Source organism: Brevundimonas sp., assembly GCF_046295775.1.
Taxonomy (GTDB): domain Bacteria; phylum Pseudomonadota; class Alphaproteobacteria; order Caulobacterales; family Caulobacteraceae; genus Brevundimonas.
This window is the reverse complement of the sequence record NZ_JBKBML010000004.1, coordinates 1-54,423: the sequence shown is the minus strand read 5'-3', so window position 1 is coordinate 54,423 and position 54,423 is coordinate 1. Positions and strand designations below refer to the sequence as shown.

At 68.4% G+C, this 54,423-nt stretch carries 59 protein-coding genes (1 of these 59 only partly in view); 34 read left to right on the top strand and 25 right to left on the bottom strand.

The genetic code is table 11. The features are described 5' to 3' along the window. Positions 1-690, bottom strand: partial view of an NADP-dependent oxidoreductase gene (locus ACK4I0_RS03925; RefSeq protein WP_409608208.1) — the 5' portion only. Its footprint begins 330 nt before the window's first position; the window shows 690 of its 1,020 coding nt (coding positions 1-690); the start codon lies at positions 688-690; its stop codon lies beyond the left edge, outside the window. Between the two features lie 339 nt (positions 691-1,029). Between ACK4I0_RS03925 and ACK4I0_RS03920 the strand changes: the two genes are divergently transcribed. Next, positions 1,030-1,377: a hypothetical protein gene (locus ACK4I0_RS03920; protein WP_409608206.1), complete on the top strand. Its 348-nt coding sequence runs from the start codon at positions 1,030-1,032 to the stop codon at positions 1,375-1,377. 79 nt (positions 1,378-1,456) lie between these two features. Here the strand turns inward: ACK4I0_RS03920 and ACK4I0_RS03915 are convergent, their stop codons facing one another. Beyond that, a complete protein-coding gene (locus tag ACK4I0_RS03915; RefSeq protein WP_135062332.1) occupies positions 1,457-2,251 on the bottom strand; it encodes a response regulator in 795 nt (264 codons plus the stop codon). Positions 2,252-2,451: 200 nt separating this feature from the next. Between ACK4I0_RS03915 and ACK4I0_RS03910 the strand changes: the two genes are divergently transcribed. The 5 genes from ACK4I0_RS03910 to ACK4I0_RS03890 all read left to right on the top strand — a co-directional run bounded on the left by ACK4I0_RS03910 (position 2,452) and on the right by ACK4I0_RS03890 (position 6,857). Next, positions 2,452-2,652, top strand: a complete 201-nt coding sequence (locus ACK4I0_RS03910; protein ID WP_409608204.1) for a NepR family anti-sigma factor — start codon at positions 2,452-2,454, stop codon at positions 2,650-2,652. Further along, complete coding sequence (locus ACK4I0_RS03905; RefSeq protein ID WP_409608202.1) at positions 2,649-3,254, top strand: sigma-70 family RNA polymerase sigma factor; 606 nt, start codon at positions 2,649-2,651, stop codon at positions 3,252-3,254. The genes ACK4I0_RS03910 and ACK4I0_RS03905 overlap by 4 nt, the downstream gene beginning before the upstream one ends. Before the next feature lie 103 nt (positions 3,255-3,357). Next, on the top strand, positions 3,358-5,049 hold the full coding sequence (locus ACK4I0_RS03900) for a sensor histidine kinase (RefSeq protein WP_409608200.1): 1,692 nt from the start codon (positions 3,358-3,360) through the stop codon (positions 5,047-5,049). Positions 5,050-5,123: 74 nt separating this feature from the next. Then, entirely contained in the window at positions 5,124-5,264 is a 141-nt protein-coding gene (locus ACK4I0_RS03895; RefSeq protein WP_409608198.1) for an entericidin A/B family lipoprotein, read from the top strand. 141 nt (positions 5,265-5,405) lie between these two features. Next, the gene (locus ACK4I0_RS03890; RefSeq protein WP_409608196.1) at positions 5,406-6,857 is read left to right on the top strand and encodes an NAD-dependent succinate-semialdehyde dehydrogenase; all 1,452 of its coding nucleotides are present in this window, start codon (positions 5,406-5,408) and stop codon (positions 6,855-6,857) included. A gap of 3 nt (positions 6,858-6,860) precedes the next feature. Here ACK4I0_RS03890 and ACK4I0_RS03885 read toward each other — a convergent pair whose 3' ends face one another. The 3 genes from ACK4I0_RS03885 to ACK4I0_RS03875 all read right to left on the bottom strand — a co-directional run bounded on the left by ACK4I0_RS03885 (position 6,861) and on the right by ACK4I0_RS03875 (position 9,615). Beyond that, a complete protein-coding gene (locus tag ACK4I0_RS03885; protein ID WP_409608194.1) occupies positions 6,861-7,841 on the bottom strand; it encodes an alpha/beta fold hydrolase in 981 nt (326 codons plus the stop codon). Then, entirely contained in the window at positions 7,838-8,767 is a 930-nt protein-coding gene (locus ACK4I0_RS03880) for a class I SAM-dependent methyltransferase (protein WP_409608192.1), read from the bottom strand. The genes ACK4I0_RS03885 and ACK4I0_RS03880 overlap by 4 nt, the downstream gene beginning before the upstream one ends. A 65-nt stretch (positions 8,768-8,832) precedes the next feature. Beyond that, entirely contained in the window at positions 8,833-9,615 is a 783-nt protein-coding gene (locus tag ACK4I0_RS03875) for a class I SAM-dependent methyltransferase (protein WP_409608190.1), read from the bottom strand. Positions 9,616-9,870: 255 nt separating this feature from the next. Here ACK4I0_RS03875 and ACK4I0_RS03870 point away from each other — a divergent pair, with 255 nt between their 5' ends. Next, positions 9,871-10,335: an Hsp20 family protein gene (locus ACK4I0_RS03870; RefSeq protein WP_409608188.1), complete on the top strand. Its 465-nt coding sequence runs from the start codon at positions 9,871-9,873 to the stop codon at positions 10,333-10,335. A gap of 59 nt (positions 10,336-10,394) precedes the next feature. Here ACK4I0_RS03870 and obgE read toward each other — a convergent pair whose 3' ends face one another. The 13 genes from obgE to trmB all read right to left on the bottom strand — a co-directional run bounded on the left by obgE (position 10,395) and on the right by trmB (position 25,607). Further along, a complete protein-coding gene (gene obgE, locus ACK4I0_RS03865) occupies positions 10,395-11,447 on the bottom strand; it encodes a GTPase ObgE (protein ID WP_409608186.1) in 1,053 nt (350 codons plus the stop codon). A gap of 97 nt (positions 11,448-11,544) precedes the next feature. Further along, entirely contained in the window at positions 11,545-12,831 is a 1,287-nt protein-coding gene (locus tag ACK4I0_RS03860) for a hypothetical protein (protein WP_409608184.1), read from the bottom strand. A 99-nt stretch (positions 12,832-12,930) separates the two neighbouring features. After that, positions 12,931-15,165 (bottom strand): polyribonucleotide nucleotidyltransferase, encoded by a 2,235-nt coding sequence (pnp, locus tag ACK4I0_RS03855; protein ID WP_409608182.1) that lies wholly within the window; start codon positions 15,163-15,165, stop codon positions 12,931-12,933. Between the two features lie 280 nt (positions 15,166-15,445). Next, a complete protein-coding gene (gene rpsO / locus ACK4I0_RS03850; RefSeq protein ID WP_409608180.1) occupies positions 15,446-15,715 on the bottom strand; it encodes a 30S ribosomal protein S15 in 270 nt (89 codons plus the stop codon). Between the two features lie 12 nt (positions 15,716-15,727). Then, a complete protein-coding gene (gene truB / locus ACK4I0_RS03845; protein ID WP_409608178.1) occupies positions 15,728-16,660 on the bottom strand; it encodes a tRNA pseudouridine(55) synthase TruB in 933 nt (310 codons plus the stop codon). Between the two features lie 79 nt (positions 16,661-16,739). Next, complete coding sequence (gene rbfA / locus ACK4I0_RS03840) at positions 16,740-17,189, bottom strand: 30S ribosome-binding factor RbfA (RefSeq protein WP_409608176.1); 450 nt, start codon at positions 17,187-17,189, stop codon at positions 16,740-16,742. A gap of 63 nt (positions 17,190-17,252) precedes the next feature. Beyond that, positions 17,253-17,966, bottom strand: a complete 714-nt coding sequence (locus ACK4I0_RS03835; RefSeq protein ID WP_409608174.1) for a DUF2459 domain-containing protein — start codon at positions 17,964-17,966, stop codon at positions 17,253-17,255. Positions 17,967-17,975: 9 nt separating this feature from the next. Next, entirely contained in the window at positions 17,976-18,497 is a 522-nt protein-coding gene (locus ACK4I0_RS03830; RefSeq protein WP_409608172.1) for a hypothetical protein, read from the bottom strand. Positions 18,498-18,599: 102 nt separating this feature from the next. Then, on the bottom strand, positions 18,600-21,602 hold the full coding sequence (gene infB, locus ACK4I0_RS03825; protein ID WP_409608170.1) for a translation initiation factor IF-2: 3,003 nt from the start codon (positions 21,600-21,602) through the stop codon (positions 18,600-18,602). Between the two features lie 79 nt (positions 21,603-21,681). Beyond that, a complete protein-coding gene (locus ACK4I0_RS03820; RefSeq protein ID WP_409608168.1) occupies positions 21,682-22,383 on the bottom strand; it encodes an RNA-binding protein in 702 nt (233 codons plus the stop codon). 18 nt (positions 22,384-22,401) lie between these two features. After that, positions 22,402-24,174 carry a transcription termination factor NusA gene (gene nusA, locus ACK4I0_RS03815; protein ID WP_409608166.1) on the bottom strand — a complete coding sequence of 591 codons (1,773 nt, stop codon included), beginning with the start codon at positions 24,172-24,174 and terminating at the stop codon, positions 22,402-22,404. Then, positions 24,174-24,773 (bottom strand): ribosome maturation factor RimP, encoded by a 600-nt coding sequence (gene rimP, locus ACK4I0_RS03810; RefSeq protein ID WP_409608164.1) that lies wholly within the window; start codon positions 24,771-24,773, stop codon positions 24,174-24,176. The genes nusA and rimP overlap by 1 nt, the downstream gene beginning before the upstream one ends. A gap of 129 nt (positions 24,774-24,902) precedes the next feature. Continuing rightward, positions 24,903-25,607, bottom strand: a complete 705-nt coding sequence (gene trmB / locus ACK4I0_RS03805; protein WP_409608162.1) for a tRNA (guanosine(46)-N7)-methyltransferase TrmB — start codon at positions 25,605-25,607, stop codon at positions 24,903-24,905. An 80-nt stretch (positions 25,608-25,687) separates the two neighbouring features. Here trmB and ACK4I0_RS03800 point away from each other — a divergent pair, with 80 nt between their 5' ends. Continuing rightward, positions 25,688-25,882 carry a Trm112 family protein gene (locus ACK4I0_RS03800; RefSeq protein WP_135062312.1) on the top strand — a complete coding sequence of 65 codons (195 nt, stop codon included), beginning with the start codon at positions 25,688-25,690 and terminating at the stop codon, positions 25,880-25,882. On the opposite strand, the gene ACK4I0_RS03795 is transcribed toward ACK4I0_RS03800, so the two are convergent. Then, positions 25,883-26,638, bottom strand: a complete 756-nt coding sequence (locus ACK4I0_RS03795; protein WP_409608160.1) for an alpha/beta fold hydrolase — start codon at positions 26,636-26,638, stop codon at positions 25,883-25,885. It lies immediately after the preceding gene. 97 nt (positions 26,639-26,735) lie between these two features. Here ACK4I0_RS03795 and ACK4I0_RS03790 point away from each other — a divergent pair, with 97 nt between their 5' ends. The 9 genes from ACK4I0_RS03790 to ACK4I0_RS03750 all read left to right on the top strand — a co-directional run bounded on the left by ACK4I0_RS03790 (position 26,736) and on the right by ACK4I0_RS03750 (position 34,001). After that, positions 26,736-27,704, top strand: a complete 969-nt coding sequence (locus tag ACK4I0_RS03790) for a glycosyltransferase family 9 protein (protein ID WP_409608158.1) — start codon at positions 26,736-26,738, stop codon at positions 27,702-27,704. A gap of 124 nt (positions 27,705-27,828) precedes the next feature. Continuing rightward, positions 27,829-28,350 (top strand): translation initiation factor IF-3, encoded by a 522-nt coding sequence (gene infC / locus ACK4I0_RS03785; protein ID WP_409608156.1) that lies wholly within the window; start codon positions 27,829-27,831, stop codon positions 28,348-28,350. A 203-nt stretch (positions 28,351-28,553) separates the two neighbouring features. Next, a complete protein-coding gene (rpmI, locus tag ACK4I0_RS03780) occupies positions 28,554-28,751 on the top strand; it encodes a 50S ribosomal protein L35 (RefSeq protein WP_135193772.1) in 198 nt (65 codons plus the stop codon). A gap of 110 nt (positions 28,752-28,861) precedes the next feature. Then, entirely contained in the window at positions 28,862-29,215 is a 354-nt protein-coding gene (gene rplT, locus ACK4I0_RS03775; RefSeq protein WP_409608154.1) for a 50S ribosomal protein L20, read from the top strand. A 103-nt stretch (positions 29,216-29,318) separates the two neighbouring features. Then, positions 29,319-30,395: a phenylalanine--tRNA ligase subunit alpha gene (pheS, locus tag ACK4I0_RS03770; RefSeq protein WP_409608152.1), complete on the top strand. Its 1,077-nt coding sequence runs from the start codon at positions 29,319-29,321 to the stop codon at positions 30,393-30,395. After that, positions 30,395-30,790 (top strand): hypothetical protein, encoded by a 396-nt coding sequence (locus tag ACK4I0_RS03765; protein WP_409608150.1) that lies wholly within the window; start codon positions 30,395-30,397, stop codon positions 30,788-30,790. The genes pheS and ACK4I0_RS03765 overlap by 1 nt, the downstream gene beginning before the upstream one ends. 18 nt (positions 30,791-30,808) lie before the next feature. Continuing rightward, complete coding sequence (locus ACK4I0_RS03760) at positions 30,809-31,225, top strand: hypothetical protein (protein ID WP_409608148.1); 417 nt, start codon at positions 30,809-30,811, stop codon at positions 31,223-31,225. Beyond that, positions 31,222-33,630 (top strand): phenylalanine--tRNA ligase subunit beta, encoded by a 2,409-nt coding sequence (gene pheT / locus ACK4I0_RS03755; protein ID WP_409608146.1) that lies wholly within the window; start codon positions 31,222-31,224, stop codon positions 33,628-33,630. The genes ACK4I0_RS03760 and pheT overlap by 4 nt, the downstream gene beginning before the upstream one ends. Before the next feature lie 38 nt (positions 33,631-33,668). Further along, positions 33,669-34,001: a DUF2794 domain-containing protein gene (locus ACK4I0_RS03750; protein ID WP_409608144.1), complete on the top strand. Its 333-nt coding sequence runs from the start codon at positions 33,669-33,671 to the stop codon at positions 33,999-34,001. Between the two features lie 14 nt (positions 34,002-34,015). Here the strand turns inward: ACK4I0_RS03750 and ACK4I0_RS03745 are convergent, their stop codons facing one another. Then, entirely contained in the window at positions 34,016-35,728 is a 1,713-nt protein-coding gene (locus ACK4I0_RS03745; protein ID WP_409608142.1) for a hypothetical protein, read from the bottom strand. A gap of 195 nt (positions 35,729-35,923) precedes the next feature. Between ACK4I0_RS03745 and ACK4I0_RS03740 the strand changes: the two genes are divergently transcribed. From ACK4I0_RS03740 to ACK4I0_RS03720, 5 genes are all read left to right on the top strand, one after another. Beyond that, the gene (locus ACK4I0_RS03740) at positions 35,924-36,628 is read left to right on the top strand and encodes a response regulator transcription factor (protein WP_409608140.1); all 705 of its coding nucleotides are present in this window, start codon (positions 35,924-35,926) and stop codon (positions 36,626-36,628) included. After that, on the top strand, positions 36,597-38,240 hold the full coding sequence (locus ACK4I0_RS03735) for an ATP-binding protein (RefSeq protein WP_409608138.1): 1,644 nt from the start codon (positions 36,597-36,599) through the stop codon (positions 38,238-38,240). The genes ACK4I0_RS03740 and ACK4I0_RS03735 overlap by 32 nt, the downstream gene beginning before the upstream one ends. Beyond that, entirely contained in the window at positions 38,237-38,659 is a 423-nt protein-coding gene (locus tag ACK4I0_RS03730; protein ID WP_409608136.1) for an HPr kinase/phosphorylase, read from the top strand. The genes ACK4I0_RS03735 and ACK4I0_RS03730 overlap by 4 nt, the downstream gene beginning before the upstream one ends. Positions 38,660-38,758: 99 nt before the next feature. Next, positions 38,759-39,163 (top strand): PTS sugar transporter subunit IIA, encoded by a 405-nt coding sequence (locus tag ACK4I0_RS03725; protein ID WP_135062297.1) that lies wholly within the window; start codon positions 38,759-38,761, stop codon positions 39,161-39,163. Continuing rightward, positions 39,160-39,456: an HPr family phosphocarrier protein gene (locus tag ACK4I0_RS03720; RefSeq protein WP_409608134.1), complete on the top strand. Its 297-nt coding sequence runs from the start codon at positions 39,160-39,162 to the stop codon at positions 39,454-39,456. The genes ACK4I0_RS03725 and ACK4I0_RS03720 overlap by 4 nt, the downstream gene beginning before the upstream one ends. A gap of 7 nt (positions 39,457-39,463) precedes the next feature. On the opposite strand, the gene ACK4I0_RS03715 is transcribed toward ACK4I0_RS03720, so the two are convergent. From ACK4I0_RS03715 to ACK4I0_RS03700, 4 genes are all read right to left on the bottom strand, one after another. Beyond that, entirely contained in the window at positions 39,464-39,910 is a 447-nt protein-coding gene (locus ACK4I0_RS03715) for a putative signal transducing protein (RefSeq protein ID WP_409608132.1), read from the bottom strand. Positions 39,911-39,920: 10 nt separating this feature from the next. Beyond that, positions 39,921-42,002 carry a transglycosylase domain-containing protein gene (locus tag ACK4I0_RS03710; protein WP_409608130.1) on the bottom strand — a complete coding sequence of 694 codons (2,082 nt, stop codon included), beginning with the start codon at positions 42,000-42,002 and terminating at the stop codon, positions 39,921-39,923. A gap of 87 nt (positions 42,003-42,089) precedes the next feature. Beyond that, positions 42,090-42,707, bottom strand: coding sequence for a methyltransferase domain-containing protein (locus ACK4I0_RS03705; protein WP_409608128.1), 618 nt, complete (start codon positions 42,705-42,707; stop codon positions 42,090-42,092). Next, complete coding sequence (locus ACK4I0_RS03700; RefSeq protein ID WP_135062293.1) at positions 42,704-43,630, bottom strand: alpha/beta fold hydrolase; 927 nt, start codon at positions 43,628-43,630, stop codon at positions 42,704-42,706. Before ACK4I0_RS03700 ends, ACK4I0_RS03705 begins: the two co-directional genes overlap by 4 nt. A 110-nt stretch (positions 43,631-43,740) precedes the next feature. Between ACK4I0_RS03700 and ACK4I0_RS03695 the strand changes: the two genes are divergently transcribed. Beyond that, a complete protein-coding gene (locus tag ACK4I0_RS03695; protein WP_409608126.1) occupies positions 43,741-44,862 on the top strand; it encodes a Rieske 2Fe-2S domain-containing protein in 1,122 nt (373 codons plus the stop codon). Between the two features lie 17 nt (positions 44,863-44,879). Here ACK4I0_RS03695 and ACK4I0_RS03690 read toward each other — a convergent pair whose 3' ends face one another. Continuing rightward, positions 44,880-45,533, bottom strand: coding sequence for a TetR family transcriptional regulator (locus ACK4I0_RS03690; RefSeq protein ID WP_409608124.1), 654 nt, complete (start codon positions 45,531-45,533; stop codon positions 44,880-44,882). Between the two features lie 323 nt (positions 45,534-45,856). Here ACK4I0_RS03690 and ACK4I0_RS03685 point away from each other — a divergent pair, with 323 nt between their 5' ends. From ACK4I0_RS03685 to ACK4I0_RS03635, 11 genes are all read left to right on the top strand, one after another. Continuing rightward, positions 45,857-47,986 carry a M13 family metallopeptidase gene (locus tag ACK4I0_RS03685; protein ID WP_409608122.1) on the top strand — a complete coding sequence of 710 codons (2,130 nt, stop codon included), beginning with the start codon at positions 45,857-45,859 and terminating at the stop codon, positions 47,984-47,986. A gap of 137 nt (positions 47,987-48,123) precedes the next feature. Beyond that, positions 48,124-48,843, top strand: coding sequence for a heme ABC transporter permease (locus tag ACK4I0_RS03680; protein ID WP_409608120.1), 720 nt, complete (start codon positions 48,124-48,126; stop codon positions 48,841-48,843). Then, positions 48,843-49,082: a heme exporter protein CcmD gene (gene ccmD / locus ACK4I0_RS03675; RefSeq protein WP_409608118.1), complete on the top strand. Its 240-nt coding sequence runs from the start codon at positions 48,843-48,845 to the stop codon at positions 49,080-49,082. Before ACK4I0_RS03680 ends, ccmD begins: the two co-directional genes overlap by 1 nt. Then, the gene (locus tag ACK4I0_RS03670) at positions 49,079-49,645 is read left to right on the top strand and encodes a DsbE family thiol:disulfide interchange protein (RefSeq protein ID WP_409608116.1); all 567 of its coding nucleotides are present in this window, start codon (positions 49,079-49,081) and stop codon (positions 49,643-49,645) included. Before ccmD ends, ACK4I0_RS03670 begins: the two co-directional genes overlap by 4 nt. A 51-nt stretch (positions 49,646-49,696) precedes the next feature. Next, positions 49,697-49,942 carry a hypothetical protein gene (locus ACK4I0_RS03665; protein ID WP_409608114.1) on the top strand — a complete coding sequence of 82 codons (246 nt, stop codon included), beginning with the start codon at positions 49,697-49,699 and terminating at the stop codon, positions 49,940-49,942. A 79-nt stretch (positions 49,943-50,021) separates the two neighbouring features. After that, the gene (locus ACK4I0_RS03660) at positions 50,022-50,522 is read left to right on the top strand and encodes a hypothetical protein (protein WP_409608112.1); all 501 of its coding nucleotides are present in this window, start codon (positions 50,022-50,024) and stop codon (positions 50,520-50,522) included. Between the two features lie 47 nt (positions 50,523-50,569). Then, positions 50,570-51,445 (top strand): 16S rRNA (cytidine(1402)-2'-O)-methyltransferase, encoded by an 876-nt coding sequence (gene rsmI / locus ACK4I0_RS03655; RefSeq protein WP_409608110.1) that lies wholly within the window; start codon positions 50,570-50,572, stop codon positions 51,443-51,445. Further along, the gene (locus ACK4I0_RS03650; protein WP_409608108.1) at positions 51,442-51,840 is read left to right on the top strand and encodes a YraN family protein; all 399 of its coding nucleotides are present in this window, start codon (positions 51,442-51,444) and stop codon (positions 51,838-51,840) included. Before rsmI ends, ACK4I0_RS03650 begins: the two co-directional genes overlap by 4 nt. Further along, a complete protein-coding gene (locus ACK4I0_RS03645; RefSeq protein WP_409608106.1) occupies positions 51,837-52,652 on the top strand; it encodes a transglutaminase family protein in 816 nt (271 codons plus the stop codon). The genes ACK4I0_RS03650 and ACK4I0_RS03645 overlap by 4 nt, the downstream gene beginning before the upstream one ends. Before the next feature lie 123 nt (positions 52,653-52,775). Further along, positions 52,776-53,720, top strand: a complete 945-nt coding sequence (gene gshB, locus ACK4I0_RS03640) for a glutathione synthase (protein ID WP_409608104.1) — start codon at positions 52,776-52,778, stop codon at positions 53,718-53,720. A gap of 61 nt (positions 53,721-53,781) precedes the next feature. Further along, positions 53,782-54,423, top strand: a 642-nt coding sequence (locus tag ACK4I0_RS03635; RefSeq protein ID WP_409608102.1) for a magnesium chelatase domain-containing protein, incomplete at its 3' end; no start/stop codon positions are given.

Here is a 54,423-nt window from a genome sequence, read left to right as displayed (position 1 = left end):
CATGATGTCGCCGCCGACGTTCTCGAAGTTCAGGTCGATGCCGTTCGGCGCCAGCCGGTCCAGCGACTCGCCCACGTCCTCGTTCTTGTAGTCGACCGCGCCGTCGAAACCGAGCTCCTCGGTCAGCCAGCGGCACTTGTCCGGGCCACCGGCGATGCCGATGACGCGCGCGCCGCGCTGCTTGGCCACCTGCCCGGCGATGGACCCCACGGCCCCGGCCGCCGCCGAGATCACCAGCGTCTCGCCCGCCTTGGCCTTGAGCACATCCGTGACGCCGAAATAGGCGGTCAGACCGGTCATTCCCAGAACCGACAGATTGGCGGTCAGCGGCAGGCCGGGGAAGCGGTGCACAGGGCGCAGGCCCTGCTCATGCACGACGGCGTAGTCGGCCCAACCACCCGACAGGGGCGTGACGATGTCGCCTTCCTTGTACCGCTCGGACTTCGACTGCTCGACCACCCCCAGGGTCAAGCCGCGCATCACGTCGCCGATGCCCACCGGCGGCAGATAGCCTTCGGAATCGTTCATCCAGGTGCGGTTGGTCGGATCCAGCGACAGATAGAGGGTGCGGACCAGCGCCTCGCCGTCCTTCAGATCCGGGATGGGGCTTTCGATCAGCTCCAGATCGCCGTCCTGGATATTGCCTTTGGGGCGGTTGCGCAGAACCCACTGACGATTGCGGATGGACATGGTCGGCTCCGTGATGCGTTTTCTTTCGATACGCGCATTTGGGCCGCCGATGACGCCGCTGTCGAGAGGCGCGAGCCAGAAAAGACAAAGAAAAGGGCGGACCGTTTCGGGTCCGCCCTTTGAAGTGGCATCATCGAGAATGAGGCGCGGAGGCGACAGATTGGCTCTCGCCAATCTCAAGTCGGGGGGGCGTCGCCGCCTCCGCGAAGTGATAACCCGGAGCTCTGACCCCGGTTCCGCTGCTCGCCGAAAAATCTCCGGGTCGGCTCATGCGGAACAGCTACGCTGGCGCGCGCGTTGGTCCAACCGAACTCACTTATTCGGGCGGGAGCCAATCAGATGACCCACGAAGACCCCCATTCCAAATCCGCCGACGCCGTGCACGAAGGCCGGCCGGTCGAAGCTCAGTACACGCGTCAGGGCCGCCCCGGCGTGCGCATCCTGTGGCTGCTGATCATCTCGGCCGGCGCGGCCGCCGTGCTGCTGATCGGCATGTGGATGCTGAGCCAGGGCGGCTTTTCGCAGACCAACGCCAATGCCGGGCAGCAGGCGGTGGACGCCGCCGCCTTCCAGGGCGACGCGCAGACCGCGCCGGCGGCCAGCGCGCCGACCGACGCCGACGGCAATCCTCAACCGGTCCCCACCGGCGAGGCCCCCAACGTCAACGCCCCGACCGTTCAGCGCTGATCGGCTGCTCCAATAAGAAAAAGGCCCCGGCGATCGGTTCGCCGGGGCCTTTCGTTCGTCGGGTGTGACAGGCGACCGATCAGGCCGCCTGCTTCTGACGCGAAGGATGGAAGAACAGCGCCTGGCTGATCGCCGCCTTCACCGTTTCCGGTTGGAAGGGCTTGGTGATCAGGAAGGTCGGCTCCGGCCGCTCGCCGGTCAGCAGGCGTTCCGGGAAGGCGGTGATGAAGATCACCGGCACGTCGATGCGCTTGAGGATGTCCTTCACCGCATCGATGCCAGACGAACCGTCGGCCAGCTGAATGTCGGCCAGGACCAGTCCGGGACGATGGCGGGCCACGGCGTCGACGGCTTCGTCATGCGTCGTCGCCGTCGCGGTGACATTGTGACCCAGCTCCTTCACCAGGCTTTCGATGTCGGCCGAGATGATGGCCTCGTCCTCGATGATCAGAACGTCGGTCGCCAGTTCGGCGTCGATGTCCGCCTGAGCGTCGGCGATCAGACGTTCGACCGAATGGGGATCGGAGCCCAGGATTTGCGAGGCTTCCGAAGGCGTGAAGCCTTCCAGCGCCGTCAGCAGGAATGCCTGGCGCGAGCGAGGCGCGATGCGCATCAGGCGGCGCGAAGCGTCGTCGCGGGCTTCCAGACCGCTGGTGTCCTCCAACTGCGCGCCGGTCGAAGACCAGATGGCGTGAAACACATGATACAGGGCCACGCGCGGCGTCATGTCGGCCGGCAGCTGACGCTCGCCGGCGGCCAGGGCCTCCAGCGCCACGCGCACATAGTTGTCGCCCGTGGTCTGATCGCCCGTCAGGGCGCGCGCATAGCGGCGCACATACGGAAGATGCGGCGCGAGTCTAGCCAGAAGGCTCATTATGGTAGTCCCCGACTTACAATCGCCCAGCCGATGGGAGGGCGCGACAAGCGGCTCTAACGTATCCCAAACGACGCGGTTCCCAACTATTTTAGGGGTTGGAACGTTAAATGGCTCATGGAGCGGAACCGGCTGGGTCGATCGTCGTTGTCGGCTCTCAACGAGGCATTTCAGACCCGAGGGCGGCGGTCTTAATTTCAATGAAGAATTCCAACGAACCTTCGCAGGAGGCGGCGTCTGACACCGGCGCTGGCCAGGAAGAGGCGCGTTTGCGTCAGCAGGCCATCGGTGTGAAGCTGCGCCACATGTTCGACGAAGTGGTCAACGAGCCGGTTCCTGACGAGTTCCTGGACATCCTGCGTCGCGCCGACGAGCGTTCGGCCGGCGGGAGCGGCGCATGAGCGGTTCACCCGCCCCCAAACCGCCCTCGTCGGACGACGCGGCGTTCAAGCGCGAACTGGTCACGCTCATTCCCCACCTGCGCGCCTTCGCGCGGACCCTGACGGGCGATCCGACCGCGGCCGACGACCTGGCCCAGGACGCCATGATGAAGGCGTGGGACGCGCGCGCCTCGTATCAGATGGGCACCAACATGAAGGCCTGGACCTTCATGATCCTGCGCAACCAATTCTATTCCGAGAAGCGCCGCTCGTGGCGCCAGTCGCAGCTGGACCAGGAGGCCGCCGAGCGCACCCTGGTGGCCGTTGACGATCCCGAGGCGCCCGTCGCGCTGGACGAGTTGCGCCAGGCGCTGAAGACCCTTCCGGAAGAGCAGCGCGAGGCCCTGATCCTGGTCGGCGCCGGAGGCTTCGCCTACGAAGAGGCGGCCGAGATCTGCAACTGCGCCGTCGGTACGGTGAAGAGCCGCGTCAGCCGCGCTCGTCGTGCGCTGCACGCGACCTTGGAACGCGGCGGCTATGCGCGCGACGGCAAGGCCGCCGGCGACGCCATGCGCTCCATCCTCGCCGCCGCGGATCGCCTGAGCGGCGCCCGCCAGGGCTGAGGTGGAAAGGCTAGGTCGAGCGCTGGGGAGCCGTCTTGCGCCGGGCCTGGGCCGCCGCTGGGGTCGGGGCACGCGGTTTCAGGGCATCCGGTTTCGCCTAGGCATGGCCATGGCCGTGGCCCTGCTGCCGATCCTGATCCTCAGCGCCTTCCAGACCCAGGCCGACTTCACCGAGCAGGCCGACTCACGCCGCATGGCCTTGCAGCTGGCGGCGGAGCGCAGCGCCGCCCAAGCCGCCTCGCGCCTCAACGCCGCCCAGACCCTGCTTCAGGCGCTCAGTCCCGAGGCGCTTGGTCTGTATTGCGAACCCCGCCTGACCGAACTGGTCCAGCGACTGGAGGGCTATGACGCCCTGTATCGCCTGGGCGCGGACGGGCGTCCGGTCTGCGCTTCCGCAAGCTCGGCCAACACCGGCGTGCCTCGCCTAGGCGCGTCGGGCGGTCAGGGCTGGTTCCAGCGCCTGCGCGCGGGAGAGGACACCGCCGTCTCGCGCGCGTCACACCTTGAGACCTTCGAGCCGGCTCTGATTGTCGGGGTCCGCGCCGAGCGGCCGCGCGGGGATTTTGACGGGGCCATGGTCGCGGTCATGCCCATCGCCAGCCTGCAGCCGGACATCGACGATCCGTCCCTGCCGCTGGGCGCCCAGTCGGCCCTGACCGACGCCCAAGGCCGCATGTTGACCTCGACCCTGCCATCGGCCTTCGCCCTGAGAGGCGGCCAGTCGCTCGATGGCTGGGTCGAGCGGGCGCGCCGCAACGGCTCGGCCGTTTTCGAGGCGGCGGACAGCGGAGGTGAACGGCGGGTCTATGCCGGGGCGGCCCTTTACGGACGGGACGTCTATGTCCTGCTGTCTGCGCCGGCGCCCGGTCTGATGTCATGGGCGCGGCTCAACCCGATCGGCACCCTGCTCCTGCCGCTGGCCGCCTGGTTCACGGCCTTCGCCGCCGTCATGCTGTTCTCCGAGCGGATCGTCATCCGCTGGCTGGACTATCTGGAACGGGTCGCCGCTATCTACGCGAGGGGCCGGTTCAGCGTGCGTCCCGTCCAGGCCGTCAACGCACCGGCGGAAATCCGCGTCCTAGCGCGAACCCTGGATGAACTGGCCGAAACCATCACCACCCGCGACGCTGCGCTTATAGCCTCTCTTGAAGAGAAGGACGGGCTTATGCGCGAGATTCACCATCGGGTGAAGAACAATCTGCAGATCATTTCGTCGCTTCTCAGCATGCAGCAACGGGCGCTGACAGACGCCCCGGCCAAGGCCGCCTTGGGCGACACGCGTCAGCGCATCTCGGCGCTCGCCCTGATCTACCGCACTCTCTACCAGAGCGCCGACATTCGGCACGCCGACGCGCGCGAGTTTCTGACGGAGCTTGTGGGACAACTGGTGTCCGCCGAATCCGGCCGCGGTCCCGTGGTCATCAGCAAGATCGAGGCCGACAGCCTTCAGGTCGATCCCGATCGTCTGGCGCCCTTGGCCCTTTGGTTGGTCGAAGCCGTCTCCAACGCCCAGAAGCACGCCTTCGCGGGCCGCGGCGGCCACCTGACCGTCCGCTTCAAGGTCGATGGCGACACCAGCGTTCTGGAGGTTCAGGACGACGGTCCTGGCCTGGACGCGGCGCGGGCCGGCCTGGGCCAGACCCTCATGGGCGCCTTCGCCAAACAGCTGCGGGGCGAGGCCGAGCTTGTCGAGGCGCCGGGCGGCGGAACCATCGCCCGCATGACGTTCGCCACTCCCGAAGCCGCGCCCATCCCCGCGCCCGGAACCTTCGCCGTGTCGCGCGGCGAAGCTTGAGGAACCGGCGCCCGCATTCGGCGTTTGAGCGGACATGCCGTCGGCAGGGGCCGCCGGAGTCCAAGGAGTTTCAAATGCGCAAGGCCATCGTTCTGCTCGTCGCCGCCGCCGCCCTCACCACTGCCGCCTGCAACACCATCTCGGGTGTGGGTCGTGACACCCAGGCCGCCGGTCAAGCCGTCACCGGCGCCGCCGAAGACGTCCGCCGCAACTAAGAGCGGCTCAGGCCGCTCGAAGGGGCCCCGTCGGTGTTCACACCGGCGGGGCTTGTTGCTTTTTGCGTCCGAGCTTGACCGTGGGACCGCCCCGCGCTTGACCTCTCGCCTATCTGTCCGTTCCCGTCTGGAGACTACGCCATGGCCGATCCCCGCGCCGCCGCCCGCGCCCTGATCTCGGAGCACGCCCTGATCGCCGGGGAGGCCGTGACGGGCTCCGGGAGCCGCATCGCCGTCGATGACCCCGCCACCGGCGAAATCATCGGCCATGTGCCGGACCTGGGCGAGGCCGAGACCAAACAGGCCATTCAGGCCGCCCACGACGCCTTCCCCGGCTGGTCGCGCACCGACCCGCACAAGCGCGCCGCCTTCCTGCGCGAATGGGCTCGCCTGATCGACGAGAACATAGACGGGCTCGGCGCCCTGATGGCGCTGGAGAACGGCAAGCCGTTCGAAGAGGCCAAGGTCGAGGCGGTCTACGCCAACAGCTTTCTGAAATGGTTTGCCGGCGAGGCCGAGCGCCTGCTGGGCGACACTCAGGACAGCCCGCTGGGACACGCCATCATCACCTTCCGACAAGCCGTCGGCCCCGCCGCGCTGATCACGCCCTGGAACTTCCCGGCGGCCATGCTGACGCGCAAGCTTGGTCCCGCCTTCGCCGCCGGCTGCACCGCCGTGGTCAAGCCGGCCAGCCAGACGCCCTTCACCGCCATCGCCCTGGTCGAGCTGGCCTACAAGGCCGGCCTGCCCAAGGGCGCGCTCAGCCTCATCACCGGCGACGCCGCCACCATCGGCGGCGTGCTGACGTCCTCGCCGCTGATCCGCAAGCTCAGCTTCACCGGCTCAACGCCCGTCGGCAAGAAGTTGGCCGAACAATGCGCCCCGACGCTGAAGCGGCTGTCGATGGAGCTGGGCGGCGCCGCCCCTCTGATCGTCTTCGCCGACGCGGATCTGGACGTGGCCGTGGCCGAGACCATCAAGGGCAAGTTCCGCAACTCGGGCCAGACCTGCGTCTGCCCCAACCGCGTCTATGTCGAGCGCTCGGTGTCCGAGGAATTCGCCGAGAAGCTGGCGGCCGAAGTCGCCAAGCTGAAGGTCGGCAATGCTTTCGAAGACGGCGTGAAGGTCGGCCCGCTGATCGAGGACAAGGCCGTCGACAAGGTCGAGCGCCACCTGGAACACATCAAGGAGAAGGGCGGCCGCGTCCTGACTGGCGGCGGTCGTCATGAACTGGGCGGACGCTTCTTCCAGCCAACCGTGACCCTGGGCGGCGACGACGCCCTGTTCCGCGAAGAGGAGACCTTCGGCCCCCTGGTGCCGATCTTCGCTTTCGACAGCGAGGACGAGGTGTTGGCCAAGGCGAACGACAGCGAGTTCGGCCTGGCGTCCTATCTGTTCACGCGCGATCTGGACCGCGCCTTCCGCGTCGGCCGCCAGATCGAGGCGGGCATGTGCGGGATCAACACCGGCCTGACCTCGACCGCCGTCGCGCCGTTCGGCGGCGTCAAGGAATCTGGCTACGGCCGCGAGGGATCCACCCACGGCATCGACGAATATGTGGACATCAAGGCCCTGACGCTGGGCCTCAGATAACCGTCAGCCGGCCGGCCGGGGTGAAACCTGGTCGGCCAGGACGTCGAACTCCGCCAGGAAGACACCACGAAGCGGGTCGGTCTCCATGATGATCTCATGGCGCGCGCCGTCGACCTCCACATAGCGGCCGTGCGTGAGGCGCTTCGCCGCCCAGCGGTTTGTCTGTTTCCAGATGCGGTCGTCATCGGCGGACTGGACGATCACCACCGGCGTCTTGACCCCTTTCAGCGCGCGCGGCTTCAGCGCCCGCTCGCCCGCGTCGATGGCGAAGTTAAGCCAGCCCCAGGTCGGGCCCCCGACCGCCAGATGCGGGCAGGCGTATAGCTGCTGGCGCCACATCTCATAGCGCGCCTCGTCGGTGGTCAGGGCGTCGTTCTCGAAGGTGTGTTCGAACGGGTCGTCCGGATCGCCCAGGATGTAATCGCCCGCCTTGCCGTGCCGCAGATGCCAGCGCACCGCCAGCTTGACCGACCACATGGACCGTTTTCCGGTCTTCACCTTCAGCATGGGGCTGGACAGCATCGCCCCGGCGAAGCGGGTTTCGCCGTCCTCTAGCGTCAGCAGGTTCAGCGCCCCGCCCATGGAGTGGCCCAGCATTATCCATGGCCTTGGCAGCCGCGCCTCGAAGGCGTCGATCAGCCGGGCGTAGTCGTCCAGGAATTCTTCCACCGCCCTCGCATGACCCTTGAGGCGGTCGGGCAACAGCCTTGCCGACAGCCCCTGGCCGCGCCAGTCGTGCGCCAGAACGACGAAGCCGCGCGCCAGGAAGTTGCCGATCACCTCATAGTATTTCTCGATCGGCTCGGTGCGTCCGGGACTGAGCACCACCGACCCGCGCGGCGGCGTCGCGGGGGTCCACAGGGCCGCACGCAGGCGAAGGCCGCCGGCGCCGCGATACCACTCGCCCTGCCCGCCCGCAGGCGGTGTGGCGCCCGGCACCCCCATCAGCGGCGCATGGGCGGCGAAGTCGGCGACGCGGTTCACTCGGGCTTCCTGAACTTGAGCGTCATGCGGTCGCTTTCTCCCACGGCGTCATATTTGGTTCGGTCAAATTCGGGGTCAGGCGCTTCCCCCGGCGGCGAGGTCCGACGCTGGGGCGGCAGGGTATCGACGCCGAACGGATGGTCCTTGGTGTCTTCGGGGTTGGCGTTGATTTCGGAGGACTCGACGAAGACGAAGCCGGCCTCCTCGGCCAGTTGCCGCACGAAGGCCTCCTGGACATAGCCGTTAGCCGCCGCCGGATCCTGGTCCCGCTCGGCCTGCAGGCGATGCTGTTCGACGCCGAGTATGCCGCCGGGGCGGAGCGCAGCATAGGCGTCGGCGAAGGCCTTCTCGGCGATGCCCGCTGCCATCCAGGCGTGGATGGAGCGCATGAACAGCACCATGTCGGCTGTTCCAATCGGATCGATGACCGGGCCGGATTGGAGGCCGAAGCTCGACACGCGCACCTGGCCGTACAGCCGTCGATCGCCTTCGAACCGGTTCTGGAAGGCGGTGTTCAGGGCCGCCTGGGCAGGATCCGATCCTGAATCCGAGGCGAACAGCGCCGCCCAATAGGTCCCGCCGCCGCGGTTGAGATAGGGCGCCAGGATTTCCGTGTACCAGCCGGCGCCCGGCCAGAACTCCACAACCGTCATGCGCGGCTGAAGACCGAAGAATCGAAGCGTCTCCATGGGATGGCGCCAGGCGTCCCGGCCCTTGTCACGCTCGCGCCAGTGGCCTTCGACGGCCCATTCCAGCGAGCCTTCGGGCGGCCCCGGATCAGGTGCCGGCTCTGCGGACGCAACCGGAGCCTTTTCCTCTCGACGATCACAGGCGGCCAGTCCGGTCAGCGCCAGGACAGAGCCTGCGCCCCCCATCAGCCATCGGCGCGAAACGGCGCCCGGCGCCATCGGCCTCAACTCACGCATCCGAAATCCCCTGCTCGGCGTCTTGGGGATTAACCAGCTTCGCGCCTTGGGTCAAAGACCGCGCCTCAGGCCGGCTTGCGGAAGCGCAGGGTCATGCGGTCGCTTTCTCCCACGGCGTCATAGCGCGCGCGCTCCTCGGCGGTCAGGGTCCGGCCGTCCTGCTCGGTGCGACGCACGGGCGGCAGGGTCCAGACGCCGAACGGATGGGCGCGGTCGTCCTTGGGATTGGCGTTCACCTCGCTGCGCGCGTCCAGAACGAAGCCGGCGCGCTGCGCGGCCTGGATGACCCAGCTCTCGGGCACATAACCGGTCGCGGCGGTGTCGTTGATGTTCAGGCCGTCGACGCTGCGGTGCTGTTCAACAGCCAGCACGCCGCCCGGCTTCAGCGCCTTGAAGAAGGCGTCCAGATAGGCCTCGGTGCGGCCCGCGCGGTGCCAGTTGTGGAAGGCGCGCGCCACGATCACCAGATCAGCCGAGCCGTCCTCGACGCCCATCGTCTCCAACGGACGGTTCACCGCGACATAGCGGCCGCCGGTCGCCTGGGCGTAGGGCTCCAGAATGTGGTTCCACCAGCCGGCGCGGCCGGGCTCGATCTCGACCACCGTCTGGCCGGGCTGCAGCCCCCAGAAGGTCAGGGTCTCGACGGGATGACGATAGGCGTCACGCGCGCGATCGGCCTCCGAACGCGTGGTCGAGGCGACGGCGGCTGCGAGGGCCTGATCTTCCTGAGGCACCGGCGGCGTCATGGACAGGGCCGAACGCTGAACAGTGCGCGGCGCCTCCTGGGCCAGGGCGGGCGCCGCGATCAGCGGCAGGACGGCGGCGAGGATGAGGGCGGTCGGGCGCATCGGCGGGCTCCGGAGCAAATGATGGGTCACCCTAGAGCTGCCTCGCGACGGGACAAGGGCGCGCGTACAGGCGCGGCGATTTCGCACCCCTTGACGACCGAAAACGGCTTCCCACATCGCATTTGAAGGCGCCGATCCCGGGCCTTCCAGACCTGGCGGGGCCGATCTCGGGCCGCTGAAGGACTGACACCCAACGCCGTCCCGGGCCAAACCGCGGGGGCGGTTCAACCTTGCTGATCCTCAGGAGGATGACTGATGCGTACCTATGATTTCTCGCCGCTGTACCGTTCGGCCGTCGGCTTCGACCGTCTGGCCAACCTGCTGGAAAGCGCCTCGCGCTCCAGCCAGGAAAACGGCTGGCCGCCCTACAACATCGAGACGACGGGCGAGAACGCCTATCGCATCGAGATCGCCGTCGCCGGCTTCTCGCCTGACGAGCTGAACATCGAGGTGAAGGAGAACCTGCTCACCGTCACCGGCCGCAAGACCGCCAATGACGACGCGGCGCAGAAGACCTACCTGCATCGCGGTCTGGCCGAGCGCGACTTCGAGCGCCGCTTCCAGCTGGCCGACTATGTGGTGGTCACCGCCGCCGACCTGGTCAACGGCCTGCTCGCCATCGAGCTGAAGCGCGAACTGCCCGAGGCGCTCAAGCCGCGCCGCATCGACATCGGGACCGGTCCGGCCCTGATCGAGGCCAAGGCCAAGAAGGCCGCCTGATCCGATCAGGCCGCTGACGACGAAGGGGACGGCGTTCGCGCCGTCCCCTTTTTTGCGTTCTAGGGCGTCCAGCCGCCCTCGGTCTCGGCGGTCTCGTCCTCGTCGACGCCGGCCTCGCCGCGCGCCTTGCGCACCTCCGCCCAGGCGGCGCGCAGCAGCTGCGGCACGCCTTCGCCCGACACGCCCGACACCAGCATGGGCCGACGACCGGCCGCGGCCTCCAGCTCGGCGGCCTTATGCTCGCGGACCTCGGGGGTCAGGGCGTCGATCTTGTTCAGCGCCAGGATTTCGGCCTTGTCGGCCAGACCCGCGCCATAGGCCTCAAGCTCGCCGCGAATGGTGCGGTAGGCGCCGGCCACGTCGTCCTGCGTGCCGTCGATCAGGTGGATCAGGCTGGCCGACCGTTCGACGTGGCCCAGGAAACGCGTGCCCAGGCCCGCGCCTTCGCTGGCCCCCTCGATCAGGCCCGGAATGTCGGCGATGACGAACCGCTCGGACGGGCTCAGGTCCACCACGCCCAGGTTGGGCGCCAGGGTGGTGAAGGGATAGTCCGCGATCTTGGGCCGCGCGGCCGAGGCGGCGGCCAGGAAGGTCGACTTGCCCGCGTTGGGCAGGCCCGCCAGCCCGATGTCGGCGATCAGCTTCAGCCGCAGCCAGATCCAGCGCTCCTGGCCTTCCTGGCCCGGATTGGCGTGTTTGGGCGCCTGGTTGACCGGACCCTTGAAGCGGTCGTTGCCCCAGCCGCCGTTGCCGCCGCTCAGCAGCAGTTCGCGCCGGCCGGCCACGTCCATGTCCAGCAGCACCGTCTCCTTGTCCTCGTCCAGCACCTGCGTGCCGACCGGAACCTTCAGCAGTACATCCTCGCCCTTGGCGCCGTGCATGTTGCGACCCTGGCCGTGATGGCCGGTCTGGGCCTTGAAGTGCTGCTGATAGCGATAGTCGATCAAGGTGTTCAGCCCCTCGACCGCCTCGATCCAGACGTCGCCGCCCCGCCCGCCGTCGCCGCCGTCGGGACCGCCGTTCGGGATGAACTTCTCGCGCCGAAACGACACGGCGCCGCCGCCGCCGTTGCCCGAGCGAATATAGATCTTGGCCTGGTCGAGGAATTTCATCGCCGCATTTCTTGATTGGGCGCCACCGCTCCGCTCGCGGAGCTACGCTGCTTGAGCGCCTTATGACCGAACAGAGCGGCGATTTACAGGCGCGAGCCTACTTCAGGTCCACCGGCAGGATCTGGCTGGACAGCAGGACCTTGGTCGTCGCCCAGTGATCCGGCCCCTGCGCCTCGATCCAGCGCTGCACCAGGTCGCGGCCAAGGCCGTAGTTGATGACATAGCTGCGGTAGGTGTCGATGAAGGCCACGCGCTGGGTCGCCCGCGCCCGGTCCATCAGCCGATAGCGCGACAGGGCCTCGATCGCCTGATCGCGCGGCATCCGGCCGGCCAGATACTCCGAGGCGATGGTGTATTCCGCGCCTTCCAGCTGACGCGTCAGGGCCAGCAGTTCGGCGTTGGAGGCGACCCGCTCGGGCGACACCCCGGCCAGCGGCGCCAAAACCTCGCGCTGATAGCGGATCGCCTCGTCGCCCGGAAACGCCAGGTCAATGCCGTAGTTGGCGCTGCCCTCGGCCACCAGGGACATCGGGCTGAACAGCGGATACAGGCTCATCTCGACCCAGCCCTTCTCGGTGACGAAGGTCTGCTCCAGTAGGGCGTTGTAGACGTGGTGGCCGGGATAGCCTTCGTGGCAGCCCAGATCGATCGCCCGGTCCAGATAGATCGGCAGATCGGCGTTGATCTCGATCTTGGAGACCGAACCGCCCTGATAATAATTATAGCCCGACCACGGCTTGCCGCCGACCAGGGCCAGGGTGAAGCTTTCGTTGGCCGGCAGGGCGATGTGCGCCTCGGTGCGCCGACGGCATTCGTCGATGGCGGCCTGCATCACGGTCTGCAGCCGATCGCGCGGGATCGCCAGGGGAGCGCGGAAGGCGGCGATGCGTTCGCCGATCGGGCCTTCGCCGGGAACCAGAGCCTCAATGCGGGCCAGGATCGGATCATAGCTCGACAGAGGCTTCAGCTCGGGCCGGATGCCGAACAGCCGCTCGGCCTCTTCGGCGAAACTGAAGGTCTGGCCCTGCTGCATGCGCAGGCGCGTATCGGCCGCGGCGATATGGGCCAGCAGATAGCGGCGGCGCTGAGTCTCCTCCTGCGTCCAGCCCGCAGCGTCCAGATCGTTCAGCCGCGTCGTCAGGCCCGCGGCCGCCACGACCAGTTGACCGACCGTTCTCGGTTCAGCCTTGGCCGCCGCGGCCCATTCGGCCGGGCCATAATAGGCATCGACATAGCCCTCTTCCCGCTCGCCGATCTCCAGCTGCATGCGCACATAATCGGCCGCGATCACGTCCAGGCTGTCGGCGGTCGGGCGCGGCGCGCTCGCGCAGGCGGCGGCGAACAGGCATAGGCCCAGGCTCAAGCTCAGGATGATGGCGCGCATGGGTCCCTCCTCAGGCGTGGCCGAAGGCTAGAGGCTGAGCGTCCATGAAAAAAGCCCCGCCGTCGCCGGCGGGGCTCTTCTCATCAGTCAGGATGACGATCAGTCGCGACGACGACGACCGCGATCACCGCCGTTGCGGTCGCCGTCCCGCTTGGGACGACCGCCGGTATCTTCCGACAGCGGGGCCTCGCCGCGCTCGGCGCGCTCGGCGTTGATCTTGTCGGTGATGTCCTCACCGGTTTCCTGATCCACGACCTTCATCGACAGCTTGGTCTTGCCGCGATCGTCCATGCCCAGGAACTTGACCTTGACCTCTTGGCCTTCCGACAGGACGTCAGCCGGGTTGGCGACGCGCTCCAGCGAGATCTGGCTGACGTGGACGAGGCCGTCCTTGGCGCCGAAGAAGTTCACGAAGGCGCCGAAGTCGACGACCTTCACGACCTTGCCGGTGTAGATGGTGCCCGGCTCGGGCTCGGAGACGATGGACGAGATCCAGGCCTTGGCAGCGTCGATCTTTTCCTGTTCCGAGGCGGCGATCTTCACCGTGCCGTCGTCCTCGATGTTGATCTTGGCGCCGGTCTTTTCGACGATTTCGCGGATGATCTTGCCGCCGGTGCCGATGATGTCGCGGATCTTGTCGGTCGGAACCTTGATCGATTCGATCTTGGGCGCGAACTCGCCCAGCTCGGTGCGGGCGCCGTCGATGGCCTTGTCCATCTCGTCGAGGATGTGAAGACGGCCAGCCGAAGCCTGGGCGATCGCCTTCTTCATGATCTCTTCGGTGATGCCGGCGACCTTGATGTCCATCTGCAGCGAGGTGATGCCGTCACGCGTGCCGGCGACCTTGAAGTCCATGTCGCCCAAGTGATCTTCGTCACCCAGGATGTCCGACAGGATGGCGAACTCGCCCGACGGCTCCAGGATCAGGCCCATGGCGATGCCCGACACGGGCTTCTTCAGCGGCACGCCCGCATCCATCAGCGCCAGCGACGAACCGCAGACCGTGGCCATCGAGGACGAGCCGTTGGACTCGGTGATCTCCGACACCAGGCGGATGGTGTAGGGGAAGTCTTCCGACGACGGCAGCATCGGACGGATGGCGCGCCACGCCAGCTTGCCGTGACCGATTTCCCGACGACCCGCGCCGCCCATCCGACCGGTCTCGCCGACCGAATAGGGAGGGAAGTTGTAGTGCAGCAGGAACTTCTCTTTGTAGGTCCCCGACAGGGCGTCGACGTACTGTTCGTCTTCACCGGTGCCCAGGGTGGCGACCACGATGGCCTGGGTCTCACCGCGGGTGAACAGGGCCGAGCCGTGGGTGCGAGGGAAGAGACCGACTTCCGAGACGATGTCGCGGACCTTGTCCAGGGCGCGGCCGTCGACGCGGTGGCCGTTGTCGATGATGTCGCGACGCAGGACGTGGGCTTCGCATTCCTTGAAAGCCGCGCCGAACTTGGCGCTGTCCACGCCGTCGGGCTTGTCTTCGGTCTTCACCATGGCCTCGGCGGCCTTCTTCTTGGCCTGGTCGACGCCGGTGCGGCGATCGTACTTGCCGGCGTGGGTGTAGGCGGCCTTGATGTCCTCGCCGACCAGCGACTGGATCGAGGCGACCACGTCCGAGTGATCCTCGGCCTGGAAGTCGAAAGGCTCCTTGGCGGCGTGCTCGGCCAGTTCGATGATCGCGTCGATCACCGGCTGCATGCCACGGTGGGCGAACATCAGAGCGTCCAGGAAGGTGTCTTCCGACAGCTCCTTGGCCTCGGACTCGACCATCATCAGGGCGTCCTGGGTGCCGGCGACGACCAGATCCAGGTCCGAGGTCGGCATCTGCTCAAGCGTCGGGTTCAGCACCAGCTCGCCATCGATGTAGCCGACGCGCGCTGCGCCGATCGGGCCCATGAAGGGCACGCCCGAGATCGTCAGGGCGGCCGAGGCGGCCACCAGGCCGACGATGTCCGGATCGTTCTCCATGTCGTGCTGCAGCACGGTGACGACGACCTGGGTCTCGTTCTTGAAGCCCTTGACGAACAGCGGGCGGATCGGACGGTCGATCAGGCGAGAGACCAGGGTCTCCTTCTCGGTCGGACGGCCTTCACGCTTGAAGTAGCCGCCCGGGATCTTGCCGGCGGCGAAGGTCTTTTCCTGGTAGTTGACGGTCAGCGGGAAGAAATCCAGGCCCGGCTTGGGCGCGCGGCCGTAGACGACGGTGGCCAGAACCACGGTCTCGCCGTAGGTGGCCAGCACGGCGCCGTCGGCCTGACGGGCGATGCGGCCGGTTTCCAGCGTCAGCGGGCGGCCGGCCCAGTCGATCGTCTTGCGTTTGATATCGAACATGTTTCGTCTTTCGTGTCCCCGGGCGGCGTATTCCGCGCGGGATCCCATCAGCGGGGGTGGAGCGTCGGGCGTTCAGTCCTTCGGTCCAAAGACAGGCCGCGCCATCGCGACCGGTCCGGAGTGTTGAGGACCGGCATGCAGCCCTCGCGTCGGTAGTGGGGAGCCCAATCGGACTCCCGCGCCGTGACATCCCGCGGCGCTCGGTGGTCTTTGGATGCGGAACGAGGCGCGGACGTGACGCCCGCGCCTCGAAAAGCTTTTTCCGCTGCCGGTTCGCGCCTTAGCGGCGCAGGCCCAGCTTGCCGATCAGGGCGGTGTAACGCGCGCTGTCGACGGTGTTCAGGTGGTCAAGAAGACGACGACGCTGCGAGACCATCTTGAGCAGGCCGCGACGAGAGTGGTTGTCTTTCTTGTGGGTCTTGAAGTGCTCGGTGAGGTTGGCGATGCGTTCCGAAAGGATCGCGACCTGGACCTCGGCCGAACCGGTGTCGCCCGCACCGCGAGCGTTATCGGCGATGACTTCGGACTTGCGTTGAGCCGTAATCGACATCGTATGACTCCATCATGGGAGGTTGAAAACGCGGTCGGGTTCTAATCGACCGGCCCGCATCGAACAGAGAGCGACCAGGGTTCCGCCCGCGAACGCCGAAACCGTCCGAGAACCCGCATTGAGCTGGTTCTTGAGCGCTTCGACCTGTCGGGGGAGCAGAACGATCGGCCGTCCCTGCCTCAGCGAGAGGGCGTCCTGGTCCGTGACGGCCAGCTCCGGGATGTCGTCCAGAGCGGTCGAGACGGGCAGCAGGCCCTCCGAGGCGGCGCCCTTATGCGCCAGATCGGACAGAAAATCCAGCGACACCGCATTCTGGGTCGAGAACGGCCCTACGCGCTCGCGCCGCAGGGCCGAAACGTGCCCCTCTGCGCCCAGCATCCGGGCCAGGTCGCGAGCCAGCGAGCGGACATAGACGCCCTTGCCGGTGCGCATGGTGACCTCGAGATGGTCGGCGTCCGGCGCTGCGGTCACGGCCGCCTCGTGGATGGTCACCCGGCGCGAGGCCAGCTCGACCTCGACCCCGTCGCGCGCCAGGTCATAGGCGCGCTCGCCATTGACCTTGATGGCCGAGAAGGCTGGCGGAACCTGATCGATTTCGCCCACGAAGCCCGACAGCGCGGCCTTCACGGCCTCGACCGAAGGCCGCACGTCGGACCGCCCGGTGATCTCGCCCTCGCGGTCCAGGCTGTCGGTCGAGACGCCCCACTGGATGGTGAAGCGATAAACCTTCTGCGCCTCCATCATGAAGGGCACGGTCTTGGTCGCTTCCCCCAGCGCGATGGGCAGGATGCCGTCGGCCAGGGGATCCAGCGTGCCGGCGTGACCCGCCTTCTGGGCGTTGAACAGGCGGCGCACCTTGGTGACCGCCTCGGTCGATCCCATGCCGTAGGGCTTGTCCAGACAGACCCAGCCGTCGATGACGTCGCCGCGCTTGCGACGGGCCATTAGGCTTGGCCTACCGCGCGTTGCGCTGCTTGAGGCCTGATCTGGCCTACCGCGTTTTGCGCTGCTTGAGACCGCGTTCTCATTCCTCGCCGTCCTCGCCCGCTTCCAGATCGGCGCGGACACGGGGGTCGTTGAACAGGCGGTCCATGTGGCTGGCCGCGTCGAAGCTTTCGTCGTGACGGAAGCGCAGGTCGGGCGTGAACTTCATGTCCAGCTTGGGCCCCAGGCGGCCGCGCAGGAATTTGGCGTGGACGTTCAGCGCCTTGATGATGGCGCTCTCCTGACCCGTGGTCGGCGCGGCCTCGACGCCGGCGCCCAGCGGCTCTACGAAACAGGTGGCGTGGCGCAGGTCCGGGCTCATCCGCACCTCGGTGACGGTGACCGACACGCCCTGAAGCGCCTCATCGTGGATGTCCTCCTCGCGCAGGACGTCGACCAGGGCGTGACGGACCAGTTCGCCGGCGCGAAGCTGGCGCTGCGACGGCCCCTGAGGTCCGGAGGCGTTTCGGGTGTGCTGCTTGCGGGCCATGGGCCGCTCCTTTCGGTCGCTCGCCGGGGATCGGACCCGGCAGGAAAAGCGAAGGGGCGCGGTCTAGTCGTCTCGCCCCTCGGTGTCCAGCGCGGCCGCCGCGCCGACCGCCCGCATGACCTCGGCCGAGGTCACCGACCGCAGCGGCCGAACCGGCACGCCACCGGCGTTCAGGACCCGCGCCGTCCAGTGATTGCACAGATGACCGATCCAGAAGGTCTCGCGGCTGGCGAAGAAGGCGGCGTCGTCGCCGCCGGGCCTCTGCGTCGCCAGGCGGGCCTCGCCATCCTGCAATGCCAGCGACCGCTCGATGCGCTCGGCCATCCGGTCGAAACCGCCGGGCGACAGACGCAGTGCGCGCCGCCCTTCGGACGCATACAGCTTCGCCGGATCACGCTGGGCCGGGTCCAGCATGACGACGGAGGGATTGCCCGGCCGGAAGAAGGCGCGGGCGCCGTCCAGCAAGCGATCCGACACCGGCCCCTGCTCGACATAGAAGCGCGCGTCGCCCCAGCCGATCAGCACCCAGTCGCCGGGCGCCAGCCTCTGAACGGCGCGGCCCAGCGGCCCTCCCCGCGCCTCCAGCGCCACGCGCGGCACGGCGAGATCGGTGTGAAAGCCATTGTCCAGCAGATGCACGACCACCGGCGTCTCGCCCGGCTTGGACGGAAAAAGCTCGCCGCGACCCGGCGCCGTCCAGGTCCACAGGGCCGCGATCAGGCCGATCAGACCCGCCGCGACGATCCATCCCAGCCCCTTCCGCAGCCCCCCGGCCATGGTTCGCCCCTAGCGCGTGAAGCCGGGCCGCGACGTATCAGCCGGACCGCCCGAGGCCGGCGGCAGGGCCCATTCGCCGCGATAGGTGTAGCTCAGACCCACGCAGTGCCGCATCTGGCCGTCTGGCCAGCGTCCGACCGCCTGCATCGTCAGGGGCCGGCCGGCCCTGACCCGGCCCAGAACCAGCCAGGCTTCGTCGGCGCTGGGGCACAGGGCGCGCGCCAGGCCGCGGCCGTCACCCTGGGTCTGGATGGCGTAGATGGTCCGCTCGCCCGCCTCGCGCGGCAGGGCGCTCAGTACTTCGCTTGGACCGCCGCGCTCGATGCGCGCCTCGCCCCTGGCGCTGGTCGAGATGAGGCGCTGGACGCGGACCGCGCCGAACAGACCGCGCTGGACCTCCAGCGTGAGCCCTCGAGTCAGCGCCTGGGTCACCCGATCCGAGGCGTCATAGGCCAGGAAGCGCGTGTCGGCCGCGGCGGGCGTGGCGGCGGCGAGCACGAACAGGGCGGCGGCGAAGCGAGACAGGGTCATGGCCCAATCTCTAGCGCGCATTGGGGCCAAAAAACGAATCCCCTCCCACCGGGCGGCGAGAGGGGATCGAAGCCGTCTTGGCGATGACCGGCCCTCAGGGGCCTAGTCGAGCGTGCGTTTGATCTCTTCGACCGTGAAGCACTCGATGTAGTCGCCTTCCTTGATGTCCTGGAAGCCTTGGAACTGCATGCCGCATTCCTGGCCCGAGGGCACTTCGTTGACCTCGTCCTTGAAGCGCTTGAGCGTATTGAGCGTGCCCAGCTCCAGCACCACGACGTCGTCGCGGATGATGCGGACCTTGGCGCCCTTGCGCACGACACCTTCGGTGACGCGGCAACCGGCGATCTTGCCGATCTTTGAGATGTCGAAGACCTGCAGAACGGCGGCGTTGCCCAGGAAGGTTTCCCGCTGCAGCGGCGCCAGCATGCCCGACAGCACGCCTTTGATGTCGTCCAGCAGGTCGTAGATGATCGCGTAATAACGGATCTCCACGCCTTCGCGCTCGGCCAGATCGCGCGCCTGCTTAGAGGCGCGGACGTTGAAGCCCAGGATGGGCGCCCCGGCCGACTTGGCCAGGTTCACGTCGCTCTCGGTGATGCCGCCTGCGCCCGAATAGACGGTGCGGGCGCGGACCTCGTCGTTGCCCATCTTGTCCAGCGAGCCGACGATGGCCTCGGCCGAGCCCTGGACGTCGGCCTTGATGAGGACCGGCAGCTCCGAGACCTTCTTGGACTGCAGCTTGGACATCATATCGACCAGCGACACCGAACCGCCCGAGACTTGGCCCGCCTGACGACGGGTGCGTTCGCGGTAGTCGGTCAGTTCACGGGCGCGAGCTTCGCTCTCGACCACGGCGAAAACCTCGCCAGGGCTGGGCGCCTCGTCCAGGCCGAGGATTTCGACCGGAACCGACGGACCGGCTTCGGTCAGCTGCTCGTTGCGCTCGTTCAGCAGGGCGCGGACCTTGCCCCAGGCGGAGCCGGCCACGACGATGTCGCCGCGCTTCAGCGTGCCGCGCTTGACCAGCACGGTGCCGACCGGGCCGCGGCCCTTGTCCAGCTTGGCCTCGATGACCACGCCTTCGGCCGAGCGTTCCGGGTTGGCGCGCAGGTCCATGACCTCAGCCTGAACCAGAATGGCTTCAAGCAGGCCGTCCAGATTGATGCGCTCCTTGGCCGACACCTCGATGATCTGGGTGTCGCCGCCCAGGCTCTCGGCGATGACCTCGTACTGCAGCAGTTCGTTGACGACCTTAGTCGAGTTGGCGTCCGGCTTGTCGATCTTGTTGACCGCCACGATCAGGGGTGCATTCGCCGCCTTGGCGTGCTGGATGGCCTCGATGGTCTGAGGCATGACGCCGTCGTCGGCGGCCACCACCAGAACTACGATGTCGGTGACATTCGCGCCGCGCGCCCGCATCGCCGAGAAGGCGGCGTGGCCCGGGGTGTCCAGGAAGGTGACCTTCTGACCATCGTCCAGCCGGACCTGATAGGCGCCGATGTGCTGGGTGATGCCGCCGGCCTCGCCGCCCGCCACATCGGTGGTGCGCAGCGCGTCTAGCAGCGAGGTCTTGCCGTGGTCGACGTGGCCCATGATGGCCACGACCGGCGCGCGGCCCTCGGTCGCGTCGGTGTCGTCGTCCTCGGCTAGGAAGCCGGTTTCGATGTCGCTTTCCGACACGCGCTTGACGGCCATGCCGTATTCTTCGGCCACCAGTTCGGCGGTGTCGGAATCGATGACGTCGTTGATCTTCATCATCATGCCCTGACGCATCAGGAACTTGATGATGTCCACGCCGCGCACGGCCATCCGATTAGCCAGGTCGCCGACGGTGATGACGTCGGGGATGACGACTTCACGCGGACGATTGGGGGCGTCGGTCGAGCCGCCCTTGCGCTTTTCCTTCTCGCGTTCGCGGGCCCGGCGAACCGAGGCCAGCGAGCGCATCCGCTCGGCGGTGTCGCCGTCGCCGGCCAGGGCCGAGATGGTCAGGCGGCCTTCGCGGCGCTTGGGCTCGCCGCGCGTGCGGCTGACAGCCTTGCCGGGACCGGCGTCGCCGAAACGCTTGTCGCGATCGTCGTCGCGCGTGGCGCGTCCGCCGAAGCCGGCGCGCACCGGACGCAGGACCGAAGGTTCGGCCGGCGGCTGGTTCGGGGCGGGACGGCCGCCGGGGCGGGCGCCGCCGGGTCCGCCTGGACGGGCAGCGCCGGGCGCCGGGCGGGGATTGAGGGCCGAATAGCGAACGGTCTCATTAGCCTTGGGACGACCGGCTCCCGCGCCAGCGCCGGCGGCGCCTTGCGGACGCGCCGAGGCCTGGGGCCGTTCGGAGAAGCTGCGCTCACCCCCGCCCATGGCCTGTTCGCGCGCCGAGCGGCCGCCGAAGGCGGGACGTTCGACGGGCGCGCGGCCGGTCGGGATCTTGGGCGCGCGCTGTCCAAAGTTGACCGCGGGACGCGCCGGCGGGGCCGGACGAGCGGGCGCGGCCGGAGTCGGCGTCGGAGTTGCGGCCTGGGTCGGTTCGACTTTGGGCGCTTCGACCTTGGCTTCCGGCTTGGCGGCGGGCTTGGCCGGAGCAGGCGCGGCGGCGCTCAGCTTGGCGGCCTGCTGACGCGCGGCTTCGGCGGCGGCGCGAGCGGCCTCGGCCTCGGCGCGGGCGGCGCTGGCGGCCTGTTCCGTGGCGGCGGCCTGCTGGCGCGCGGCCTCGTCGCGGCGCGCCTTCTCTTCGGCGGCCTTGCGTTCACGTTCGGCCTGGGCGCGGGTCGCGGCCTCGATGGCGCGACGACGGGCTTCCTGCTCCTCGTTCGACAGACCGCCCGCCGAAGCGGGAGCGCGCGGTGAGGCCGGACGCGGCGCCGACTGTCCTTCCGGACGCGGACGCGCGACATCGAAGCCCTGCGGACGCTGATGTCCGGCGCCGGCGCCGGCCCGGCGCTTGGTCTCCACCACGACGGTCTTGGAACGGCCGTGGCTGAAGCTCTGCTTCACCGTGCCGGTCGACACAGATCCCGTGGCGCGCGGCTTCAAGCTCAGGGGCGCACGAGGCCCCGTCTGCGAAGGGGCCTGAGGGGTCTTGCCGTCGTTGGTCTTGTCGTTTTCGTCGCTCATCCGGTCGCTTTACTCAGGGCGGAGAATTCCGCCGTCGTCTTGCCCAAACACAAATAGCCGCGCGTCGCTCCACCCCCGGTCAGGGAGCGGAACCCCGCGCGTCTGAAACCCGTCCCGCTCCCTCGCCGGGAGCCGCCTCGACCTCGCCGCCCGCGCCGTCGCCGGGAAAGTCCCTGCGCCAGCCCTCTGGGGTGAGAGGCCGAAATCCCGCCATCCGCTCGACTTCGTCAGTCCAGCGATCGGCCCGTCCGCCCGAGAGCAGCACGGCGTGTATCGCATTTTCCAGCCCGAGGGCCAAACTCAAATCGTCCGCCGTGAAGACGCCGCACACCCGGGTCGCCTGATGACGAGCCAGAGCCAGCAGCTTTCCGCGCCCATCGGCGGACCCGTCGGCCGCCTCGATCAGCCACGCAGCGCGTCCGGCGCGGATCGCCGCAGCCGATTTCTCGAAGCCCGAGATAAGCACGCCTTCGCGCCGGGCAAGGCCCAGTTGCTGCAAACAGCGTCGCGCGATCAGCATTTCGACCTGATCGGCGAGGTCCGGCTGGACCGTGAGGCGGGCCTTCGCCGCGCCCGAAAACAAGTTCTTCTTGGCCGCCGTCTGGACCGAGACGCGGTCCGCGGCCACCCACAGGCCCCGGCCCGGCAGCTTGCGCGCCAGGTCGGGAACCACCGAGCCGTCCGGGCCGGCGACGAAGCGGATCAGGCGAGATTCATCCATGACCTGGCGTGTCACCAGGTCCCGGCGCTCCCTATCCGCATTCGCCTCGCGCAGCGTCATGGACGGCCCGGCCCCTCATCACGCGTCGCGCGAAGAGTCGGAAGCCGGCTCGGCCTCCGCATCGTCGGCGTCGCCATCGGTGGTCTCGGCGTCTTCGGCCGCGCCTTCCGGCGCATCGCCAAACACGGCCTCGGCGTCGTATTCGCCCTCTTCGCCCTCGGCGAACTCGCCCTCTTCCTCGTATTCGGGCTCGGGCTGCGGCAGTTCCGACGCGTCGATCCAGCCGGCGGCGACGCGCGCCTGCAGGATCAGAAGCTCGGCGTCTTCCTGGCTCAGGTTGAAGCTTTCCAGCACGCCGGCCAGCTTGACCCGCTCGCCGTTCTGGACCTCGTAGCCGCCGCGGATTTCGTCGGTGGCTAGGTCGGCCAGATCCTCGACCGTCTTCACGCCGCCTTCGCCCAGGGCGACGGCGATCGGCAGGGTCACGCCCGGCACGTCCAGCACGCCGTCCTCGACGCCCAGCTCCTTGCGCTTGGCGTCCTGTTCGGCCGCCTGCTTGTCCAGGAAGTCGCGGGCGCGGGCCTGCAGTTCCTCGGCGGTGTCCTCGTCGAAGCCTTCGATCTCGGCGACCTCATAGGCCTCCACAAAAGCCAGGTCCTCGACCGTGGCGAAGCCTTCGGTCACCAGCAGTTGGGCGATGACCTCATCGACGTCCAGGGCGTCCTGGAACAGCTGGGTGCGCTCGGCGAACTCGCGCTGGCGACGCTCTGAGTCCTGGCTCTCGGTGATGATGTCGATCTGCCAGCCGGTCAGCTGGGAGGCCAGGCGCACGTTCTGGCCGCGACGGCCGATGGCCAGCGAAAGCTGCTCGTCCGGCACCACGACCTCGACGCGGTCGGCCTCTTCGTCCAGCACGACCTTGGAGACTTCGGCCGGGGCCAAGGCGTTGACGATGAAGGTGGGCTCGTCGTCGTTCCACTGGATGATGTCGATCTTCTCGCCCTGCAGCTCGGCGACCACCGCCTGCACGCGCGAGCCGCGCATGCCGACGCAGGCGCCGACCGGATCGATCGAGCTGTCGTTAGACAGGACCGCCATCTTGGCGCGTGAGCCGCTGTCGCGGGCGGCGGCGCGGATTTCGATCACGCCGTCATAGACCTCGGGCACTTCTTGGGCGAACAGCTTGGCCATGAAGCCCGGGTGGGCGCGGCTCAGCATGATCTGCGGGCCCTTCGCCTCGGGGCGGACGTCGTAGATGTAGGTGCGGATCCGGTCGCCGATGTTGAACACCTCGCGCGGGATCGAGTCGTTGCGGCGCATGATGCCTTCGCCGCGGCCCAGATCGACGATGGTGTTGCCGTACTCGACGCGCTTGACCGTGCCGTTGACGATTTCGCCGACGCGATCCTTGAACTCTTCGTACTGGTTGGCGCGCTCGGCTTCGCGGACCTTTCCCGTCACGACCTGGCGGGCCATCTGGGTCTGGACGCGGCCGAACTCGAACGGCGGCAGAACCTCGACGTATTCCTTGCCGACCACAGCTTCGGGGTCGCGCTTGGAGGCGTCGGTCAGGCGCACCATGGCGCTGTCGTTGAACTCTTCCAGCTCGTCTTCCGGCTGCCAGTCGTCTTCCACGATGGTGACGTGGCGGGTCAGCGACAGCTCGCCGGTCTTGATGTCGATCTTGGCGCGGATGTCGTGGTGGGCGCCGTAGCGCGACTTGGCGCCCTTCTGGATCGCTTCCTCGATCGCCTCGACGACGATTTCCTTGTCGATATTCTTCTCGCGCGCGACGGCGTCGGCGATCGAAAGCAGTTCCAGACGGTTGGCGGAAATACCGGTGACGGCCATCAGGCTTTGTCCTTGGTCGCTTTGGTTTGTGCGGTGGAGGTGTCTTCGGCCTCGCCTTCCGGCAGGCCGTCGTCTTCGGGTTCGCCGCGCTCGGCGCGCAGCTGGGCGCCGCGCTTGAGCAGGGCGTCGGTCATGACCAGCTTGGCGTCGGCCAGCCAGTCGAAGGGGATCAGGGCCGTCTCGTCCTCGCCGTCCAGGTCGATGGCGATCGCATCATCTTCGACGCCGGCCAGGATGCCCTTGAAGCGCTTGCGGCCCTCGACCATCCGGTCGGTCTCCAGCCGCGCCTCGAAGCCCTCGAACAGCTCGAAGTCGATCAGGCGCGTCAGCGGGCGGTCGATGCCGGGCGACGAAACTTCCAGCAGATATTCGCCCGAAATCGGATCGGCGGCGTCCATCACCTCGGACACGGCGCGGCTCAGACGGGCGCATTCTTCGACCGAGATGTCGTTGTCGATCACACGCTCGGCCATGATCTGCAGCCGGCGACGCAGGGTGCCGCCCATCAGGCGCACACGCACGATGGCCAGCCCCAGGCTCTCGGCCACGGGGTCGATCAGCTCCAGGAGAGCGCGGTCTTCGGCGGTCTTGGCGCGCAAGAGGGAACCTTGAGAAAACAAAAGCGGCGACCCCTCCGGACCGCCGCTTCAATCGGCGCCGTCGGACGCCGGTCTAACGATGTGCGAGGCGATATAGGCCACGACGGCCGGCTTGTCAGCCCTTTTCGCTCAGCGCCGCTCATACTCCAGGAAGATCGGCGCGGTGTCGCCCAGCTTCTTTTCCTCGTAGCGGGTCACGACGTGGTCGGCCGGAGCGACGTGCCAGTCTTGGTCCGCGTCGAGACGCCCAAACGCCTCGGACCGATCCAGCCGCTCCAGCGCCCAGTCGGCGTAGTCGGCCCAGTCGGTGACGAAGCGCAGGCGCCCCCCGGGCTTCAGCACGCGGGCGAAGGCGGCGATGGTCTCGTCCTGAACCAGACGGCGCTTGTTGTGCCGCGCCTTCTGCCAAGGATCGGGGAACAGGATCAGCACCCGGTCCAGGCTGGCGTCGGGCAAGGCGTCGACCACCGCGCGGGCATCATCGGCGTGGATGCGCACGTTCTCGAGCTGCTGCTCTTCGACGTGCCGCAGGGCCGAGGCCACGCCGTTCAGGAAGGGCTCGCAGCCGATCACCAGCACGTCGGGCCGGCGCGCGGCCTGGGCCGCCATGTGCTCGCCGCCGCCGAAGCCGATTTCGAGCCAGGCCTCGGACGCACCGGGCATCAGGGCGGCGAGATCGATCGGCCCGTTCGCCGGATCGGGCACGGCGATGCGCGGCAGAAGCGTGTCCACCAGCGCCGCCTGGCGCGGCTTGATCGGCCGCGCCTTGATGCGGCCGAAGGAACGCAGGGGGCCGTGGGCCTTGTCGGAAGCCTTGTCGAGGTCGGATGCCATGGCGCGCCCTCTACCGCCCCGCGCCCGACAAGAGAAGCATCGGGATGGCGTCAGCCCGCGCGCGGCGCTAGATCAGGCGCATGAGCGACGCCTTTCACACCCCCGCGACCGTCGACCCGCGCCTGCTGGAGGTGCTGGTCTGTCCGGTGACGCGCGGACCGCTGACATTCGACCGCGCCCGGGGCGAGCTGGTGTCCAAGGGGGCCAAGCTGGCCTATCCGATCCGCGACGGCGTGCCCATCATGCTGCCCGAAGAGGCCCGGCCGCTGGACTGATCAGCGCAGCCCCTCGACCGCCGCGATCAGCCGGTCGAGTTGATCCGGCGATGACAGGCGGTGGTCGCCGCCCTCGATAAGATCCAGTCGAACATCCCCTCCGCGCAGCCGCTCCAGCAGCGCCGTCTGATGGCGCCACGGCACGGCGTCGTCCTCGCGCCCTTGCAGGATATGGATGGGCGCCGCGATCTCGATCGGCCCGTCCAGCAGCAGCCAGTCGCGCGCCTCTTCGAACATGCGCGCGGTCAGGACGTACTCGCCCAGGCCGGGCTCGGAGATCATCGCCTCGCCGTCGCGCAGGATGGCCTGGCGCAGGTGGTCGGGCAGGCCCGGCCACATCAGCCGCTCGGTGAAGTCCTGCGCCGGATTGACCAGCACCAAGCCCTGAACCCGCTCAGGCCGCGCCAGCGCCGCCAGCAGGGCGGTCCAGCCGCCCATGGACGAGCCGACCAGGATCATCGGCCCTTCGAGGCTGTCGATCAGCGCGATCGCATCCCCGCGCCAGCGGCCGATGGTGGCTTTGCGCCAGTCCCCCGAAGAGCGGCCGTGCGCGAAATGATCATAGCGGACATAGGCCCAGCCCCGCTCGCGCGCCGCCGCATCCAGAGCCAGCGCCTTCGTCCCCTCCATGTCCGAGCGGAAGCCGCCCATCCAGATCACGGTCGGGCCGTCGCCCTCGACGCGCTTGCAGGCCAGGGTCTCGCCGTCGGGGCGGGTCAGATGCAGTTCGGTGTTCATGCAGGTGTTGTGCCTCATCTCGCCCCCGAGCGTCATCCTCGGGGTTGACCCGAGGATCGAGGGATAGGACGGAACGGGACCGGGCCGATCCCTGTCGGCCGCCCGAGGAAGCCCCGTGCCCGCGCCCCAGGTCCTGTTCGTCACCTCCAACCGCATCGGCGACTGCGTCATCTCCTCGGGCGTGATCCGCGAGATCACGCGCCAGCTTCCAGGCGCCGAGATCACCGTGGCCTGCGGTCGTCCGCCCGCACCCTTCTTCCGCTCCGCGCCTGGCGTGGTGCGCACCATCGTGCTCGACAAGAAGAAGATGGCCGGACACTGGCTGGACCTGTGGAAGCAGGCGCGCGGGACACGCTGGGATCTGATTATCGACATCCGCGGCTCGGCCCTGGCCTATCTGCTGAATGCGCGTCGCCGCATTGTCTACAACCGGCGCTGGGAGACGGGCCTTCGCAAGGTGGAGATGGTGTCGGGCCTGATGGGATCGACCACGCCGCTGGACCCGGAAATCTTCCTGGACGATCAGGCTCGGGCCGAGGCCGCCGCCGTAATTGACCCGCAGCTGGCCGCCGGCGCGGGGCCAGGCCCCATCATCGCCCTGGCGCCCATCGCCCACCAGCCCGGCAAGAGTTGGCCAGCCGAGCGCTGGGGACAGCTGGTCGAGAAGCTGAAGGCCGAACCTCGCTTTGACGGTTGGCGCTTCATGCCGGTGGGCGGCCCCGGCGACCGGCCGCCCGCGACCCCGGCTCTTCAGGCGGCCGGCCCTCTGGGCATCAACTTCGTGGGCAAGGGCGACATCCTGGCCTCCGCCGCCGCCATCGACCGGGCCGCGCTGTTCGTGGGCAATGACTCGGGGCTGATGCACGTTTCAGCCGCGCTGGGGCGACCCACGCTCGGCCTGTTCGGACCGACCGAATGGTGGCTGTACGGCCCGTGGGGGCCGCGCACGCGCACGGCCGCCTCCAACGAGACACGGGGGCAGTTCGCGCCCATCGAGGACCTGAGCGTCGATCATGTGTTCGAAGCGGTATTGGCGCTGCACGACGCCTATGTCGAAACCGGCGCCGCCAAGGCCGCGCCTTGAAACGACAGGCTTTGACGGGCATATAGCGTGGTCGAGGGGAACGCGGCGTCATGCCGTGCGCTTCCGCTCATCGAAACACGACGCCATCTGACCACATAAGGAAACGACGCCCATTCGCCGTCCCATGCAAGCGCCGCCCGTCAAGGATGGGCCGCCCATCAACCAGGATATCCGCGCTCCCCGCGTTCTGCTGATCGATCAGAACGGTGAGAAACAGGGCGTCATGCCGCTGTCCGCCGCGCTCGAAGCCGCCGAAGAGGCCGGCATGGATCTGGTCCAGATCGTCAACAATCCCGACGCGCCGGTCTGCAAGATCCTGGACTACGGCAAGCATCGCTTCCAGGAGCAGAAAAAGAAGGCCGAGCAGCGCAAGCGCCAGAAGGTCGTCGAGCTCAAGGAAATCAAGCTCCGGCCCAACATCGACACCCACGACTATGAGGTGAAGGCCAAGGCCATGCACCGCTTCTTCGACGAGGGCGACAAGGTGAAGGTCACCCTGCGCTTCCGCGGTCGTGAAATGGCGCACCCCGAACTGGGCATGAAGCTGCTGAACAAGGTCCAGGAGGACTTCGACGAAGTCGCCAAGGTCGAGTTCGCGCCCAAGATGGAAGGCCGCCAGATGATCATGATCCTGGCGCCCCGCTAAAAGCGATTCTTGAAAGAACGATCAGACGCCCGGTCATCGTGCCGGGCGTCTTGCATTTCGGAGGGCGGCGCCATACAAGCCGCGCCTTCGCGTACCGGACCGCCGGGCGAACAGGCATGCCTGGGCGGTCTCAATCAGGGTTCTCATCTCTCGGGCTCAAGTGGTCCGAAGGACGGTAGCCCACTCAAAACGAGAGAGTGAAAATGCCGAAACTGAAGACGAAGTCGGGCGCCAAGAAGCGCTTCAAATTCACTGCGACGGGCAAGGTTAAGTCGGGCGTGGCGGGCAAGCGCCACCGTTTGATCAGCCACAACTCCAAGTACATCCGCCAGAACCGCGGCACCAAGGTCATGGCCGACGCCGACGCCAAGAAGATCAAGTCCTACATGCCCTACGCCTGATCGGCGCAGCGCAGACCTGAACTTTCAACCGCATAGAATTTGAACGTAGTCCCTCAAGCAGCGAGGCCCCGCGGGCCGAGCGATAGGGACTTCCCGAAGGGAAAATCATAATGGCTCGCGTCACTCGGGGCGTTACGTCCCACGCCAAGCACAAGAAGGTCCTGAAGCAGGCCAAGGGCTTCTACGGCCGTCGCAAGAACACCATCCGCACCGCCAAGGCGGCCGTGGACCGCGCCGGGCAATACGCCTACCGCGACCGTCGCAACAAGAAGCGCTCGTTCCGCGCCCTGTGGATCCAGCGCATCAACGCCGCGGCCCGCGCCGAAGGCTTCACCTACTCGCAGTTCATGCACGGCCTGTCGAAGGCGGGCATCGAACTGGACCGCAAGGTACTGGCCGCCATCGCCGCCGATGAAGTCGGCTTCAAGGGCGTCGCCGACAAGGTCCGCGCCGCTCTGGCCTAAGGGCCTTCGGACCGATCGTTTCTCGCTTCGAAAACCGAACAAAAGCCCTCCGGCCGCGCCGGGGGGCTTTTTGCTTTCCGCCTCAACCGCTAGACGGACCCCCATGATCGACCTCGCCCAGCTGGAACTCGACCTCATCAACGCCATCGGCTCGGCCGAGACGGCGACCGCTGTCGAGGACATCCGCGTCGCCGCTCTCGGCAAGTCCGGCTCCATCTCGGGGCTGCTCAAGGGCATGGGCGCGCTGAGCCCCGACGAACGGCGTGAGCAGGGACCGAAGATCAACGGCCTGCGCGACCGCGTCGGATCGGCCCTCGCCGCCCGCAAGGCCGAACTGGAGGCCGCCGAACTGGAGGCCCGCCTCCAGGCGGAGCGGGTCGACCTCAGCCTGCCGGCCCGGCCGCGTCGGCGCGGCTCGGTGCATCCGACGATGCAGGTCATGGATGAGATGGTCGCCATCTTCGCCGAGATGGGCTTCGCCGTGGCCGAGGGTCCGGACATCGAGGACGACTTTCATAACTTCACGGCCCTGAACTTCCCGCCCAAGCACCCGGCGCGGGAAATGCACGACACCTTCTTCCTGAAGCCGAACCCGCAGACCGGCGAGCGCAAGGTGCTGCGCACCCACACCAGCCCGGTGCAGGTGCGCACGATGCAGAGCCAGGAGCCGCCGATCCGCATCATTGCGCCGGGCCGAACCTTCCGTAAGGACTCCGACGCCACCCACACGCCGATGTTTCACCAGATCGAAGGCCTGGTGATCGATCGCGACATCCACATGGGTCATCTGAAGTGGGTGCTGGAGACCTTCGTCGCGCGCTTCTTCGAGATCGACGACGTCCAGGCGCGCTTCCGCCCGCACCATTTCCCGTTCACCGAGCCCTCGGCCGAGATGGACATCCGCTGTGACCGCTCGGGCGGCAAGCTGACGCTGAACACCGGCGATGACTGGCTGGAGATCCTGGGCTGCGGCATGGTTCACCCGAACGTGCTGCGCGCGTGCGGCCTCGATCCCGACGAATGGCAGGGCTTCGCCTTCGGCATGGGCGTCGATCGGCTGGCCATGCTGAAATACGGCGTGCCGGACCTGCGGCCGATGTTTGAGGCCGATGTGCGCTGGCTGGCCCACTACGGCTTCTCGGCCTATGCCGCCCCCAATCCCGCCAGCGGACTGAGCTGATGACCCAACCCACACTGCCCATCACCCGCCCCCTAAACATCGCCCGAGACCTCGGAGCCAGCGAGATCAGGGAAGTGGACTTCTCGCTGTTCGACCTGTTTGCCGTGGAGTCCCGCAAGGGACACCCGCTGGTGTCTGGCAAAACAATCATCGGCTGCCGCATCCAGGGACCGGCTGTGATGCTTGCATCAAATGGCCTCACGTTCGACGCCGTCAACTTTGGCGACAACGGCGGCGACATCAGAAATCTGATCCTTCGTGGAGAAGGCACGAGAGCTATCGGGGCCATTCCCTTTCAAGATTGCGCCTTCGTGGCGTGCGAATTTTACGGCGTCGGGTTTACGGGACCGGAAGCATTCCTTTCGCAGCTTCGCGCCCTCGGCGCCCAGAATTGATCCAGCAGGTTGAATGCCATGACTGACAACGCCCCCGAAATGTCCGCCGAGGAGAAGGCCAGCCTGGCGCTGGTTTCACGAATGGAGTTTGACAACGAAGCGGTCTGGCTGCCGCTTCTGGCCGTGCACTGCTGGAACGCTGGACAGACCACAATCGACGGACGAACCTTCACCGACTGCCTGATCGAAGGCCCGGCCGTCATGGCCGTCATGGACGGTTGCGAGTTCGAGGGGTGCAACATGGGCGTGGCCGCCAACCCCCGCACCCTGCTGCTCAAGCCGCTGGGCGAGAAGATCGCGGGCGCGATTGGTCTTTCGAACTGCCGTTTCGTGCGCTGCCGCTTCGCCCAGGTCGGTTTCACCGGGGCGGATACCCTTCTGGCGGAAATGGAGCGCGATCTTCTCAGCGCGCGAGGGCAGGACGCCGCTTCGTGAAGTTCACTCTCTCCTGGCTGAAAGACCACCTCGAATCCGGGGCGGACGTCGATGCGGTCGCCCAGGCGATGACCATGGCCGGGCTGGAGGTCGAGGACGTCCACGATCCCGTCGCGGCGCTGGCGCCCTTCACCGTGGCCAAGATCGTCTCGGCCGAGCGGCATCCGAACGCCGACCGGCTGCAGGTCTGCCAGGTCGAGACGGTCGACGGTCTGAAGGAAATCGTCTGCGGCGCGCCCAACGCGCGGGCGGGCCTGACAACCATCTATGCCCCGATCGGCGCCTATGTGCCGGGCCTGGGCGTGACCTTGGTCGAGAAGCCGGTGCGCGGCGTGGTGTCCAACGGCATGCTGTGCTCAGCGTCGGAGCTCGAACTGGCTGACGAAAGCGACGGCATCCTGGAACTGGCGGACGACCTGAAGGTCGGCGAGCCCGCCGCCGGCGTGTTTGGCGCCGAACCGGTGATCGATTTCGAAGTGACGCCCAACCGGCCCGACTGGCTGGGCGTGTCGGGCATCGCCCGCGATCTGGCCGCCGCCGGTCTCGGCGCGCTGAAGACGCCCGAGATCGCGCCTGTGCCCGCGACCTCCGGCGCGACCGTCGCCATCCGCATCGCGGCGCCCGAGCTGTGCCCGGTCTTCGCCGGCCGTGTGATCCGCGGCGTGAATAACGGCCCGTCGCCCGAGTGGCTGCAGCGGCGCCTGACGGCCATCGGCCTGCGCCCGATCAACCGACTGGTCGATGTGACCAACCTGATCTCCTACGACCGCGCGCGACCGCTGCACGTCTATGACATGGCCAAGCTGGCGGGCGGCGAAATCGTCGTTCGCGGCGGCCAGACGGCGCGCGACACCGGCGAGCCCGAGCATCTTATCGCGCTGGACGGCAAGACCTATGCGCTCGGCGCCCATATGGCGGTCATCGCCGACGCCGCCGGCGAGCGGCCCATCGGCCTGGGCGGCGTCATGGGCGGCGAGTCCACCGGCTGCGACGAGACGACCGTCGACGTTCTGGTCGAAAGCGCCTGGTTTGATCCCATCGTCACGGCTCAGACGGGCCGCGAGCTCGGCATCCACTCCGACGCTCAGTATCGCTTTGCGCGCGGCGTCGATCCGGAGTCGGTCACGCCGGGCCTTGAACTGGCCACACGCCTGATTCTTGACCTGTGCGGCGGCGAGCCTGGGCCCATCGTGGTCGCGGGCCAGGCCCCGGCCGCGCCCGCGCCGGTCGCCTTCGATCCGGCCCGCATCGGCCGCCTGACCGGCCTGACGATCGATGAGGACCGCATCGCTGAAATCCTGATGGCGCTGGGCTTTGCGGTGGAACGCGGCACGCCCTGGACCGTTACGCCGCCATCCTGGCGCCGCGACGTCGAAGGCCCCGCCGACCTGGTCGAGGAAGTGGCCCGCATCCAGGGCTACGACGCCCTGCCCTCAACGCCCCTGCCCGAGGCGCCGCGCGCGTCGGGCGGCGTGCTCAGCCCCATTCAGGCGCGCGTCCGCACCGCGCGTCGCGCCCTGGCGGGCCTGGGCTATGCCGAGGCCGTGACCTGGTCCTTCCTCAAGCGCGAGATCGCCGTACGCTTCGGCGGCGGCGGCGAGGCGCTGCAGTTGGAGAATCCCATCGCGGCGGACCTGGACTGCATGCGGCCGTCCATACTGCCCAATCTGATCCAGGCAGCCGCCCGCAACGCCGCGCGCGGCCACGCCCAGGCCGCCCTGTTCGAGATCGGGCCGATCTATCTGGGCGATGGTCCCAAGGATCAGCGCACGGTCATCGCCGGCCTGATCGCACCGCACGCGCCGCGTCATTGGGCCAGCTCCGGCGACGAGCCGCTGTCGGCGCTGAAGAGTGATCTGCTCGCCCTGCTGGAAGAGATCGGCGCGCCGGTCGCCTCCCTGCAACTGGCGCAGGGGTCCAACCGCGACTGGTGGCACCCCGGCCGTTCGGCGCGCCTGCAACTCGGTCCAAAGACCGTCGTGGCCGAGTTCGGCGCCCTGCATCCGTCGGCCCTGAAGGCGCTGGACGCCGACGGTCCGATGCTGGCGTTCGAGATCGTGCTGGATGCAGTGCCCGCCCCGCGCGGCAAGGCGTCCAAGGCGCGTCCGCCGGCCGATCTGCCGTCGCTGATGCCGCTGACCCGCGACTTCGCCTTCGTGGTCGAGGAATCGCGCGCGGCCGGCGATCTGGTTCGGGCGGTTCAAGGGGCCGACAAGGCCTTGATCGTCGAGGCGCGCGTCTTTGACGTCTATCGCGGCAAGGGCGTGGACGACGGCTTCAAGTCCGTCGCGCTCGAGGTAGTCATCCAGCCCCGCGAGGCGACCCTGACCGAGGCCGAGATCGAAGCCCTGTCGGCCAAGGTTGTGACGGCGGCCGAGAAGCTGGGCGCACGTCTCAGAAGCTGACCCCTGGCGCCGGGCCCGAGCTCGCCTAGATTGAAGCCATGAGCCTGGAGCCTCTTGATCCGCCTCTGGCGGGCCCGGTCTTCTTCGACCGTCGCGAGCTGGACCTGATCCTGCGGGTCTACGGCCGCATGGTCGCCGCCGGCGAATGGCGCGACTACTCCGTCGTGGGCAAGAAGGAGATGGCCGAGTTCGCCGTGTTCCGCAGATCGGGCGACGCCCCGGCATATAGGATCGAGAAACGGCCGGCCCTGCGGCTGCGTCAGGGCCAATGGGCGGTCGTCGGCGAGGGCGGGCACGTGCTGAAGCGCGGGCGGGAGCTGGGGCAGGTGCTGCGAATTTTCGACAGCGGCCGCTTCACGGTCGTGGATTAGACCTCTGTTCGGCCTCAGGCGGCCAAACCCGCAGCCCGCATCAAATCTTTCAACGGGGCTATAGCCTCGGGCGCGGCCGTCAGGTCGGCGCGAGTCTGAGGCTGGCGGAACAGCCTCAGCGCCTCGGCTTTGGCGCGATCCGCGGCCGGCCCCAGCGGCGCGGCCTCGCCAGAGGCCAGGCGCAGCAGGGCGCCCAGTTTCTGGGGCGTCGATACCCTGGCGCGGCTCAACTGAGCCAACAGCCGGGTTTCACGTTCGACCACGTCGCCCACGGCGCCGATGGCGTCGCACAGCTTGCTTTCCTCGACTTCCGAAAGGTCGCACAGGCGCGCCGAGCGCTGCAGCGCGGCCAGGGCCAAAAGCTTCTGTGACGCCGTCTGCCCCGCCTGGCGCATCTCGCTCTCGAACCGCAGAGAGGACACGCAGGCCGACATCCAGCGCGCCGCCGACCGCTTGTTGGACGCGCCAGTCACATTCTCGCAAAGCCAGGCCAGGTGCTGGGCCTCGTCCAGAACCGTGGGACAGCCCTTCACATAGGCCGCGACGAAATCGGCGGTGACCAGGCTCTTTGACCGTTCGGCGAAGGCCGACAGCACCTCCTCCTGACTCAGCAGGCGGTCGGAGGCTGCGGTCAGTAGCGTCGCCAGCGCGCGCAGGATCTCGATTTCACCCACGGCATCCGACGGACGCAGCCGGCGCGGTCCCTTGAGTTCGCGTGCGATCATCCGCGCCAGCGCCGTCGCCAGAAGCGGAAAGTCGCCAACCGCCAGCCGCTCGGCCAGCCGCGCCGCCGGCCCGTCCAGCGGCGGGATCAGCAGCGCAAGGTCCGGATCGACGCGCAGGACCGCATCGACCTCGCGCGGCGCGATCATGCGCACGACCGCCGCCAGACTGCCGCCCTGGTCCAGAGCCGGGCCCAGGATCTCCGCCAGGCTGGTGCGCGCCGAAAGCAGTTCGCTGGCCAGTTGCTCGATCGGCACCATGGCGAGGGCGCGCGGCGGGCCCTCGGCCGGCGCCCCTTCGGCCATATCCATCAGCCGCCCCAGCTTCGCCCGAGCGCCGCGCAGCGGCATCAGAGCGCCCGCCAAGGCGGCCCCCATCAGCAGCCCGCGCTCGGCCTTGCCCGAAAGGCGGTGGGCGACATCGGCGATCGACCGGTCAGTCAGATCGGGAATCTTCTGCGAACGGCCCAGCGCCATGAGCCGCTCGATGGCTTGCTCCGACAGCTTCTGATAGCGCCGAACCAGTTCGTGCACGGACTGACCAACGGCCTGACTCTCGGGCACGGCTATCTTCTGGACCGCATGCTGCAGCTCCACGCCGGACGCCTCCAGGCGCTCGGCGAGATCGGGCCGATGAAGCAGTTCGAACGCCGTCGCGCCTTGGCGCGCCAGCCAGTCGTCAAGCACGCGACCAATGAGCTCGCGGGCGTGCGGCGTATAGAAATCCTGCGCCCCCCTGCAGGACGGCCCGGCCTCTTCTTCCGAAACCAACCGCTTGCGCTTAACCTCCGGGGCGCCCTTGGTCAGGATGGTGACGCTGGCGAACTCCATCGTCTCGGGGTCCAGCGTCTCCTTGGTGACGCGCACCGCCGCAGCCCGATCGTCCTTCAAGAGATCCTCGGCCGTTTCGATCGCCGTCTTTCGGTCTTCGACCGCCATCAGCAGCGACCAGGGCGCCGGGGCGGTCTTGCGCACATAGACTTCGTAGTGGATCGGACCGGCCATGTTCGCACCCTTCGCCGCTCGGCCTTAAGGCCAGGTTGCCGACGCGACAGGTTGCGCCTGACGGCTGCCCCGCCCATGTCTTGAAGCGGACACGAATTCGATAGAACGGTTACGCTTGCCGCGCGTTTAGGCGTATCGACGAGCATCGCCGCTCGTCCGCGCCGCCTCCCGGCGCGCCGCTTTGAGGAGAAGCCCTTGGCCAACATCACCCTGGTCGATGACGACGAGAACATCGTGGCGTCCGTGTCTCTGGCGCTGGAAAGCCATGGCCACAAGATCACCGCCTATCATGACGGCGCCTCGGGCCTGGAAGCCCTGGAGGCGACGCCGCCCGACCTGGCGATCCTGGATGTGAAGATGCCCCGCATGGACGGCATGGAGGTGCTGCGCCGCCTGCGTCAGACCTCGCAGATCCCGGTCATCATGCTGACGTCCAAGGACGAAGAGATCGACGAAATCCTCGGCTTCAACCTGGGCGCCGACGACTACATCCACAAACCCTTCAGCCAGCGCCTGCTGATCGAGCGGGTGAAGGCCCTGCTGCGCCGCACGGGCGCCGACGGCGGCGAGGCAGAGCCGTCGGTCGAAGGGGCGGGTCGCGCGATCAAGCGCGGCAAGCTGACCATGGACCCCGCACGCCATGAATCCATGTGGGACGGCAAGCCGGTCAAGCTGACCGTGACGGAGTTCCTGCTGCTTCAGGCCCTGGCCCAGCGTCCCGGCTTCGTGAAGAGCCGCGACAATCTGATGGACGCCGCCTACGACGATCAGGTCTATGTCGACGACCGCACCATCGACAGCCACGTCAAGCGGATGCGAAAGAAGTTCCGGGTGGTCGATCCCGAGTTCGACGCGATCGAGACCCTGTATGGCGTCGGCTACCGATACCGCGAGAGCTGATCGACGGGACGCCGACGAGGCGCGCCAAGTCCGCCGACGGCTGATGCGCTTCGGCGGCTCGCGCCTGGGCGGCTTCATCCTGGCGCTGAACCTGCTCAGCCTTCTGATCCTCTTCGGCGGCGCCCTGGCGCTGAACGAATGGAGCCGGGGCCTGATCAATGCGCGCCAGGAATCGCTGGCCAGTCAGGCTCAGTTGCTGGCGAACCTGCTGGGCGAAGCGGGCGCCACGCGGGGTGATCCGATCCCGTCGCTGAACCCCAACGACGCCTCGCTTCTGTTGAGAGACAACTTCATCCCGGCGGGACAGCGGGCGCGCTTGTATGATCTCGACGGTCTGCTGGTCACTGACAGCTATGCCGTTTCGGACCATATTCCGGGGCGGGCTCTGCCGGCAGCGCGTCCCGCAGGCACGTCCCCAGACGCCGATCTGGCGAGGGAGAAGGCCGCCGATGGCCGGCGCACGGAGGCCGCCCGCCTGGTGCTGGGCCAGGAAGTGGAGCGCGCCCTGGCCGGCGAACCTCAGACCAGCGTGCGCCGCAACGAAGAGGGCGAACGGGTCGTCTCGGTCTCCATTCCGGTGCGCCACGTGCAGCAGGTGCTGGGCGTGCTGACGCTCGAAGCCGGCGACGTCGACGAAATTCTGGCCGCTCAACGCGGGGCCCTGGTGCCCTTCGCGCTGGTGGCGCTGGCGGTGAATCTGCTGGCGTCGCTGCTGCTGCACCTGTTCGTGGCGCGGCCGGTGATGCGGCTGTCGGCGGCGGCGGATCAGGTCAAGCTGCAGCGGGCGCGGGCCATCTCCCTGCCCGATCTTGAGGACCGCAAGGACGAGATCGGCGATCTGGCGCGCTCGCTCGAAAGCATGACCGAGACGCTGTCGACGCGCATGGACGCCATCGAAGGCTTCGCCGCCGATGTCAGTCACGAGATCAAGAACCCGCTGACCTCCATCCGTTCGGCGCTGGAGACCCTGCCGCTGGTCAAGACCGACGAACAGCGCGCCAAGCTGACCGCCCTGCTGCAACAGGATGTGCGGCGTCTGGATCGCCTGATCACCGACATTTCCAACGCCTCCAGGCTGGACGCCGACCTGTCGCGCGACCGGCCGCGCGCGATCGACCTGACGGCGCTGCTGGGCGAGATCGTCAATGTCTATGAGACCACGTCAAAGCCCGGCGAGGCTCGCGTGCGACTCGAGACCGACACGTTGGACACCAAGGCCCCGGAGGCTCGGGTCATGGGCCGCGACGGGCCGCTGGGTCAGGTCTTCCGCAACCTGATCGACAATGCGCGATCCTTCAGCCCGGCCGGCGGCGAAGTCCGCGTGCGGCTGGCGCGTGGCGAGGCCGAGCCCGGCCTCTGGCGTATCACGGTCGAGGACGACGGCCCCGGCATCCCGGCCGAGAACCTGGAAACCGTCTTCCAGCGCTTCTACACCTCGCGGCCCAAGGGCGCGGCCTTCGGCTCGAACTCCGGTCTGGGGCTTTCGATCGTGCGCCAGATCGTCGAGGCGCACGGCGGCGAGGCGCGCGCCGAGAACCGAATGGACGAGGCGGGACAGGTGCAGGGCGCGCGGTTCGTCGTCACCCTGCCCGCCACCACGCGACGCGGATGACCGCGCCGCTGCACGCCACGGTCGTCGCCCGCCGGGGGCCGACGGGCTGGCGGGCGCTGATGATCACCGGCCCATCGGGCGCGGGAAAGAGCGACCTGGCGTTGCGCCTGATCGCCTCGGGCTGGACGCTGGTGTCGGACGACTACAGCCTGATATGGGCCTCGGCCGGCGCGCTCTACGCCCGCGCGCCCGACACTATCTCGGGCCGAATGGAGGTGCGGGGCGTGGGCGTGGTCCGCCTCCCTCGACGCGAAACGGCGCGCGTGGTTCTGGCGCTGGACTGCGTGGACGGCCCGGTGGAGCGCCTGCCCGAAGCCGGCGCGTTCGAGATCGACGGCGTCGCCATCCCGCGCCTGGACATCGACCCGCGCCTGCCCTCGGCCGCCGCCCTGGCGGCTGCGGCGATGCAGGGCCTTTGACGCCGCGCGGCTTTGGCCTAAGAACAGCCGCTTGCGGTCCTGTCCGCGCCGTCGAATGACGGCCGGGGACGTCACGAGGCGTTTGCGGGTGAGCCCTGAATGATCGGCCTGGTCATCGTCACGCACGGCGGCCTGGCCTCCGAATTCCTTTCCGCCATGGAGCATGTCGTCGGCCCCCAGCGGGCGGTCGCGGCCATCTGCATCGGCCCCGAGGACGACATGGAACGCCGGCGTCGCGACATCGTCGACGCCGCCGCCGCCGTGGATGACGGCGACGGGGTCATCCTGCTGACCGACATGTTCGGCGGCACGCCCTCCAATCTTGCGATCTCGGTGATGGAGCAGACGCGCGCCGAGGTCATCGCCGGCCTGAACCTGCCCATGCTGATCAAGCTGGCCAGCGTGCGCGGGCGCGAGAGCCTGGAGGCCTGCGTGGCCCACGCCCAGGACGCGGGACGCAAATACATTTCGGTCGCCTCATGGGTCTTGGCAGGCGAGAAATGAGCGATCAGGCCGTGACCCAGCAGCAGGCCTCGGCCACGCTGAACATCTGCAACACGCGCGGCCTGCACGCCCGCGCCTCGGCCAAGTTCGTCAAGACGGCGTCCGAGTTCGAGTGCGAAATCCGCGTCAGCCGCGATGGGACGACGGTCAACGCCCTGTCCATCATGGGACTGCTGATGCTGGGCGCCGGCATCGGCTGCACCATCGACGTCGAGGCCGAGGGTGCGGGCGCCGCCGAAGCGATCGCGGCCCTGACCGACCTGGTCGACCGCCGCTTCGACGAAGATCAATAGCGGCCGATCAACGGCCCATCAGGGGCCAGGCGGCAAGCCAGGCCAGGCCGACCAGCACCATCACCACCACGATCACGCCGACCGCAGCCCGGCGCGCCCAGCCTCTGCGCTTGAGCGCGGTCACCGCCATGCCGCCCTCCGGCCCCATTGTCACCAAGCCAGCCAGAACCGTAGCCGACAAACCCCACGGCCCTAGCGGCGCGGCGCTCGGCGCTTCCGCGTCCGGGTCTGGCGGCGGGGCGCTCCCAACGGCCTCCAGCAAGGCGCGGGCCTGATCGGCGTCAGAAGCGGCGACGCTCAGACGGCTCCAGCCCAGCGCCTGCTGCATCAACGGATCGATGCGCGCGTGCTGGTCGCCCGCGACCCAGGCCTCCACGCCCTGAGACGCCAGGTAGCCCCGCGCGATTTCGGCCTCGTTGACGTCGGCGAAGCGCCGGATCTCCACAAGGCTCATGGCGCGGCCCTCAGAAAAACAGGCCGTCCTGGCGGCGTTCGGGCGGGTCGCGGCGCGGCGGTTCGGGCTGGCCCCGAGGCTCGACTGGACGGGCGAAGCCGTCGCCGCCCCCAGGCCCGGGGTTGGCTTGCGGAGGCTGGATCGGCTGGACCGGCTGAGAGAAGCCCTGGTCGTCCGCGGACGGCAGGCTGTCGTAAGGCACGCCCTCGCCCGTCATCAGGTCGCCGATGGGATCCGGCGCCCGCCAGCCCTCAGGCAAGGGCGGGCCGTCCGGAATGCGCTGGACCGCCAGGCGCGGCAGGGCCGCCTCCATGAAGCCGCGCCAGATCGCAGCCGGCGCATTGCCGCCGGTCACGCCGCGCATGGCGGTGTTGTCGTCCTTGCCGACCCAGACGGCGGCGACGAAGCCGCCGGTGTAGCCCACGAACCAGGCGTCCTTGTAGTCCGAGGTCGTGCCGGTCTTGCCCGCCAGGTCGCGGCCGCCGATGGCCACCGAACGCGCCGTGCCGGAGGTGACCACCCCACGCAGCATCTCGTTCAGATAATAGAGCGGCGGATTGTTGATGGCCTGGCCCTGCGCCGCCTCGCGGCCCGCGTGGCTGTAGATCACCCGGCCGTCGGGGGTGCGGATGGTCTCGATGCCGAAGGCCTGGACGCGACGCCCGCCGTTGGCGAAGGCGTCGTAGGCGGTCGCCATCTCCAGCGGCGACACCTCGACCGCGCCCAGCGCCATCGACGGCTGGGTGCCGATCGAGGACGTGATCCCCAGCCGCCGCGCGGCGCGCGCCACGCTGTCGCGACCGACCTGATCGGCGATGTAGGCCGCCACCGTATTGGTCGATTGGGCCACGGCCTGCGACAGGGTCATCTGCCCGGCGAAGGTTCCGGAATAGTTGCGCGGGCTCCAGCCGCTGATCGTCACGGGCTGATCCACCACCGGCGTCTGCGGCGTATAGCCGGCCTCCAGCGCCGCCAGATAGACGAAGGGCTTCCAGGCCGAGCCCGCCTGCCGCTTGGCGTCGACCGCGCGGTTGAACTGGCTGTCGGCGTAGGAAGCGCCGCCGATCATGGCGCGCACCCGGCCGTCGCCGTCCAGGGCGACCAGCGAGGCCTGCTCCACCCCGCGATTGGCGTCACGGTCCAGTATGCGGCGCACCGCACGCTCGGCGTCGGTCTGAAGCGTCAGATCCAGCGTGGTCTGCACCACTAGGTCCTCGGTCGGTTCGCCGACCAGGCCCCGGATCTGCTTGTCCAGCCAGTCGACGAAATACTGAGCATGCTGGGTCGCCAGGGTGCGCGAGACGCGGACCGGCTCGGCCACGGCGGCGGCACGCTGGGCCGGGCTGATGACGCCCATCTCCTCCATCTCGTTGAGCACGACGGTGGCGCGCGTGGCCGCCCGCTCGCTCTCGGACACCGGAGAATAGCGCGATGGGGCCTTGAGCAGGCCGGCCAGCAGGGCGGCTTCTCCAACCGTCAGCCTGTCGGCGCTCTTGTCGAAATAGCGTTGCGAGGCCGCCTCGATCCCATAGGCGCCGGCGCCGAAATAGACGCGGTTCAGATACAAGGCCAGGATTTCGTCCTTGGAGAACTTCAGCTCCAGCCAGACGGCCAGGATCAGCTCCTGCACCTTGCGGCGCATGTTCTGCTCGGGCGTCAGGAACAGATTCTTGGCCAGCTGCTGGGTGAGGGTCGAACCGCCCTGCACGACCCGCCCGGCCCGCGCATTGGCGACCAGGGCGCGGCTCATGCCGATGGGATCGAAGCCCGGATGATAGTAGAAGCGCCGGTCCTCGATGGCGATGAAGGCGGCGGGCACATAGTCCGGCAGGGCGTCCAGATCGGCCGGCGGCGCCATCTGGGTGCCGCGCACCGCGATCAGGGCGCCGGAGCGATCCAGATAGGTGATCGAGGGCTGGCGATCGACATTATACAGGCTGGAGGTGTCCGGCAGATCGCGCGCGAACACGGCGAAGAAGGCGACCGCGAAGATCAGCCCCCAGACCGCCAGCACCATGCCCCAGTAGACCAGTCGCTGAAACCAGGTGCGCCGGGGCTTGGGCGCCCCGCCCTGGACTTTGGGATTCGCCATCTACGCCCTCTCGCCAACCCTCTCCCGTTTAGGCCGGGCCGAGGGCATCGCGCAAACGCCCCGCTGCGTTCACGCGACCGTGAAGCGCTATTTCGCCGAAAGAATGGCGCGACGCGCGAGCCAGACCCCGTCACCTGCGGCGTCGACGGCCAACCCCGCCTCGGCGAGCAGAGCGCGATATTCAGAAGGGTCCAAGCTGCCGTGGTACAAGGGCTCGCCGAGCCATTCGCCGAGGGTGTCTCCATGCGCCGGACCTGAGGTGAACATCAGCCGTCCACCAGGTCCGACACGGGCGGCGAGGCGCGGCAGCACATGGCGCTGATCGTCGGGCGTCAGGTGAAACAGGCTGTGCCAGGCCAGAACTCCGTCGAACGGGCCGGGTGGCAGCCGCTCGCGCATGTCAGCCGCCTCCCACCCGCCAGCCGGCAGGGTCCGCCGTGCGTGGTCGATCAGGGCCGGCGCCGCATCCAGCCCCAGGACGGTGCAGCCTCGCGCCAGCAAGGCCGCCCCGATCGGCCAGCCCGATCCGCAGCCGACGTCCAGGATTGAGCATCCGGAAGGCAGGCCTTCCAGGAACCGATCCAGCCACAAGCCCTCGTCCGGGCCGCCAGCGCCGCGATAGAGGTCGACGCCGCGGTCGTTGATCCAGTTGCGGGCGTGCGCCTGATACAGACCGACGATGCGGTCGGCGGCCGGATGGCTCATCGCGCCAGGAAGGCGTCCAGCTCGGCGTTGAAGCGGTCGGGCTGGTCCCACATGATGAAATGGGCGCTGTCGTCGATGCGCTTCAGCTGGGCGGACGGCAGGGTGGCGAACGACATGCGGTAGATGCCGTCGGTGATCTCGGGCGTCATCCGCGCGTCGTTGAACTTGACGTACAGCACCTCGACCGGCGCGGTGATGCGCGACAGTTCGGGCCGCAGGTCGGTGACGATCAGTTCGCGGAAGGCCGAGGCGGCGACCTTCTGGTCGCTTTCGCGCATGTGCTCCAGCGCCTCGGCACGCCGGGCCTCGGTGTTGATCATGCCGTTGATCGAAGCAGTCGCCTGTTCGTCGTAGGCGGCGCGCGGGCTGTTGGCCATGCCGGCGTAGACCTGATCCGCAACCGGGGTCACGCTTTCGGCCGTGGCGCCGGGCGCGCCGAACATCGCCCCCATGAACGGGACCATGTCCACGACCATCAGCTTGCCGACCAGATCGGGATGGCGTGCCGCCAGCATCATGCCGATGGTGCCGCCCATGGAGTGGCCGACGACCGCCGGCTGGTTCAGACCCTGCTCGCGGATGTAGCGGGCGATCTCTTCGGCCACCGGCGCGGCCACGGGACCGGTCGCATTCGCCCCCGCCTCGGCGCCGGCGAAGCCGTTCACATGGATGCGGTGCACGCGGTAGCGGCCGCCCAGGTGATCGACCGCGCCCTGCCAGATTTCCGGCGACGACGTCAGGCCCGGAATGAAGATGACGTCCGGTCCCTGGCCCTCCACCCTCACATGCAGGCGGTCCGACACGAAGTCGGCGTGCTGATGGCCGGCATGGGCGCCGTGCTGGGCGTGGCCGGTATGGGATTGGGCTTGCGCGGCGACGGGCGCGGCGGCGGCGATGAGGGCGGCGATGGCGATGCGGATCATGACAGTCTCCCCGAAGGCGATGGCGTCGTCCTACGCCTCTTACTTTGCAATGTAAAGAACTCTGCATACAACGCCACGACAGCCGCCGCGTCGCTTGATATGGACAGGCCATGAAGACCGCAGACACCGCCGCCGTCCAGCCCTCCAATGTCGAACGCGCGCCGCCGCCCGCCGCCTTCGGCAAGGGGTTCGTGCGCGACGCCTGGTACTTCGTCGCCCTGGCGCGCGACGTCGCCGCCGCCTCGCTGAAACGCTATGAGATCATGGGCGAGCCGGTGCTGATCGGACGGACACGCGCGGGCCAGGTCTACGCCATGCGCGACATCTGCCCGCACCGCGCGGCGCCCCTCTCGGCCGGCCGCCTGGTCGACAAGCCGGGCGAAGGCGAGACGATCGAATGCCCCTATCACGGCTGGCGGTTCCGTCCCGACGGCGTCTGCGCCGCCATTCCCTCCCTGGTCGAGGATCAGGCGGTCAAGGCCGACCGCATCCGGGTGCGGTCTTATCCCGTGCGCGAAAGCCAGGGCGTCGTCTTCGTCTGGATGGCGTCGGACGCCCGCAACCCGACGTCGCCCGACCATGAGCCGCCGATCTTCCCCGGCGTCGTCGGCGGAGAGGCCAAGCTGGTCGAGGCGATGGATTTCGACAGCCACATCGACCACGCCGTCGTCGGCCTGATGGACCCCGCCCACGGCCCCTATGTGCATCAGCAGTGGTGGTGGCGGTCCGAGCATTCGATGCACGAGAAGGCCAAGGCCTTCGAACCGCGCGAGCACGGCTTCGCCATGGTCCGCCACGCGCCGTCATCCAACAGCCGCGCCTACAAGATTCTGGGCGGCGCGCCAGCGACCGAGATCACCTTCCGCCTGCCCGGCTATCGATGGGAGCATATCCTGGTCGGCGAGCGGCAAGTCCTGGCCCTGACCTGTCTGACGCCGGTGACCGAGACCAAGACCCGCATCACCCAGATCTTCTGGTCCGACCACTGGGTGTTCAACCTGGCCAAGCCCTTCCTGCGGATGGGCGTGGTCGCCTTCCTGAAGCAGGACGGCGGCATGGTGAACCTGCAGAACGAGGGCCTGCGCTACGACCCGACCCTGATTTGGATCGACGACGCCGACAAACAGGCCAAGTGGTATCAGCAGCTGAAGCGCGAATGGACGAAAAGCCGCGCCGAGGGGCGCGACTTTTCAAATCCGGTCCAGCCGGCGGTGCTGAGGTGGAAGAGCTAGGCCGCTGAGGCCCAGCCTCACTGCCGGTTCAACGCACCCGCCAGAATGGCGTCTATCTGGCGGCCGATGTGGTCCGACAGGGTCTCGACGTCCCAGCCCTCATATGCGGCGCGGCGATAGTTCGACAGATAGGCGGCCCAGACCAGTTCGCCCAGCAGGCGGGGATCGGCGTCCGACTTCAGCTCTCCACGCGCCTTGGCGCTTTCCAGGACTTCCACGCCGACCATCGGCAGGGCCTTGAAGGCGGAACGCAGCCGCGCCTCGGCCTCGGCCGGCTGGAACCACGAACGGGCCACCACCGCCTGAACCAGCGGCAGTTGCTCAAGCGATGCGTGATAGCCCGCGATGAAGCCGTTCACCAGGCGATCACGCACAGGCGCTTGGCGCGATGCGCCTTCGCGCAGCACATTGGCGGCGCCCTGCAGGTCTTCGGTCAGAACCGCTTCGAACAACTCGGCCTTGTCCTGAAAGTTGGCGAAGACGGCGCCAGTAGACATCCCGGCGCCCTTGGCGATGTCGCGGATGGTGGCCGGGTCGTAGCCGCGCTCGGCGAACAGGGCGCGGGCGGCGTCGAGAACCTTCTGCCGCGTGCGGACCTTGGCGGCCTGACGGCGGTTCATCCGCGGAGCGGTTTCGGTGGAGACGACGCCGGAGGGGGAGGCTTCACTCATGGAACGGCTACTCAACGCTGATTGGCGGGCAGCCCCGCCGTGAACACAGCGTCCGCGCGTCGGATCATGCGACCCGTCGCCTGGACGATACGGAATTTACTGGCTGCCCTGACAGGCTGGGAAGAGCCCGGCTTAGACCAACCAAGAATGACCAAAATGGGTCGTGGACTGCAACGCTTGAGGCCCGGAATTCTGTGGGTCGAAACACAACGTCATCCGAACCTGACCGCTTTCATGAATTTTTTTTAAGGCGACTCCGAGGCAGGTCGGCATAGGGTCGCCGCCGACCCCGGCAAGGCCGGGCCGCATCAAGGACTTCGTTTATGAAGAGACTGCTGATCGGGGCCGCCGCGGCCGCCCTCCTCCTGCCCGCCCAAACCGCAATGGCCCACGATGACGGCCACGACCACGCCTGTATCGACGAGGCCTGCACCGTCTTCGAATTGTTCCAGACCGCGCCCGTCGCCGGCGGAACCTCGGGCTGGCAGGGCGTCGAGGCGCCCAAATACGGAACCTGGGGTTTCGACCTGTCGAGCCGCGACACTTCGGTGCGCCCTGGCGACAACTTCTTCCGCTACGCCAACGGCGCGGCGCTGGACCGACTTGAGATCCCCTCGGACCGCACCTCCTACGGCTCCTTCGCCCTGCTTCGCGAACTGTCCGACAACCGTCTGAAGGCCATGGTCGACACTCTGTCAGCCCGCAGCGACCTGGCGGCCGGCTCCGATGAACAGAAGATCGCCGACGCCTATCGCTCATATATGGACGAGGCGCGGGTCGAGCAGCTGGACCGCGCGCCGATCGACCCGTACCTGGCCGACATTCGCGCGCTGGACACTCACGCCAAGCTGGCCGCCTACATGGGCCGCACGGATCGCACGCGCGGGTCGCTGTTCGGCATGGGCATCAGCGCCGACCAGAAGTCGCCTGACGCCTATGTCAGCTACATCAGCCAGTCCGGTCTGGGCCTGCCCAACCGCGACTACTATCTGGACGCACGCTTCGAGCGTCAGCGCGGTCTGTATCGCGCCTATCTGGAGCAGATGCTGACCCTGGCCGGCTGGGCGAACCCGTCGGCATCGGCTGATGCGGTCATGGCCTTCGAGACCCGCATCGCCGAGGCCCACTGGAGCCCCGAGCAGAGCCGCGACCGCGACCGGACCTATAACGAGTTCACCCCCGCCAGCCTGACCGAGACGGCGCCGGGCTTCGACTGGGCCGGCTATATGAACGCCGCTGGACTGGGCGACGTGCAGCGTGTGGTCGTTCGCCAGAACACAGCCTTCCCGCAGATGGCGGCCATCTTCGCCGAAACGCCGGTCGAGACCCTGCAGGCCTGGCAGGCCTTCCACACAACCGACCGCGCCGCCTCGCGCCTGTCCAAGCGGTTCGCCGATGCGCAGTGGGGCTTCCGCCTGCGCGATCTGCAGGGCCAGCCCGAGCAGCGCGCGCGCGACAAGCGCGGCATTTCCTTCACCGAAGGCATGTTGGGCGAGTCCATGGGTCGCCTCTACGTCGCCGAATACTTCCCGCCGGAATCCAAGGCCAAGATGGAGGAGCTGGTCGCCAACCTGCGCGTCGCGCTGGAGGCCCGCATCAACCAGCTGCCGTGGATGGGCGACGCCACCAAGGCGCAGGCTCAGGACAAGCTGAAGAAGTTCAACGTCAAGATCGGCTATCCGTCGAAGTGGCGCGACTACTCCGCCCTGGACATCCGCGCCGACGACCTGTTCGGCAATGCCGAGCGGGCCAACGCCTTCGAGTGGAACTACAATCGCGGCCGCATGAACGGCCCTGTGGACCGCGATGAGTGGGGCATGACGCCGCAGACGGTGAACGCCTACTACAACTCGACCATGAACGAGATCGTCTTCCCGGCGGCGATCCTCCAGCCGCCGTTCTTCGATCCCGACGCCGACCCGGCGGTCAACTACGGCGCCATCGGCGGCGTGATCGGCCACGAGATCGGCCACGGCTTCGACGACCAGGGCCGCAAGTCCGACGGCGACGGGGTGCTGCGTGACTGGTGGACGGCCGAGGACGCGGCCAACTTCACCAAGGCGACCGACATCATGGACGCCCAGTTCGCCAGCTACGAGCCGCTGCCGGGCTATCCGATCCGCCCGGGCCTGAGCCGCGGCGAGAACATCGGCGACCTGGCCGGCGTCACCTTGGGCCTGGAAGGCTATCGCGCGTCGCTCAACGGCCAGCCGTCGCCCGTCCTGGACGGCACCACCGGCGACCAGCGCGTCTTCTACGGCTGGGCGCAGGTCTGGCAGACCAAGTACCGTGAGGAGGCTCTGCGCCAGCAGGTCACCAATGGGCCGCACAGCCCGGCGGAGTTCCGCGTCATCGGCCCGATCCGTAACGTGGACGCCTGGTACGAGGCCTTCGACGTCCAGCCCGGCGACAAATATTACGTCGCGCCCGAGGGTCGGGTCCGCCTCTGGTAGGTCGACGCACCACTGGAAAAGAAAAGACCGGGGTTTGCGCCCCGGTCTTTTTGTTTGGCCACTTCGCGCTGCTTAAGGCCGGAGGTCGCAGCGACGCTGCCTTGCCCGCGCCGCGAGGGCGGCGTAATCGGCGCACCATGTTCGGCCTCGCCAATCCTGAGCGCTTCATGCGCTTCACTCGTCCTCTGACGCCCGTGCTCTGGGCGGCGGCGGCGGTGCTGCTTGCCATCGGCGTCTGGCTCAGCTTCATCGCGCCGGAGGACTATCAGCAGGGCGACACGGTGCGGATCATGTTCGTGCACGTGCCCGCCGCCTCGCTGGGCCTGATGGTCTATGGCGCGTTGGGCGTCGCCAGCCTGCTGTCGCTGATCTTCCGCCACCCGCTGGCCGATGCGGCGGCGCGCGGGGCGGCTCTGCCCGGCGCGGCCTTCACGGCCTTGGCGCTGATCACGGGTTCGCTGTGGGGTCAGCCGATGTGGGGAACCTGGTGGGTGTGGGATGCGCGTCTGACCAGCGTGCTGGTGCTGTTCCTGTTCTACCTCGGCTACATGGCGCTCAGAGCCTCGATCGACGACGAGGCCAAGGCCGCGCGCGCCGCCGCCGTGCTGGGCCTGGTCGGGCTGATCAACCTGCCGATCGTGCGGTTCTCTGTGGACTGGTGGAACACCCTGCATCAGCCGGCGTCTCTGCTGCGTGTCGGCGGCCCGTCGATGGTCACCGCCTATTTGGCGCCGCTGCTGACCATGATGGCGGCTTATGGGGTGCTGTTCCTGGCGCTGTGGATCACCTCGATCCGAACCGAGGTCACGCGCCGCCGCGTTCTGTCGATCCGCGCTCGCCGCGCTCTGGAGGCCTGATGCTGGATCTGGACATGAGCCCCTACGCCGCCTTCGTCTGGCCTGCCTGGGCGATCAGTGCGGTGGTCTTGGCTGGCCTGGTCGTGCGCGCCGTCGCCGCCTCGCGCCGCTGGAAAAACGAGTTGGCGCGTTTGGGCACGGCCGCCGGCGAGGCGGCCCACACTCAAGCAGCGCAAAGCGCGATAGGGCCACAAGACAGCCCTCAAGCAGTGCAAAGCGCGGTAGGGCCAAAACAATGAACCGCTGGCTGGCGCTTCTGCCCCTCGTCGTGATCGCGGCGCTGACGATCTTGTTCATCGGCTGGTCGCTGAAGCGCGATCCGGCGTTTAAGCCCGACGCCCTCGTCGGCCAGCCCATCCCCGAGACGGTGCTGCCGATGCTGGACGGCGACCGGGCAGGCGACGCCATGCTGGACCTGAAGACCGCCGGGCGCGGACGGCCGATGATCGTCAACGTCTTCGCCTCTTGGTGCGCGCCCTGCCGGCTGGAGCATCCGCAACTGCTGGAGCTTCAGCGCCGGGGCGTGGCCGTGGTGGGCATCGCCTACAAGGACGACCCCGCCGCGACCCGCGCCTTCCTGGACGAACTGGGCGACCCCTTCGCCATGGTGCTGGTCGATCGCGAGGGCCGCGGCGGTCTGGACCTGGGCATTTCGGGCGTGCCCGAGACCTTCGCCGTGGACGCCATGGGCAAGATCACCGCCAAGGCGTCCGGCCCTCTGGTCCAGCCGGCCGACATCGAACCCTTGATCCAGGCCATCCAGGCCCCGCCCCGCCCCCTGCCAACCGCCACACCCCGCTGAACCCTAAAGCTCGTTAACCCTCTTTAGACGGTTCCGGTTAACCCTGCGGGCATGAGCGCGATTCGTCCCGACCTGCCCCTGCCTCTGCCCGGCGTGCAACCGGCCAACGATGCGCGCGCGGCCCAGGCCGCCTTCTTTCGCGCCGCCATGGGCCAGCCGGCGCCCGCCGCGCCGGTCGAGACCAAGTCGGCGCCCCTGGATCCCGCGACCCTGCCCCGCCCGCTGGCCGATCGCGTCGAGGCCATGCAGGAAGGCCGTCTGCTGCGGCCGGGCTCAATGCTGGACATCCGCATCTAGGGCGCGGCCCGGCGTCGCAAGCCGGAACCGCTTGCCGATCTGACACGCTTTGTCTCCTCAAGCTTACAAGGAGACGACCATGGCGCGCGCCAAGAAGACAGAAGACCGAAACCTGACCAAGGACGAGCGCGAGCTGGTGGATCAGAGCCGCGCGCCGGCCCTGTGCAAGCTGGAGGGGCCAGAGCTGGTCGGCCTGGCGCGTCGCCTTCGCGAGCGTCGCGACCGCGTCAAGACCCTGTCCCGCAGCCGCGCCCGCGACGCCAAGAGCGGCGCCAAGGAGGCCGGCGCCGACACGGGGGCCAAGGAGAAGAAGGCCGCGCTCGCCACGGCGGTCAAGCGTGTCAACAAGGAGATCGAGCGTCGTCGCGGCGTGAAGCGGGCCGAACTGGCCGGCGCGGCCCAGAAGAACCTGCGCGCCGCCCTGCGCCGCCGCCAGGACGCCCACCCCTGGCGCGGGCCCGAGGACAAGACCTCGGACGCGGGCATGATCGACCTGCCGAACCGCAAGATCGCCCCGTCGGGCGCCCTGCACGCCGAGGGGATGCGCGCCGCCATCTCGCGGTCGACCGGGGATCGGTGAGAATATGATCTCTTGAGGCCAAGGGCGGCGCCTGCCACCCTTGGCCCATGATCGATCGGCCGCTTTTCCCGCCCCTCGCCCCGCCGCCGCGCGGGGTCGAGGCGGGCCTGTATCTGGTGGCCACGCCCATCGGCAATCTGCGCGACATCACCCTGCGGGCGCTGGATGTCCTGGCCGCGGCCGATCTGGTGCTGGCCGAGGACACGCGCGTGTCGGGCAAGCTGTTGGCGGCCTATGGGCTGAAGGCGAAGCTGGAACGGTGCGACGACCACGCCTCGGCTCGCGCGGCCGAGATCGCCATCGAGCGGATCCGCGAGGGGGCCGTGGTGGCGCTGGTGTCGGACGCCGGCACGCCGATGGTGAGCGATCCCGGCTATGTCGTCGCCCGCGCCGTGATCGCGGCCGGACTGCCCCTGCATCCGATTCCCGGGGCCTCGAGCCTGCTGGCCGCCCTGATGCTCGCCGGCCTGCCCGCGGACCGTGTGACCTTCGCCGGCTTCCTGCCGCCCAAGTCGGCGGCGCGGAACGCGATGCTGGAGGAGCTGCGGCCGGGCCGTCAGACCCTCGTCTTCTTCGAGAGCGGACCGCGGCTCAGGGACAGCCTGACCGACATGGCCGCCGTGCTGGGGCAGCGCCCTGCGGCGGTCACGCGCGAACTGACCAAGCTGTATGAAGACTGTGTGCGGGGCCCGCTGGACGCCTTGGCGCAAGACCCGGCTCTGGACGGTCCCAAGGGCGAGATTGTCGTCGTCGTGGCGCCGGGCGACGCCGAGGTCGCCACCGAAGCCGATGCGGACGCGGCCCTGACCGAAGCCCTGACCCGCCTGCCGCCCGGCGAGGCGGCAGCGGAGGTGTCCAAGGCGCTGAACCTGTCACGCAAGCCGCTGTACCGCCGCGCGCTTGAACTGAAGGGCGTCGGGTGAAGCCGGCCGCGCCCTGGCGTCGCCGCCTGGGCGGCCGGTCGCGGCGCGAAGGCCATGCCGCCGAATGGATCGCGGCGGCCTTTCTGATGCTCAAGGGCTATCAGATCCTCGGCTTCCGTCTGAAGAGCCGAGCCGGGGAGATCGACATACTGGCCCGGCGCGGCCGCGTCCTGGCCGTGGTCGAGGTCAAGCGCCGCACCACGCTGGAGGCCGCGATGCTGGCCCTGACCCCGCATCAGCACGCGCGGCTGCTGGCCTCGGGCCAGGCCGTGGCGCGCGGCCGTCCCGCCCTGGCTGGGCTGGATCTCCGGCTGGATATGGTCGCGCTGGCTCCCGGCCGATTTCCGCGTCATCTTCGCGGCGTTATGTCGCCAGACATCGGATATCCGTCGTGACGCGCGAAGAGGCCGAAGCCCAGCTGGCCGAGATCGGCCGCAGCGAGGAGGCGGAGTTTCCCCTTCTGGAGGCCGCCCTCGCCTGCGCGCTGCACGACTGGCCGTTCCGCGACCCCGAGCCGGTCCGCGTCTTGGCCGCCATCGCCGGCGAACGCCTGAAGGAGCGCATCGGCGGCGAGCCGGTCGATGACGCCCTGGCCGAGACGCTGTCGGCCGATCTGCGGTTCAACGGCGATCTGCTGCGCTACGACGACCCCGGGAACACCGACGTCATCGATGTGGCAGAGCGGCGGCGCGGTCTGTCGGCGGCCCTGGCGGTCTTCTACCTGGACGCGGCCCGCCGGGCGGGCGTTCAGGCCGCCGCCGTGGATTTTCCCGGCCACGTCCTGCTGCGCATCGAGACCCCCGAGGGCCCGGTGGCGCTGGACCCGTTCAGCCAGGGGCGGGTCGTCCTGCCCTCCGAGCTGACCCGCCGCGCGCTGCGGGCCGGCCTGACGCCTCATGTCGCGGACCGGCTGGATCTGCTGATGGCTCCGGTCAGCGAGCGGCAGGCCCTGATCCGGCTGCAGAACATCCTGTTCAGCCGCGCGCTCAAGGCCGGCGACTTCGAGGCGGCCGAGCGCTCGGCCCTGCGCCGCGCCCTCTTGGACCCCGAGGATCACCGGCCCTGGCTGGACGTCGCCGCCGCCCGCGAGAAACAGGGCGCCCTGGCCGGCGCCCTGGACGCCCTGTCGCGCGCCCGAGGCGTGGACGGCGCCGCCGAGGTGGGCCGCCAGGTGGTGTTCGACCGCGTTCGTCTGCGCCTGAACTGAAGCTGCGCCTTGCAGCGACGCCCCGCCACGCTCAAGTAAGCCACAACCGACAGCGCCCGCCTCGGCGCTCAAGCAGCCCGCGTCCGTGGCGCGGGCGTCAGCGCCAAACAAGAGAGATCCAAGATGCTCAAGGTCGCCATCCAGATGGACCCCATCGAGGCGGTCGACGTGGAGTCCGACACCACCTTCCTGTTGGCCCTGTCGGCCCAGGAGCGCGGGCACAGCCTGTGGGTCTACGACTTCCGCACCCTGGCGCTGGAGGACGGCCGCCTGTTCTGCCGCGCCCGCCCGGTCAGTCTGAAGGCCGCCCAGGGCGATCATGTCGTCTTCGGTGAAGAGGCCAGGCTGGACCTAGGGGCCGATGTCGATGTGATCCTGATGCGCCAGGATCCGCCCTTCGACATGGCCTATGTCACCGCCACCTATCTGCTGGAGACGGTGCATCCCCACACTCTGGTGGTGAACGATCCCGCCGAGGTGCGCTCGGCGCCCGAGAAGCTCTTGGTCACACGCTTCCCCGGCCTGACGCCGCCGACTCTGATTTCGTCGGACCCGGTCGCCCTGAACGCCTTCCATCAGAAGCACGGCGACGTGGTTCTGAAACCGCTGCACGGCGCGGCCGGTTCGGGCGTGGTGCGGCTCAAGGCCGGCGACCCTAACCTGGACGCCCTGGTCGAAATCCACGCCATGGGCAGCCGCGATCCGCTGGTGATCCAGAAATTCATCCCCGCCGTCTCGGCCGGGGACAAGCGAATCATCCTGATCGACGGCGAGCCGATCGGCGCCATCAACCGCATCCCGGCGTCGGGACAGGTGCGCTCCAACCTGCGTGTGGGCGGCGTCGCGGCGCCGGTCGAGCTGACCCCCCGCGACCGCGAGATCTGCGCCGCCATCGGGCCCGAGCTGAAGCGGCGAGGCCTGATCTTCGTCGGCATCGACGTGATCGGCGACTATCTGACTGAGATCAACGTCACCTCCCCCACCGGCGCCCAGCAGCTGAAGCGGTTCAGCGGCGTCGACGCCGGCGCCGTGCTGTGGGACGTGATCGAAGCGAAACGCGCCGCATAACGCGGGCTTGCCAAACAAGTAGGTTCATGGTTCGTTCTCCTTGGGTTGAGGGAGGCGCGCCATGGTCGCTCGGGTTGTCACGGTCGCCTTCGACGGCGTGGACGCGCGGCGCGTGGATGTGGAGGTCCAGTTTCTGGGCAGTCCGCAGGGCGCCTTCGCCATCGTCGGCCTGCCCGACAAGGCCGTGGCCGAGAGCCGCGAGCGCGTGCGCGGCGCCTTCGCCGGCATCGGCCTGGCCCTGCCGCCCAAGAAGGTCATCGCCAATCTGGCGCCTGCCGACCTGCCCAAGGAGGGCAGCCATTTCGATCTGCCCATCGCCCTGGCCCTTCTGGCCGCCATGGGCGTGATCGCGCCCGATGCGCTGGACGGCTGGGCCGCGGTGGGAGAGCTGGGGCTGGACGGTCAGATCGCCTCGGTGGGCGGCGCCCTGCCCGCCGCCGTCGCCGCCTCGGCCATGGGGCTGGGCCTGATCTGTCCCGAGGCCAACGGACCCGAAGCCGCCTGGGCCGATGGGGCGCAGATCCTGGTGCCCCGTTCGCTGATCGGCCTGATCAACCACTTCAAGGGCTCGCAGGTGCTGCGCGCGCCGGAACGCGGCGACATGCGCTCAGGCGCCGCCGTGCCGGACCTTCGCGAAGTGCGCGGCCAGGAGGGCGCCAAGCGCGCACTCGAGATCGCTGCGGCGGGCGGCCACAACCTGCTG

Bases quoted from the DNA above. Each gene is read 5' to 3' on its own strand.
- ACK4I0_RS03765 (WP_409608150.1), top strand. From the start codon at position 30,395: ATGACCCAACCCACACTGCCCATCACCCGCCCCCTAAACATCGCCCGA.
- ACK4I0_RS03660 (WP_409608112.1), top strand. From the start codon at position 50,022: ATGGCGCGCGCCAAGAAGACAGAAGACCGAAACCTGACCAAGGACGAG.
- ACK4I0_RS03670 (WP_409608116.1), top strand. From the start codon at position 49,079: ATGAACCGCTGGCTGGCGCTTCTGCCCCTCGTCGTGATCGCGGCGCTG.
- ACK4I0_RS03710 (WP_409608130.1), bottom strand. From the start codon at position 42,002: ATGGCGAATCCCAAAGTCCAGGGCGGGGCGCCCAAGCCCCGGCGCACC.
- ACK4I0_RS03700 (WP_135062293.1), bottom strand. From the start codon at position 43,630: ATGATCCGCATCGCCATCGCCGCCCTCATCGCCGCCGCCGCGCCCGTC.
- ACK4I0_RS03895 (WP_409608198.1), top strand. From the start codon at position 5,124: ATGCGCAAGGCCATCGTTCTGCTCGTCGCCGCCGCCGCCCTCACCACT.
- nusA (WP_409608166.1), bottom strand. From the start codon at position 24,174: ATGGCCGTCACCGGTATTTCCGCCAACCGTCTGGAACTGCTTTCGATC.
- ACK4I0_RS03900 (WP_409608200.1), top strand. From the start codon at position 3,358: ATGGCCATGGCCGTGGCCCTGCTGCCGATCCTGATCCTCAGCGCCTTC.
- ACK4I0_RS03750 (WP_409608144.1), top strand. From the start codon at position 33,669: ATGAGCCTGGAGCCTCTTGATCCGCCTCTGGCGGGCCCGGTCTTCTTC.
- ACK4I0_RS03730 (WP_409608136.1), top strand. From the start codon at position 38,237: ATGACCGCGCCGCTGCACGCCACGGTCGTCGCCCGCCGGGGGCCGACG.
- ACK4I0_RS03920 (WP_409608206.1), top strand. From the start codon at position 1,030: ATGACCCACGAAGACCCCCATTCCAAATCCGCCGACGCCGTGCACGAA.
- gshB (WP_409608104.1), top strand. From the start codon at position 52,776: ATGCTCAAGGTCGCCATCCAGATGGACCCCATCGAGGCGGTCGACGTG.
- ACK4I0_RS03820 (WP_409608168.1), bottom strand. From the start codon at position 22,383: ATGACGCTGCGCGAGGCGAATGCGGATAGGGAGCGCCGGGACCTGGTG.
- obgE (WP_409608186.1), bottom strand. From the start codon at position 11,447: ATGAAATTCCTCGACCAGGCCAAGATCTATATTCGCTCGGGCAACGGC.
- ACK4I0_RS03830 (WP_409608172.1), bottom strand. From the start codon at position 18,497: ATGACCCTGTCTCGCTTCGCCGCCGCCCTGTTCGTGCTCGCCGCCGCC.
- ACK4I0_RS03875 (WP_409608190.1), bottom strand. From the start codon at position 9,615: ATGCGCCCGACCGCCCTCATCCTCGCCGCCGTCCTGCCGCTGATCGCG.
- ACK4I0_RS03905 (WP_409608202.1), top strand. From the start codon at position 2,649: ATGAGCGGTTCACCCGCCCCCAAACCGCCCTCGTCGGACGACGCGGCG.
- ACK4I0_RS03915 (WP_135062332.1), bottom strand. From the start codon at position 2,251: ATGAGCCTTCTGGCTAGACTCGCGCCGCATCTTCCGTATGTGCGCCGC.
- ACK4I0_RS03685 (WP_409608122.1), top strand. From the start codon at position 45,857: ATGAAGAGACTGCTGATCGGGGCCGCCGCGGCCGCCCTCCTCCTGCCC.
- ccmD (WP_409608118.1), top strand. From the start codon at position 48,843: ATGCTGGATCTGGACATGAGCCCCTACGCCGCCTTCGTCTGGCCTGCC.
- pheS (WP_409608152.1), top strand. From the start codon at position 29,319: ATGATCGACCTCGCCCAGCTGGAACTCGACCTCATCAACGCCATCGGC.
- ACK4I0_RS03795 (WP_409608160.1), bottom strand. From the start codon at position 26,638: ATGAGGCACAACACCTGCATGAACACCGAACTGCATCTGACCCGCCCC.
- ACK4I0_RS03860 (WP_409608184.1), bottom strand. From the start codon at position 12,831: ATGCGCGCCATCATCCTGAGCTTGAGCCTGGGCCTATGCCTGTTCGCC.
- truB (WP_409608178.1), bottom strand. From the start codon at position 16,660: ATGGCCCGTCGCAAGCGCGGCGACGTCATCGACGGCTGGGTCTGTCTG.
- ACK4I0_RS03720 (WP_409608134.1), top strand. From the start codon at position 39,160: ATGAGCGATCAGGCCGTGACCCAGCAGCAGGCCTCGGCCACGCTGAAC.
- ACK4I0_RS03870 (WP_409608188.1), top strand. From the start codon at position 9,871: ATGCGTACCTATGATTTCTCGCCGCTGTACCGTTCGGCCGTCGGCTTC.
- infC (WP_409608156.1), top strand. From the start codon at position 27,829: ATGCAAGCGCCGCCCGTCAAGGATGGGCCGCCCATCAACCAGGATATC.
- ACK4I0_RS03910 (WP_409608204.1), top strand. From the start codon at position 2,452: ATGAAGAATTCCAACGAACCTTCGCAGGAGGCGGCGTCTGACACCGGC.
- ACK4I0_RS03680 (WP_409608120.1), top strand. From the start codon at position 48,124: ATGTTCGGCCTCGCCAATCCTGAGCGCTTCATGCGCTTCACTCGTCCT.
- rpsO (WP_409608180.1), bottom strand. From the start codon at position 15,715: ATGTCGATTACGGCTCAACGCAAGTCCGAAGTCATCGCCGATAACGCT.
- rbfA (WP_409608176.1), bottom strand. From the start codon at position 17,189: ATGGCCCGCAAGCAGCACACCCGAAACGCCTCCGGACCTCAGGGGCCG.
- rsmI (WP_409608110.1), top strand. From the start codon at position 50,570: ATGATCGATCGGCCGCTTTTCCCGCCCCTCGCCCCGCCGCCGCGCGGG.
- ACK4I0_RS03890 (WP_409608196.1), top strand. From the start codon at position 5,406: ATGGCCGATCCCCGCGCCGCCGCCCGCGCCCTGATCTCGGAGCACGCC.
- ACK4I0_RS03835 (WP_409608174.1), bottom strand. From the start codon at position 17,966: ATGGCCGGGGGGCTGCGGAAGGGGCTGGGATGGATCGTCGCGGCGGGT.
- trmB (WP_409608162.1), bottom strand. From the start codon at position 25,607: ATGGCATCCGACCTCGACAAGGCTTCCGACAAGGCCCACGGCCCCCTG.
- pnp (WP_409608182.1), bottom strand. From the start codon at position 15,165: ATGTTCGATATCAAACGCAAGACGATCGACTGGGCCGGCCGCCCGCTG.
- rplT (WP_409608154.1), top strand. From the start codon at position 28,862: ATGGCTCGCGTCACTCGGGGCGTTACGTCCCACGCCAAGCACAAGAAG.
- ACK4I0_RS03735 (WP_409608138.1), top strand. From the start codon at position 36,597: ATGGCGTCGGCTACCGATACCGCGAGAGCTGATCGACGGGACGCCGAC.
- ACK4I0_RS03725 (WP_135062297.1), top strand. From the start codon at position 38,759: ATGATCGGCCTGGTCATCGTCACGCACGGCGGCCTGGCCTCCGAATTC.
- ACK4I0_RS03745 (WP_409608142.1), bottom strand. From the start codon at position 35,728: ATGGCCGGTCCGATCCACTACGAAGTCTATGTGCGCAAGACCGCCCCG.
- ACK4I0_RS03800 (WP_135062312.1), top strand. From the start codon at position 25,688: ATGAGCGACGCCTTTCACACCCCCGCGACCGTCGACCCGCGCCTGCTG.
- ACK4I0_RS03880 (WP_409608192.1), bottom strand. From the start codon at position 8,767: ATGCGTGAGTTGAGGCCGATGGCGCCGGGCGCCGTTTCGCGCCGATGG.
- rpmI (WP_135193772.1), top strand. From the start codon at position 28,554: ATGCCGAAACTGAAGACGAAGTCGGGCGCCAAGAAGCGCTTCAAATTC.
- ACK4I0_RS03715 (WP_409608132.1), bottom strand. From the start codon at position 39,910: ATGAGCCTTGTGGAGATCCGGCGCTTCGCCGACGTCAACGAGGCCGAA.
- ACK4I0_RS03695 (WP_409608126.1), top strand. From the start codon at position 43,741: ATGAAGACCGCAGACACCGCCGCCGTCCAGCCCTCCAATGTCGAACGC.
- ACK4I0_RS03665 (WP_409608114.1), top strand. From the start codon at position 49,697: ATGAGCGCGATTCGTCCCGACCTGCCCCTGCCTCTGCCCGGCGTGCAA.
- ACK4I0_RS03760 (WP_409608148.1), top strand. From the start codon at position 30,809: ATGACTGACAACGCCCCCGAAATGTCCGCCGAGGAGAAGGCCAGCCTG.
- ACK4I0_RS03690 (WP_409608124.1), bottom strand. From the start codon at position 45,533: ATGAGTGAAGCCTCCCCCTCCGGCGTCGTCTCCACCGAAACCGCTCCG.
- infB (WP_409608170.1), bottom strand. From the start codon at position 21,602: ATGAGCGACGAAAACGACAAGACCAACGACGGCAAGACCCCTCAGGCC.
- ACK4I0_RS03705 (WP_409608128.1), bottom strand. From the start codon at position 42,707: ATGAGCCATCCGGCCGCCGACCGCATCGTCGGTCTGTATCAGGCGCAC.